The 55490-nt window shown below is 42.7% G+C and carries 47 protein-coding genes and 3 tRNA genes (1 of these 50 only partly in view); 18 read left to right on the forward strand and 32 right to left on the reverse strand.

The window, feature by feature from the left end; genetic code table 11:
* From mrdA to BW716_RS10305, 10 genes are all read right to left on the reverse strand, one after another.
* Window positions 1–1209 carry the 5' portion of a penicillin-binding protein 2 gene (gene mrdA, locus BW716_RS10260; RefSeq protein WP_083722451.1) on the reverse strand. The gene continues 747 nt to the left of window position 1, outside the view, so the window shows 1209 of its 1956 coding nt (coding positions 1–1209); the start codon lies at window positions 1207–1209; its stop codon lies off the left edge, out of view.
* A 156-nt stretch (window positions 1210–1365) separates the two neighbouring features.
* A complete protein-coding gene (locus BW716_RS10265; RefSeq protein ID WP_083722452.1) occupies window positions 1366–3519 on the reverse strand; it encodes a DPP IV N-terminal domain-containing protein in 2154 nt (717 codons plus the stop codon).
* On the reverse strand, window positions 3500–4591 hold the full coding sequence (locus tag BW716_RS10270) for a thioredoxin family protein (protein WP_083722453.1): 1092 nt from the start codon (window positions 4589–4591) through the stop codon (window positions 3500–3502). Before BW716_RS10270 ends, BW716_RS10265 begins: the two co-directional genes overlap by 20 nt.
* 2 nt (window positions 4592–4593) lie before the next feature.
* Window positions 4594–6771 (reverse strand): zinc-dependent metalloprotease, encoded by a 2178-nt coding sequence (locus BW716_RS10275; protein WP_083722454.1) that lies wholly within the window; start codon window positions 6769–6771, stop codon window positions 4594–4596.
* 13 nt (window positions 6772–6784) lie between these two features.
* Window positions 6785–9136, reverse strand: coding sequence for a zinc-dependent metalloprotease (locus BW716_RS10280; RefSeq protein WP_179091078.1), 2352 nt, complete (start codon window positions 9134–9136; stop codon window positions 6785–6787).
* A gap of 43 nt (window positions 9137–9179) precedes the next feature.
* Window positions 9180–10112 (reverse strand): hypothetical protein, encoded by a 933-nt coding sequence (locus BW716_RS10285; protein ID WP_083722456.1) that lies wholly within the window; start codon window positions 10110–10112, stop codon window positions 9180–9182.
* A 2-nt stretch (window positions 10113–10114) separates the two neighbouring features.
* The gene (locus BW716_RS10290; protein ID WP_083722457.1) at window positions 10115–11584 is read right to left on the reverse strand and encodes a RagB/SusD family nutrient uptake outer membrane protein; all 1470 of its coding nucleotides are present in this window, start codon (window positions 11582–11584) and stop codon (window positions 10115–10117) included.
* A gap of 18 nt (window positions 11585–11602) precedes the next feature.
* Complete coding sequence (locus BW716_RS10295; RefSeq protein WP_220388739.1) at window positions 11603–15169, reverse strand: SusC/RagA family TonB-linked outer membrane protein; 3567 nt, start codon at window positions 15167–15169, stop codon at window positions 11603–11605.
* A 279-nt stretch (window positions 15170–15448) separates the two neighbouring features.
* Window positions 15449–16588, reverse strand: coding sequence for a FecR family protein (locus tag BW716_RS10300; protein ID WP_083722459.1), 1140 nt, complete (start codon window positions 16586–16588; stop codon window positions 15449–15451).
* 320 nt (window positions 16589–16908) lie between these two features.
* Window positions 16909–17499, reverse strand: coding sequence for an RNA polymerase sigma factor (locus tag BW716_RS10305; RefSeq protein WP_083722460.1), 591 nt, complete (start codon window positions 17497–17499; stop codon window positions 16909–16911).
* A 669-nt stretch (window positions 17500–18168) separates the two neighbouring features.
* On the opposite strand from BW716_RS10305, the gene BW716_RS10315 reads away from it, so the two are divergent.
* The 4 genes from BW716_RS10315 to BW716_RS38965 all read left to right on the forward strand — a co-directional run bounded on the left by BW716_RS10315 (window position 18169) and on the right by BW716_RS38965 (window position 20031).
* Window positions 18169–18717, forward strand: a complete 549-nt coding sequence (locus BW716_RS10315; protein WP_083722462.1) for a hypothetical protein — start codon at window positions 18169–18171, stop codon at window positions 18715–18717.
* Window positions 18669–19013, forward strand: a complete 345-nt coding sequence (locus tag BW716_RS10320) for a hypothetical protein (protein ID WP_083722463.1) — start codon at window positions 18669–18671, stop codon at window positions 19011–19013. Before BW716_RS10315 ends, BW716_RS10320 begins: the two co-directional genes overlap by 49 nt.
* Before the next feature lie 17 nt (window positions 19014–19030).
* Window positions 19031–19510, forward strand: a complete 480-nt coding sequence (locus BW716_RS10325) for a hypothetical protein (RefSeq protein ID WP_083722464.1) — start codon at window positions 19031–19033, stop codon at window positions 19508–19510.
* Window positions 19511–19692: 182 nt separating this feature from the next.
* Window positions 19693–20031: a transposase gene (locus BW716_RS38965; protein WP_368677465.1), complete on the forward strand. Its 339-nt coding sequence runs from the start codon at window positions 19693–19695 to the stop codon at window positions 20029–20031.
* A 279-nt stretch (window positions 20032–20310) separates the two neighbouring features.
* Here the strand turns inward: BW716_RS38965 and hxlA are convergent, their stop codons facing one another.
* A complete protein-coding gene (gene hxlA / locus BW716_RS10330; RefSeq protein WP_083722465.1) occupies window positions 20311–20946 on the reverse strand; it encodes a 3-hexulose-6-phosphate synthase in 636 nt (211 codons plus the stop codon).
* Between the two features lie 188 nt (window positions 20947–21134).
* The gene (gene hxlB / locus BW716_RS10335; protein ID WP_083722466.1) at window positions 21135–21719 is read right to left on the reverse strand and encodes a 6-phospho-3-hexuloisomerase; all 585 of its coding nucleotides are present in this window, start codon (window positions 21717–21719) and stop codon (window positions 21135–21137) included.
* A 145-nt stretch (window positions 21720–21864) separates the two neighbouring features.
* Here hxlB and BW716_RS10340 point away from each other — a divergent pair, with 145 nt between their 5' ends.
* The gene (locus BW716_RS10340) at window positions 21865–22731 is read left to right on the forward strand and encodes a helix-turn-helix domain-containing protein (RefSeq protein WP_083722467.1); all 867 of its coding nucleotides are present in this window, start codon (window positions 21865–21867) and stop codon (window positions 22729–22731) included.
* Window positions 22732–23218: 487 nt separating this feature from the next.
* On the opposite strand, the gene BW716_RS10345 is transcribed toward BW716_RS10340, so the two are convergent.
* The 12 genes from BW716_RS10345 to BW716_RS10400 all read right to left on the reverse strand — a co-directional run bounded on the left by BW716_RS10345 (window position 23219) and on the right by BW716_RS10400 (window position 35138).
* Window positions 23219–23932, reverse strand: coding sequence for an MbnP family protein (locus tag BW716_RS10345; RefSeq protein WP_083722468.1), 714 nt, complete (start codon window positions 23930–23932; stop codon window positions 23219–23221).
* Window position 23933: 1 nt separating this feature from the next.
* Entirely contained in the window at window positions 23934–25043 is a 1110-nt protein-coding gene (locus BW716_RS10350; RefSeq protein ID WP_083722469.1) for a PepSY domain-containing protein, read from the reverse strand.
* Between the two features lie 3 nt (window positions 25044–25046).
* Window positions 25047–27386 carry a TonB-dependent receptor gene (locus tag BW716_RS10355; RefSeq protein ID WP_083722470.1) on the reverse strand — a complete coding sequence of 780 codons (2340 nt, stop codon included), beginning with the start codon at window positions 27384–27386 and terminating at the stop codon, window positions 25047–25049.
* 16 nt (window positions 27387–27402) lie between these two features.
* Window positions 27403–28329, reverse strand: coding sequence for a transporter (locus BW716_RS10360; protein WP_083722471.1), 927 nt, complete (start codon window positions 28327–28329; stop codon window positions 27403–27405).
* Between the two features lie 2 nt (window positions 28330–28331).
* Window positions 28332–29381: a cytochrome-c peroxidase gene (locus BW716_RS10365; RefSeq protein WP_083722472.1), complete on the reverse strand. Its 1050-nt coding sequence runs from the start codon at window positions 29379–29381 to the stop codon at window positions 28332–28334.
* The gene (locus BW716_RS10370; protein ID WP_083722473.1) at window positions 29362–30159 is read right to left on the reverse strand and encodes an MbnP family protein; all 798 of its coding nucleotides are present in this window, start codon (window positions 30157–30159) and stop codon (window positions 29362–29364) included. Before BW716_RS10370 ends, BW716_RS10365 begins: the two co-directional genes overlap by 20 nt.
* Window position 30160: 1 nt before the next feature.
* Complete coding sequence (locus BW716_RS10375) at window positions 30161–31162, reverse strand: cytochrome-c peroxidase (RefSeq protein WP_083722474.1); 1002 nt, start codon at window positions 31160–31162, stop codon at window positions 30161–30163.
* A complete protein-coding gene (locus BW716_RS10380) occupies window positions 31159–31935 on the reverse strand; it encodes an MbnP family protein (protein ID WP_083722475.1) in 777 nt (258 codons plus the stop codon). Before BW716_RS10380 ends, BW716_RS10375 begins: the two co-directional genes overlap by 4 nt.
* A gap of 257 nt (window positions 31936–32192) precedes the next feature.
* Window positions 32193–32567, reverse strand: coding sequence for a hypothetical protein (locus tag BW716_RS36115; RefSeq protein WP_143708815.1), 375 nt, complete (start codon window positions 32565–32567; stop codon window positions 32193–32195).
* Window positions 32568–32797: 230 nt separating this feature from the next.
* Window positions 32798–34249 (reverse strand): DUF3526 domain-containing protein, encoded by a 1452-nt coding sequence (locus BW716_RS10390; protein WP_083722477.1) that lies wholly within the window; start codon window positions 34247–34249, stop codon window positions 32798–32800.
* Window positions 34249–34776, reverse strand: a complete 528-nt coding sequence (locus BW716_RS10395) for a DUF3526 domain-containing protein (protein WP_179091079.1) — start codon at window positions 34774–34776, stop codon at window positions 34249–34251. Before BW716_RS10395 ends, BW716_RS10390 begins: the two co-directional genes overlap by 1 nt.
* A 288-nt stretch (window positions 34777–35064) precedes the next feature.
* Window positions 35065–35138, reverse strand: a tRNA-His gene (locus tag BW716_RS10400).
* Window positions 35139–35428: 290 nt separating this feature from the next.
* Here BW716_RS10400 and BW716_RS10405 point away from each other — a divergent pair.
* Together BW716_RS10405 and BW716_RS10410 are read left to right on the forward strand one after the other, a co-directional pair.
* A complete protein-coding gene (locus BW716_RS10405; RefSeq protein ID WP_143708816.1) occupies window positions 35429–36283 on the forward strand; it encodes a hypothetical protein in 855 nt (284 codons plus the stop codon).
* 5 nt (window positions 36284–36288) lie between these two features.
* Window positions 36289–36786, forward strand: a complete 498-nt coding sequence (locus BW716_RS10410) for a hypothetical protein (protein ID WP_083722480.1) — start codon at window positions 36289–36291, stop codon at window positions 36784–36786.
* A 416-nt stretch (window positions 36787–37202) separates the two neighbouring features.
* Here BW716_RS10410 and BW716_RS10415 read toward each other — a convergent pair.
* Window positions 37203–37276 (reverse strand) — tRNA-His (locus BW716_RS10415).
* A gap of 162 nt (window positions 37277–37438) precedes the next feature.
* Between BW716_RS10415 and BW716_RS10420 the strand changes: the two genes are divergently transcribed.
* Window positions 37439–39877 carry an outer membrane beta-barrel protein gene (locus BW716_RS10420; RefSeq protein WP_083722481.1) on the forward strand — a complete coding sequence of 813 codons (2439 nt, stop codon included), beginning with the start codon at window positions 37439–37441 and terminating at the stop codon, window positions 39875–39877.
* A 9-nt stretch (window positions 39878–39886) separates the two neighbouring features.
* Here BW716_RS10420 and BW716_RS10425 read toward each other — a convergent pair whose 3' ends face one another.
* Window positions 39887–40543: a protein-L-isoaspartate(D-aspartate) O-methyltransferase gene (locus BW716_RS10425; RefSeq protein WP_083722482.1), complete on the reverse strand. Its 657-nt coding sequence runs from the start codon at window positions 40541–40543 to the stop codon at window positions 39887–39889.
* Between the two features lie 195 nt (window positions 40544–40738).
* Between BW716_RS10425 and BW716_RS10430 the strand changes: the two genes are divergently transcribed.
* Window positions 40739–42463, forward strand: coding sequence for a phospho-sugar mutase (locus tag BW716_RS10430; protein WP_083722483.1), 1725 nt, complete (start codon window positions 40739–40741; stop codon window positions 42461–42463).
* Window positions 42464–42636: 173 nt separating this feature from the next.
* On the opposite strand, the gene BW716_RS10435 is transcribed toward BW716_RS10430, so the two are convergent.
* Complete coding sequence (locus BW716_RS10435; RefSeq protein WP_083722484.1) at window positions 42637–43134, reverse strand: phosphoribosyltransferase family protein; 498 nt, start codon at window positions 43132–43134, stop codon at window positions 42637–42639.
* Between the two features lie 417 nt (window positions 43135–43551).
* Between BW716_RS10435 and BW716_RS10440 the strand changes: the two genes are divergently transcribed.
* From BW716_RS10440 to BW716_RS10455, 4 genes are all read left to right on the forward strand, one after another.
* The gene (locus tag BW716_RS10440; protein ID WP_083722485.1) at window positions 43552–44835 is read left to right on the forward strand and encodes a (Fe-S)-binding protein; all 1284 of its coding nucleotides are present in this window, start codon (window positions 43552–43554) and stop codon (window positions 44833–44835) included.
* Window positions 44836–44847: 12 nt separating this feature from the next.
* Complete coding sequence (locus tag BW716_RS10445; protein ID WP_083722486.1) at window positions 44848–45630, forward strand: (Fe-S)-binding protein; 783 nt, start codon at window positions 44848–44850, stop codon at window positions 45628–45630.
* 77 nt (window positions 45631–45707) lie between these two features.
* Window positions 45708–46211, forward strand: a complete 504-nt coding sequence (locus BW716_RS10450; protein ID WP_083722487.1) for a hypothetical protein — start codon at window positions 45708–45710, stop codon at window positions 46209–46211.
* Between the two features lie 46 nt (window positions 46212–46257).
* Window positions 46258–46617 carry a hypothetical protein gene (locus tag BW716_RS10455; protein ID WP_083722488.1) on the forward strand — a complete coding sequence of 120 codons (360 nt, stop codon included), beginning with the start codon at window positions 46258–46260 and terminating at the stop codon, window positions 46615–46617.
* Between the two features lie 452 nt (window positions 46618–47069).
* Here the strand turns inward: BW716_RS10455 and BW716_RS10460 are convergent, their stop codons facing one another.
* Together BW716_RS10460 and BW716_RS10465 are read right to left on the reverse strand one after the other, a co-directional pair.
* On the reverse strand, window positions 47070–47369 hold the full coding sequence (locus BW716_RS10460) for a hypothetical protein (protein WP_083722489.1): 300 nt from the start codon (window positions 47367–47369) through the stop codon (window positions 47070–47072).
* Window positions 47351–47809, reverse strand: a complete 459-nt coding sequence (locus BW716_RS10465; RefSeq protein ID WP_083722490.1) for a hypothetical protein — start codon at window positions 47807–47809, stop codon at window positions 47351–47353. The genes BW716_RS10460 and BW716_RS10465 overlap by 19 nt, the downstream gene beginning before the upstream one ends.
* A gap of 472 nt (window positions 47810–48281) precedes the next feature.
* Between BW716_RS10465 and BW716_RS10470 the strand changes: the two genes are divergently transcribed.
* On the forward strand, window positions 48282–48707 hold the full coding sequence (locus BW716_RS10470; protein WP_083722491.1) for a hypothetical protein: 426 nt from the start codon (window positions 48282–48284) through the stop codon (window positions 48705–48707).
* Entirely contained in the window at window positions 48704–49930 is a 1227-nt protein-coding gene (locus tag BW716_RS10475; RefSeq protein ID WP_083722492.1) for a hypothetical protein, read from the forward strand. The genes BW716_RS10470 and BW716_RS10475 overlap by 4 nt, the downstream gene beginning before the upstream one ends.
* 152 nt (window positions 49931–50082) lie before the next feature.
* Here the strand turns inward: BW716_RS10475 and BW716_RS36720 are convergent, their stop codons facing one another.
* Window positions 50083–50250 (reverse strand): hypothetical protein, encoded by a 168-nt coding sequence (locus tag BW716_RS36720; RefSeq protein ID WP_179091080.1) that lies wholly within the window; start codon window positions 50248–50250, stop codon window positions 50083–50085.
* Window positions 50251–50610: 360 nt separating this feature from the next.
* Here BW716_RS36720 and BW716_RS10480 point away from each other — a divergent pair.
* The 3 genes from BW716_RS10480 to BW716_RS10490 all read left to right on the forward strand — a co-directional run bounded on the left by BW716_RS10480 (window position 50611) and on the right by BW716_RS10490 (window position 52857).
* A tRNA-Gly gene (locus BW716_RS10480) sits at window positions 50611–50683 on the forward strand.
* A gap of 141 nt (window positions 50684–50824) precedes the next feature.
* Window positions 50825–51907, forward strand: coding sequence for an AAA family ATPase (locus BW716_RS10485; protein ID WP_083722493.1), 1083 nt, complete (start codon window positions 50825–50827; stop codon window positions 51905–51907).
* 194 nt (window positions 51908–52101) lie between these two features.
* Complete coding sequence (locus tag BW716_RS10490; RefSeq protein WP_083722494.1) at window positions 52102–52857, forward strand: hypothetical protein; 756 nt, start codon at window positions 52102–52104, stop codon at window positions 52855–52857.
* Window positions 52858–53071: 214 nt separating this feature from the next.
* On the opposite strand, the gene BW716_RS10495 is transcribed toward BW716_RS10490, so the two are convergent.
* The gene (locus BW716_RS10495; protein WP_083722495.1) at window positions 53072–54280 is read right to left on the reverse strand and encodes an MFS transporter; all 1209 of its coding nucleotides are present in this window, start codon (window positions 54278–54280) and stop codon (window positions 53072–53074) included.
* Between the two features lie 76 nt (window positions 54281–54356).
* Window positions 54357–55286, reverse strand: a complete 930-nt coding sequence (locus BW716_RS10500) for an AraC family transcriptional regulator (protein WP_083722496.1) — start codon at window positions 55284–55286, stop codon at window positions 54357–54359.
* Window positions 55287–55490 lie beyond the last annotated feature (204 nt).

Raw genomic sequence — 55490 nt, forward strand, 5'->3', positions numbered from 1 at the left:
CATGTATTCATACCACTTCTGATGCCCTTTTTCTACTCCACCCCATTTCTTTGCATCCACTTCCATCCGGTACAGGTTCACAAAGTAAGAATTGCAGGAGTGAGAAATAGCCAGTCGTAAATTTGCTGCATGCCCGGCTTCACTATGCTCACAGGCAATTCTACGTCCGCAGGACAAATATGCACCATGACAGGGATAACCAAAATCAGGGGTAATGATCCCCTCATCCAGCGCGACCAACGCTGTCAATGGTTTCATGGAGCTACCCGGTGCGTACGTACCCTGAATAGCCCTGTTGAACAATGGCTTGGTCGTATCGCTAAATAGTTTATTAAAATTGCGCGCCCTGTAAGAACCCGTCAATAAATTAGGATCAAATGAAGGACCACTTACCATCGCCAATATACCACCTGTTTGCGGATCGATGGCGACAATACTACCTATCTTATTATGCATCAACCGCTCACCCAATACCTGCAAATCAATATCCAATGATAGACGGAGGTTCTTGCCCGCTATTGCCGCTGTGTCAAATTCACCTTTCTCATACGCCCCCTGTGTGCGATTCAGGTTATCCTTTACAAGGTATTGAATCCCTCTTTGCCCCATCAGAATGTGCTCATAGGTTTTCTCCAATCCTGTCATCCCCAGGTAGTCACCCATGTTATAATCTTTATAAGCAGGGTTCAACTGCATTTGTGGCGAGATCTCACCTATGTAGCCCAATATATTGGCGGCACCACTATAAGGATAAGAACGGATCTGCCTGGGCATCAGCTCAAAACCCGGTTGAAACTGGTACATACTTTCCTGCAACTGCCCATATACATCCGGCAATAACAACGGTGCAAAAACCGACTGTCTTACCCGGCCATTCCTGACAATTGCCGCCACGATGCGTTTCTTAAACTCTGGCATATCAATCCCTAAGATCTTACACAGGTAAGCCGTGTCAATTTTCTTTACATTCGATGGAGTGACCATCAGGTCGTACATCACATCGTTGCGCAACACACTTCTCCCCTTTCTGTCAAAGATGATTCCACGGCTGGGATAGACGACTTTTCTCACTACGGAGTTGGCATCTGCCAGCTTGGAATATTTCTTATCAATTATTTGCAGTATAAATAAACGGGAAACAATCAGCAGTACGAGACCGATAAAAATAAACTGGATGACACGCCTTCTCGGCTGGTTATAAATGGACATTTTAAAACAATGTGCGTTTTTTTCTGATAGATGGTTATTCTTTGTTGGCAAAGGTTTTCAAAGGTACGAGGGGATCGTGGATAGTAATGATCAGAATAGGAAGGATGGTTATTATATAATATAAAAGGCGAGTCTGATCAGACTCGCCTTTTTTTATCATAAGTGGAACTTAAAGTATTGTCTTAGCCGTTGTTGAAAATATGCTTTGTAAGTGTCTTCGTAAGTATGACTTTGCCCCGGCAATACGAGCATGTCAAAGTCTTTTCCCGCCTGTATCAACGCATTCACCATTCTATAGGTAGCCGCCGGATGCACATTCGTATCTACCTCTCCGGTCACTAATAATAAATGCCCTTTCAATTTCGAAGCGAGTGCCTGGTTCAGCGCTACATGATACGCAAAACCGGAATCGATTCCCTGAAAGGTTTCACCCCAGGTACGGTTATATATATTATTATCATGATTACCGGAGGAGGCCACTGCTACCTTATAAAAATCAGGGTAGGTACATATTGCCGCTACCGCCATCATTCCCCCGCCGGAATGACCAAAGATACCGACACGGGTGGTATCAATAAAATGATATCTGGCAGCCAGTTGGATGATCCCATGCCTGTCATCGTCCAACGCATAGTCACGGAGGTTGCCATAACCATATGTATGATATGCTTTATTGCGGTAAGGCGATCCACCCCTGTGCCCCATACAGACCACGATACTCCCCGTCTGTGCCAGGGCGGTATTATTATACCTGTCCAGCACTGTAAACGAGGACCATACTGTTTCTGTCTGCGGTCCCGGATATACCTGTGAAATGATGGGGTACTTTTTAGTACTGTCAAAGTCAAATGGCTTCCACATCAGTCCATAAATATCCGTTACCCCATCGGCAGCTTTGATGGTGAACATCTCCGGTCTTTTCCAGCCATATTTGTACAACCGGCTCAGGTCTGGTTTCCAGATTTCCATCTGCCAGTTGCTACTGGTACTTCTGATAGTAGTGCGGGGATCCATGTCTATCCGCGAATAGTTGTCAACAAAGAACTGATTGCCAGGCGCTATGAACACCTCATGGTTGGCATTTTCAGGCGTGAGCAGCCGCAACCCTTTGCCATCGAAATTTACGGCGTACACAAAGGAGTAGTTAGGATTGATACCCTGCTCCCTGCCATAGCCATAAAAGTATAGTCTTTTTGAAGCCGTATCTACTCTCAGTAACTTACCCGCTGTCCAGTCTCCCGCTGTAACTGCACCCTGCAAATGACCGGCACCATCATATAAATAATAATGCCCCCAGCCACTCCGGTCTGACCACCAGAGAATATCTTTACCATCATTGAGAATTGCAGCGGAGAATACATCATCATTAATAAAAGGACGACTCACCTCATGGATCAGTACCTGCACTGTACCTTTCCAATCTACTGCACATAAGTCCATCTCATCCCTTGTACGCTTCTTCCGCAGGAAATACACCTTAGCACCGCCATACAGCACTTCCAGCTCCTGGTCTTTCCAATCGCCCGTATTTACAGGCAGAAAGGTCCCTTCCGAAGCATCGCCCAGGTATAACTCATACTGCGTCACATCCTTATCGCCCGGCAGTTCATATTTATACGTCTCTACCCTTGGGCGGGGAGTAGACAAACTATGCACAACAGTCATTGTACCAACCTTATGCCGATCCTTTCTGACTATGTAAAATTTTGAAGTTCCTTTTATCCATACCGCCTCTGTATTTGATTCGCGCAAAGTACCAGTGTCAGCATCATTCATGTTAAAAGAGTGATATAACTCCCCATCAAAAGACAACTTTAACATAGAACTATCCGAATTTTTCCGGAGAAACAGGTTATGGTTCTTCGCCACCAGCTGCCATTTCTTATCTGGTGATAAACCATTACGCCAGCCGGAATGAGGATAATTATGGGGGATGGCGGGGACCAGTTTCCCATTCGCCAGGCTATAAGAATAACGGGCTTCTTTATAATAGATTCCCATATCATTGCTACCAGGCATCTCTACTTTGATAGCTGCCGTATCCACAGGTTGGTGCAATAACTCCTGTAGCAAGCCCCCCAGGTATTTTTTATCAGAAATACACTGACGGGTGCCGCGCTTCGCATCCACCAGGTAATAGTCCTTGTCCGCACTAAACCAGCATTTATCAGTACCCTTTACAAAAAAAGGAATAACGGTCAGAGATCCCATCTGTTTGGCCAGATTTGGGGCATCATAATAAGTATCCTGAGCATACAGACTACCAGCAAGTAAGACCAGCAGGCCTGTTTTAAAAATACGATTTAACATGATCGACGAGGAAATGGTTTTGAGAATGAGCGGCTACGGTATGAATGATTTCTTCCCAACGCGGATATTCCTTCTTTTTATAGGATGGAATGAAAGACAGGTAAGCAAATATAATATCCATATTCGGACTACTGAATTGGGCTATATGATCTGCAATCAGGTTGGTAACAAGCTGTGCATCTCCCTGACAGGCTGCTTCGGCAATGTCCATCATGATCATCAGGTCTTTTTTATCTGGCACCTGTGTGTGTTTGATTTGCTTACGATAGACAACAAAGTCTTCTTTTTGATACCCGATATCTTTCTGGTAATAACCTTGCAGGCAATAGCTGGTAAGTTTACGGAATACGCCGGAGATCTTGTGATTGATAGAATCAATGCCTTTTACTTTGGCAAAGTCCTGCCAGTGTTCTACCAGGTATGTAAAGTCCGGGCTATGCATATCAGAGAGCTCGCGGGAAAACTGGTTCTCTCCATAAAGAAACCAGTTTTCAGGCAGGAGCTTCTGCTGCGCGGTAAGAGATTGGGTGTATTCTATATTGAGTTCCTTTCCCCGCTTTATTTCCTTGTTCCTTAAAGTTAATACGATGTATTCCCGCATTAACGCCGGGCTGCGATCTCCCGACTCATACCTGCGGAAGATCTGTGCCATCCTGTTATCAGGGTCCATCCCTTCGGATACCTTTTTGAGAAATTCTTCTGCTGGCATGCCTCCAACGAATTTATACACCAGCTCTCCTTTCTCATTTAATAAGAGATATGACGGATATGCTCCTACCCGGTATTTTTTGCCGACTTCCGGTCCTTCTCCCTTTTCCATATCCAGCTTTAAAGAGATCAGCTGCGTGTTAAAAAAGTCGGCTACAGTATCTTTTGTGAATACATAGGTCGACATCTCTTTGCAAGGACCACACCAGGAGGTATAACAATCTACAAATACAAGTTTATGTTCTTTTGCTGATCTGGCCAGCAGATCAGGTAACGGTGCATGTTCAAAAGCGATCTCCCTGTGCTGGGCCATCAGCGGACTAAACGCGCATGCCAGCAGTAAGGAATATATGATATTCTTCATAGTCAGGCTTTTATTTTATGAAAAAATTCATGTTCTGCTTTCATTTTCATCAGGCGGAAGTTTTCCCTGGTGAGCATATCCGGATGCGTGTTTGCCATATCTTCCAGTTTCTTCATCGTCGTGATCATATAATAATGCAGCAGTACATTGGCATCATTTAAACCAGTACTGATATTAGCTTTGTAAGTAGCCTGGGCAAGCTCGTATACAAATTTTGCCTGCATCGTACGTTCTTCTGTAGTCAGCACTTTCTCTTTACTGAAGGAAAAGAACACTTCTTTATCAATGAAATTGAAAATCTCATTTGCATCTGCCACCTGGTCAAGTTTTCTTATGTCAATAAGTGATTTCAGAATAGCAATCTGCATGTGGGTAAATGACTCCTCTACGCTGATCACACGACCACCAGGTGTACCATTTATTTTCATCCACGCAGCAGGGCCGCTGAACACATATTGTTGTAAGAAAGCCAATGCCTGTTTTTGTACAGCAGCATCTGCCTTTATCTTTTCTTCTCCCAGCGAAAGTGGCTTGCGGCATACCCCACCAATCAGCGCTGACACATCCATACAGTATTTCTCATAGCTGATCAATGCCGCACCATACAGGGATCCATTGCTTTTAAAAAGGTCTTCCGTACCATCCAGTTGTTTGCTGATAGTATCCAGTTGCAGGAACACGCGCTGCAAATTTTTAATGGCAAGTGTAGACGCCATGATCTTATCAGAAGCAAGGTCATAATGCTGTGTAAGCGGGTTCAAAGAATCTTCCGGCAAGTACGTAGGTGCCGGCCCTTGTCCGTATCCCCATTCGATCGCAGCAATGTCTGCTTCACCAATGCCCGGCATCAGTGTACTCACAGGTACGTGATCTTCGGGTTGAGCTACATAGTTAAATTCTATGTCATCCATGATAGAAGCCGAGAAAGCATGCGTCTTCATCCATGCGGGATTCCGTAGTTGTGCAGTGGTATAAGCAGCACTGCCGCTCAGGTTCGCACGTAAGCCCAATGCTTCACCTACGGTTTGGGTCATGAGCCACCTTAAAATCTCACCCTGGATATCCGGGTTCCTGATATCTTTTATAATTCTTTTATCATTGGCGCCACATTGCAGCAAGTATCGTAACATCAGTTGATCCGTTACCGCTTCGGTTACATTAATACGGGCTGCGAGTATTTCACCTGTTTCAGGATGCTCAACGGTCGCAACGATGGGTGAATTATAAGTATTACCCCAGTTCACCAGTATATACCCAGGGCTTAACTGCTGATCCTGTACAATCTTTAATACATCTCCATGAAAAGCTACATTCCATGCCAGTACACCCTGCTCAATATACTTTCTGAAAAAAGCAGGAATATTCGGGTCTAGTGCTACACTAATTTTATTATTGATATTCCATTTATGAATAAAAGATGTTTTGCGGGCGGTATAAGCTGTTCTGCCATAGTCCATGAAACTAAATGTTTCAAATGGAGATGCTTTCTCTGCCAGTTTTCGTGGCATCTTTTCGTCAGGCAATTGCTGGAATACAAGTTCTATTTCGTAAGTATTGGCATTGTCCATATCCCTGCCTGATACAAAGTCTTTGTTAAAATCTGTCTGAGACCGTTCTACTGCAAACCGTACTGCCTTTTCTGTAGTTTTAATATCTTCCACCACCGAGCGCTCCGGATCAGGATGACTCAGGAAAGTCAAATCAGGAAATGCAAACCAATCTCCTCCTTCAAGAATCTGACGGGAAATCTCGATAATATAACCACCTTTCTTTCCTGTTGCGACTATTGAATAACCGTAACTGACAGGCAATAAACCCGACCGTTTTATTACTGGTTCCATATCCCCATTGATATCACCGCTGGCACCTTCATTAAAACTAATACGGGTTACATTCAACGAGTTGCTGATACCTTTACTGAACCGGATAATACCTGCTGATTTTGCTATTGCAGATGAATTTCCTTTCCTTACATATCCCATTACCAATACATCTTTTCCCAGTGCATTGTCTGGTATTTCCAGGTAATAGTGTTTATCTTTCCTGTAAATAGAATAATCTCCTTCTATTTTCTTCATGCCATCCTTATAAAACTCTTTATAGGATTGCGGTGATTTATTTTGTGCAGTAGTCAGTGCTACATTCAATAGCAGACAAACTGTTATCAGTGGTCTTCTCATATGCCAATATTATTTATTTACCTGCTGCCAGTGAGGAAGCATTTCCGTTTTCCCAAATGGTAATCATATCTGCCAGTGACTCCCAATGTGCTTTCAGGAGCACATCAGTACTTACCTGTAATTCTTTTCTGCTTTTTGTACCTATCTTATCAATTATAGCCAGCAGCTGTACACTTACATCATCTGAAAAACCTGAAGATGATGCTACTATTGACAATGATTTTATGAGTAATGTACGCTGCAGCTCCCTATTGAATTCACTGGTAGCCGGTTTACTGAATATCACTGTATATAATCTTTCGTACAGTTCCTTTGTAGTATAGCCCTTTGGATTGACCGCCAGGTTATCACTTATATGGCTGTATGACATGATCAAACGGGACAAAGTAATATTGAAAGGCTCCATACCATCCCTGTCAAATTCGAATGCCGCTTTCTTCATAATAGCTGTATCAAACAACCATTTGGGATACTCCAACAAGTATTCTTCCAGGAAAGCAACAGCAGCTTCCTGTCTTGCCCTGGGTACCGGCTCGTAAGAGGGGAGGTTTTCCTCAGGCTTTGCTTCCCTGTTATTATACCGTCCCTCTACCTCAACCAGCGCATGCAACAGGTAATTATGATATCGGCCTAACAGGCTCCTGTATTGCTGTCTGTAATGAGCAGGATCATTCTCAGACGTCTTCATCCATTCATTAAAATGCTGCATGGTAAGCTGGAGGTTTTTAATACCCAGTTTGCCGGCTTTTACCGGGTCACTCCCTACATCTTCCGATTGATAACGTGGATCCATCTGGTCATTCTCTCTACCAAAGCGAAGGCGAATATCTTTTCGCTTTTCCGTCACCCAGCGTTCCAATGAGTCGGAAGTCGCTTTTGGTGTTGTAAATTGGGGCAGGTAACGATACCCCCATTCAATTGCAAACAAATCATACACACCAATACCTGGTACCAACAGGGTGTCTGGCATATGATCTTCCGGCTGTGCAGTATAATTGAATCGCATATAATCCATTATGGATGCCCCAAAACCATTCTTTGCCACATAAGCTGGCTTACGAATACTATCTACTTCATAAAATGCGCTGCCACCAAAGTTGTGTTTTAACCCCAACGTATGCCCTACCTCATGAGTGATGACATTCTGTATCAGCCGGCCCATCACATCATGGCTCAGCGGATAATGACGAGCTGCTGTATCGGTCGCTGCACACATAGAAAAATACCAGCGCTGTATCAGGTCTAACACACTGTGAAAAACCGCGACTCTGCTACTGATGATCTGACCGGACCGGGGATCGCTTACATTGGGACCATAGGCATTCTCAATAGGAGAACCTTTGTAAGAGATATAAGAGAACCTGACATCTTCCATGGCATAGGTACTATCTTCTTCAGATGGTTCCGGCAATGCATAAATGGCATGTCTGAAACCAGCTTTTTCAAATGCCTGTTGCCAGGCATTCACCCCTTTTATAAAATAAGGAACCAGGTAAGCAGGCGTATGCTTATCGATATAAAACACAATCGGATGTTCTGGTTCTACCAACTCTCCTGCCAGGTAACGGGGCACGTCTGCCGCCTTAGGGTGCAAGTCCCAGCGGATAGTCAACTGTACCATCCTGGGATTAGTTGCATAGTTATCGTAGTCTCTGATTGTCTTTGTAAAATAACCTACCCTGCTATCCTCAAAGCGCTGCGGCATTGGGTGCAGCGGCAATAATACCCAGGAAGCACCGACCTCCCATGCAGAAGAATTTTTACTTTCCCCTCCAGGACCATAAGTGCGCAGAGACCGGAAATTCATGTTAGCAGGAAAGCAACGAATACTTAAGATGGAAGACTTGTCTGCTTCAAGATTACCTAAGCTCAACTCTTTCTTTGCTCCTTTCAATGCAAAGAGATCTCCATCCCCGGTAAGTGTCTCTGTAAAATCAATCAGTACAGCATGATCACTCTTTGCCTTTACAGGAAAAGACAATAATACAGGCATCAAAGTATTGTTAGCTACCTTGTAATAGATGGTGGTTGAATCCTGTGCATTCTGAAATATAGGTTGTACGATATTGAGTTTGTCCCCTGCTTTCACAAAGCGGATCACTCTTTCAAACACGGCATCTCCTGCATAACCGAATCGCTTTTCGGGCTTACGCTCTACCTGTGCAGCACCTTTTACAATCGTAATAGCAGAGAGGATATCACGTCCATTAATACTATCCGGCACTTCCATGAGGTAGCGCCCTTCCTGTATATAAATATTACACATTCCCTGGTGACGCACAGCCGTCGGTTTAATAAAGCTTTCCATAGATGGAATACTATCAGCAGACTGTGCTGACAATGACAGGGGGGCTGCATAGAACATGCAGGTAAGGATTAATCGCTTTAAAGTCGTCATCTTTCTTCAATCATTGCGGGATAGCGGCATTGCCGATGGCCTGCAGGTCTACATTATAGTTTGTGATGAAATAATTCCGTACGATGTTATACCGCTTTTTTATTTTCCCACTGGTATCCTTGAGGGGGTTGAGAATACCTTTATTGCTGTAGGATGATGCTGCTTCTGCCTGGTTTAGCATGGTTTCGGAACAACTCACCATCGCCAGCATAAATTTTTCCCAGTCATTCTGTGCAGATGCGCTGTAATAGGTAGAAATGGATCCTGCCGCATAAGCCGCTGCCTGGGTGGTAAACTTCGTTGTATAGCTGGTAAGCTTTGTAAAATCGTCTGTAGCAGCAACAGGTTTTGTTGCGAAGATTTCTGCCATAAAAGCCTGCGATACTTTCCAGATGAAATAACCGGAATCTTTCGCTGTCATATTTTCTACATTGGCATTACCAAAATTAACAGAGATATTGTCATAGTTGTACCATGCGGCAACCTCCTTATACTTCAGGTAGAAAGTAGTTGGGGTCGTAGAAAAATCATACCCCAGATAAGAAGAGTCTATTTTAGAACAGAGCAGGATCTTCACAGGTAAAAACTGCTTCAGGAACTTATCGGAATAATACCTGAACCAAAGGCGCTGTATTACTTCCAGTTGTTTGCCTACATACGTTTCCTCTGCTTCTATTGCCAGGAACCCCACATTCCAGTAGGCACCAGCAGAATCATACCTTGCATTTTTCCAGCCGGTTGGCGTCCAGTAGGCGTCCCTGTCTGTGAATTGATACAATAGGTAGGTGCCATACTTTTTATAATAATCCAGGATAGTCGTATCATAATCATGACTACCTTGTGGTAATGTATAAACCAGGCTCGCAGAAGGGGTGAGCGTTTCTTCCTGCTTCTTACAGGCAACCAATGCCAGCAAAAGGAATATATAGATTGCTAATTTCATTTTTAACGGGCGTTTTGAGTCAGTTTATTATTTCTCTCTAAAGCAGTAACAGGAATAGGTAATGCATACAACGGACTGTTTGCCGCCAGTGTATAGATGGTGCTATTCCCGTCTGCATCAATGAAATTGTGAGTCACAGACAATCCCAACCGCTTGATATCTGCCCATCTGAAGTTTTCTTCCAGGCATAGCTCTCTTCTTCTTTCTGCCAGTGCAAAACTGATAAGCGAGTCAGCATTCTGTATATCGATCGTGGTATATGGAGAAGAAAACCTGTTTTGTCGCAGGGTATTCAGGTATTGCAATGCACTGGTACGATCGGTTTCCTGGCCGCCGGACTTGAAGCGGCGGGCCAGTCCTTCCGCTGCATTGAGGTACATTTCTGCTACACGGATCCCTTTATCACCGCCTTTACTGTTTACACCAATCTTGGAACTACGGGTGTTATAACTAGCTCCTGAAACGGTAACTTTATAAAAGTAAAACTTATACCGCAGGTCATTATTTTCATACAGCTGGCCCAGTTCATCAGCTACTTCGTAAGGTGCATGCATGCCCGAATAGCTAATCGGAGAAGGGAAAAACGTGGTAACACCACTGGGATTAGACCCATATTGAAAAATCACTTCTGCGCTCTGTGACTGATCATATATATATAATGAACCGGAGGAAGAAGAGAGGCTCATATCAGTCAACTGGGAACGTTCCGCCAGCACTTTTTCAGCATAGTCGATCGCTTTGTCCCACTCCCCTTTATACAGGTATACCCTGGAGAGTAATGCATAGGCGGCTATGTAACCTACGCGATAAGCGTTGGGCGTTTTATAGTTTGCTTCCAGCAATGTCGCTGCCTGAGTAAGGTCTTTTTCTACCTGGTCAAAAGTCTCCTGCAGGGTACTGCGGCCAATGTGTTCGTCACTCACCTGCATCGACAAGATCAATGGCACACCAGGCGTAGATGCTGCACTGGCAACATATGGCGCACAATACAACTGCAGCAGCTTAAAGTAATAAAACGCTCTCAGCAGCAAGGATTGTCCTACCAGTGCATCCTTGTCCTTCTGTGTTCCCGACACATTGTCTATATAGTCAATAATGATATTACAGCCTTTAATTTTGCTGTAATATCTTGCCCAGGCATTCAGTGCCGTCGCTGCTGTACCCTCGGAACCATCCAGCTCTTCAGCATCATATTTGAATACACCTTGTCCATTCTGGTAATAGCTGGAATAAGTGGTGTTCTGTTCTCCTGTCGATTTACGGGGCATGCCGTAACTACGCACATCATCCGTGAGTATGTCAGAAAAATCTTCCAGGTTAGCTGTATAAGGATAGGCATCACTGATCATCAGAGCATACAGATCATCAGTAGTAGTAGGCTTGATCTCGTCCGGACTCGTCTCCTTCAGGAACTTCTTGCAGGAGCTGAATAGCAGGCAGATGGGCAAAAGATATATAATAAGTTGCTTCATGTTCGTACTGTTTGACAATTAAAAACTAACGGAGGCGGATAAGGTATAGGTGCGGGTACGGGGCTGCGCACCGGTAGCCACTTCGGCATCCCTTCCCTTATAGTCTCTGCTCACAATAGAGAATAGCTGCGATACACCACCCGACATGTTCAGCGTTTTGCACTTCAGTTTTTTTATTACCTGTTCAGGGAAACTATAGGCCATAGACAGATTGTTACATCTCAGTGTGCTGGCGTTTACTACACGTGCAGAACTGTAGTTGTACATATCATATACCAGGGCAGTCTTGCCATTAGGCAACTTTGTATAAGGAATTCTATTATCAGGCAGTCCGGGAAAATTGGAAGTTGTATTATCGGGCGTCCATCTTTGCAGCAGTTCTGCAGAGAGGTTTTCGTCTTCTCTTGGCAACAACGGATTTAATCGATACGCCGCTTTCAGGAATCGCTTGCCACCTACCTGCAGGTAGAGGTCTGTAAAAAGAGTAAAACGCTTATACCGGAAGCTCATACCCAGGCCACCTGTAATCAATGGATCCAGCTTACCCATATAGCGCATATAACTGGTAGGATCATTCAAAGAATCGGCACCTTTGGGTACGGCGAGATTGATGATTGGTAAACCATTCTCAGGGTTTATACCTTTAAAATCAAAGGCCCAGAAACCGGATACGGGATAACCTTCTTTGTACAAAGTGCCGCTGGCAGCCGTAGTGTAAGAATTCAACTGCGTCCCTGTCTTTTTAACCTGGTTGAAGTTCTTAGCTGTATTTGCACTTACCGTCCAGGTAAAGTCACGGGTACGGATGGGTACGAAGCTGGCGCTTACTTCCAGGCCGTGGTTGATCATAGAACCACCATTGATCGGCATGGTTTCAACCCCGTATTCTACGGGCACTGCCAATTGGGTAATGAGGTCTTTGCCTTTCTTCCAGTAATATTCAAATGAAGTTTGTATCCTGCCACGGAAAATGCTGAGGTCAAATCCCAGGTTAACAGAAGTGTTCTTCTCCCAGCGCAGATCCGCATACGGTAATTTGCTTAAAGTCAGCATCGACTCACCGGTAAACTGGTCTACTGAAGCACTGGCGGCACCTGTAGGTGTTTTGATAATCAGGTCAGGGCTGATACCAGCTACAATGTTACGCTGAAAACCGTAGCTGGACCGCACACTCATATCAGACATCCAGCCACTGTGGTCAAACCATTTTTCTCTGCCAGCATTCCAGCGCACACCACCTGCCCATACAGGGTTGAATTTTTCCCCTGTAAACTGACCAAAACGGTTAGATGCATCAGAACGTACACTGGCATTGACAACATAACGGTTGTCGTATACATAATTGACAGTTGCGTAGAGACCTACATTATTTACCAGGTTATCTGTGTATACATGCGTATTTTCAAGTAAGAGTGGATTAGCGGTCCCATTTGCAGTATAGGTTAATGGCAGGCTAACAAAAGATTTACCTCTGCCATAGAGGAAACCCAGTGTACGTGCAGACAATCCTGTAGTCTTGCTGCTGTTGGCCTCCTGTCCGATCATGGCCGTAAGCGCATGTTTCTGTGCAAAGAGATGGCTATAGGAAAGACTGTTACGCCAGTTCCAGGTAATGTTACGGCTATCGTCATCATTCAGTTCTCCGCCTACAGGCATTTTACTGTTGATATACGCAACATCAGTAGACTTTGCAGTACCATAGTCATAATTCCTGATGCCGGCAATATACTCAGTACGTTCTGTTGCATAAGATTCTCCATTGGTACTGCTGGTACTGTAGCCAAATAAAGTCTGAAATACCAGCCCCGGAATGATTTCATAGTTTACATCCATGCTGGTATTGGCAGAGAGCGTGCTGGTGCGGAGACCTGTATTGTTCCTTTCATTGATGATATTATACTGAAACCCACTGGATGCAGTATAAAAAGACAAATCACCATCGGTAGTATATGCTTCAATAGCCCTGTTGGTACCAGAGGCATATGCATAAGGGTTGACCTTATAGAAGCCGTTGATCACCTTGTTGCTGGCAGAGAGACGCAGTCCTACATTCAGCCTGGGAGAGAGGCGGGAATTAATATTTATATTACCAGTATAGGCTTTGCTATCATTACCGATGGCAGTACCATTGGTAGTATTGTACCCAAAGCTGGCATAGTAGCGGGTGTTCTGGTTACCTCCTGAAATGCTCAGGTTATGGTTCATGCTGACTGCATTGCGAAAGAGCAGTTTGAACCAGTCGGTATTGACCGTTTCCATTCTTGCTACTTTGGCATCAAATTCTTCGGCAGTAATCTGTTTATTCAGGTATTGAGAGAGCGCACCGGCATAGCCGACATTGTTACTGATACTGTTGGATACAAGTCCGCGTGCATAAATTTCTTTGGATACGGCCACTCTTTGTTTGGAGTTCATCATCTCCAGGCGGTCATAATTTACTTTGTCAGTCATGCTGGTATTGAGAGAGTAACTAACGGTAGCGGGTCCGGACTGCCCTCTCTTGGTATTGATCACGATTACGCCATTTGCCGCTTTTACGCCATAGATAGCGGTGGCAGAGGCATCTTTCAGTACTGTGATTTCATCGATGTCATTAGGGTTAAGCCAGCCGATGGAATTGCCTACGAAGTCCCGGATATAATCAAAGTTATCTCTCGTAATATCACCCAGTGAATTCAGGGTAGTGGCTTTGAATGGCAAGGGATCCTGCTGGATGATACCATCCACCACCCATACCGGCTCCTGCGAACCTAATAAGGTAGAGGTACCACGTACGCGGATTTGTTGTCTTACACCAGTAAGACCGGAAGTGTTGGTAACAACTACACCGGGGAGTTTACCCTGTAAAGCCTGTTCGATGCTGTTCACACCATTCAGGTAGAGATCCGCAGATTTTACCGAACTCACAGAACCTGCTACGCTCGATTTACGTAATACCTGGTAACCTGTTACAACGGTTTCATCTAATGAAGTGACTACGGGTTCGAGGCCGATCAGCATGTCGCCGGATACCATGCGGGTATAGTTGCCACCGGGTGTTTTCTCCATCTTACCCATTGTCAATGCATCTAACCTGGATACAGGGATTTCAATACGGCTATAACCAATGTAAGAGACAATGAGGGTTTCATTGCTCAGAACATTGATTGAGAAATGTCCCTGGGCATCGGTGAGTACGCTCACGGGTTTCCCTTTTACAGTCACCGTGGCACCGGCGAGTGGCTGGCCGTTTGGCGACATGACCACACCATTGACAGGGCCGTCTTTTTTCATCTCCATGGGGAAGATGTCTACCTTGCGGGAGATGACCACAGTTTTGCCCTGGATGTTGTAGTCAAATGGTTGGTTTCGCAAAACCTGCGGCAGGGCGTTGTTCACTGTTGCGCCAGACAACTGTATGTTTACAGGAGCGGCGTTTTTAATGTCAGCATCATCATAAAAGAACACATAGCCTGTTTGTTCTTTGATGGCTTCAAATACTTTTTCAAGCTTTACGGACTTCCCGGTGTAATTGATCAACTGAGCGTTTGTATGGGCACTCAGTTGCAGGAAGGCGCCGATTAAAATAACAGTTGTTAGTTTCATGACTAACATGATTTTGGTTGAGAACAGCGGTCTCTCCTTAAAAACGGAGCCGCAATACGCCTTAATTTGCATACTTTTGCAATGTTTAGGTGGTAGTTTTAAGCTGTAGAAATTCCTTAAGAAATCGCCTGAATATCAACCGGGGGCAGGGTCCAATCTGAATCCCCGGTTTTTTTATTCATTCAATTCTTTGTTCCTGTTTTCTGCAGGACTGATTTTAGTTGACGGTCGGTATTATCCCTTCTTAATGTTGCATGAAAAAAATTGATGGTTGGTTTTTTATTCTGTGATAATAATTTCCCTGTTGTTGATTTTATAATGAATTTTCATTGTTTCAAGGATGGCCAGTACCTGCTGCAGACTGAGATCACGGCCGATCTCACCTGAGAAGGAACGGGTAGATGGAGCACCTTCGAAGCGGACGGTTACATCGTACCAGCGGGCCAGTTGGCGCATGACGGCGGGGATGGAAGCGTTATCGAAATGGAAGAGGCCATTGCGCCATGCGGTGATGGCGGTGGGTGCTATTTCTTTTAACTGCATAGCACCATCTGTGTTGACGAGCGCCTGCTGACCGGGATGCAGAATGGCTTCCTGTTGGCGGTAGCCAGCCTTTACAGCACCTTGAATTAAAGTAGTGGCGATGTAAGGTTCATCTTTGTAGGCGTTGATATTAAATGCAGTTCCCAGCACCTGTACCCATGCCCTGTCGTCGATGTTCACTTTGAATGGTTGATTGACAGCATTGGCAACCTCAAAATAGACTTCTCCTGTAATGCTGACTTCTCTTGTTTTACCGTTGAATGCAACGGGGTATGTGATGGAGCTACCGGCATTCAGCCATACGCCGGTGCCATCCTGCAGGAGGACATGAAAGGTTCTGCCATTGGGAGTGTGAATGGTATTGTAGACCATGTTTCCACTGTTGTTCGAACCTTCATAGGCCAGTAGTCCTTTGTGTAATTTAATAGCTGTGCCCTCTTCTTTACCCAGGTTGGTGGACTGTAAGGTATCGAGGTTAATTTGCCGGCCATCACCACGGGTAAGGATAGCGCCGTTAATGGCAGGTGTTATAGTTTTAGCAATAATAACCGGCTGGTGGTTCTCTTTTAACAGATTGTATAATAATACACCCATTAACAATGCGATGGCAGCTGCATATGATAGTATGCGTTTAATGGGGAAGACCTTGCGGATGACAGGTCGGTCGGTGGCCAGAATTTTACTGGCAATGTGTTGGTATGGTTCCAGGTTAGTGGTGACATGCTGATTGGCGAGCAGGAATTCCTCTCCCACTTCTTCCGCCATGGGATGATTGGGATGAGTTTCGAGCCAGGTAAGCAATTCGTCGGTTTCTTCCAGGGTGATGGAATTGTCGGCATAGGCTTTTAGTAAATCAGCTAATCTTTGGTGGTCCATATTTAATTGACCCTTGGAAATGGAAAAGGGGGGTATAGGGGGGAAAATATTTTTTATGGTGATATAGGGGGAGGAGGTTTTTATGATACTATGGGGGGAAGGAGGTTTTATAATGATATAGGAGGAGGCGTTTTTATGATAATATGGGGGGAAGGAGGTTTTATAATGATATAGAGGGGAGGCGTTTTTATGATAATATGTAGGGAAGGAGGTTTTATAATGATATAGGAGGAGGCGTTTTTATGATAATATGGGGGGAGGTTTTTATAATGATGTAGAGGGGAGGTTTTTTTTATGATAATATAGGGGGGAGGAGGTTTCTATAATAATATAGAAGGGAGGAGTTTTCCGGCGGCGATAAGTTTTTTCCTTACTTTTTCAAGTGCGGTGGCGAGGGTTTTCTTCACGTAGTCGTTGCTCAGGTGCAGTGTTGCTGCGATTTCTCTGGTGGTTTTACCTTGTATGCGGCTCAGGTTATAAATAGTAGCCTGGCGGGGCGACATTTCGGCCACGGCGTCCTGAATGATGCGTTTAGTTTCGTTGAAGGCGACTTGTTGGATGGCATGATCATAGCTGTCATCGTCTGCGAGGGAGAATAAATCTTCCTGCAGGCGATCACGCAGTTTTCTTTTTCTGAGCAGACGGTAACATTCATTGATCACTATTTTCCTTACCCAACCTCCTGGGTTGGTGATGTCAGGGATGCTGTCCCTGTTGAGCCAGATTCGCAGGAATGCTTCCTGGAGGGCTTCTTCCACGTCTTTTTCAGATTGGAGGAGGCGCATCATAGCGCCGGCCAGTAAGGTCATGAAATGCTGGTAGATAATCGTAAATGCTGTTTCGTCGCCTTCTGCTACTTTTAGAAAAAGGTCATTCTCGTCCATTTCATTGTATAGAAACTGATTGGTCATCCTTTGTGGTACAAGTATACCTAATTTTTGAATGAAATAAAAGGCGGCTCATTGCTGAGCCGCCTGGTGGTGATACCCTTTGAAAGATCACCTGAGGGGAAGGTGGTTTTGGAAGTATGTTGGTGGATGGAAGATTTGTTGTTGAGGGGGTAAACTTAGACGCCCTGTGTGTGTTTTTTAAAAGGATTATTTAAAGGAAGGTAGTGCAGGTGGGAGGAACTGGGGTAGCAGGGAAAGGATAAAAATATAGGACTCCATATCAAAGGCTTCATTTAAATCTTCCTGGAGCCAGTCTAAACATAAGAATCCTTTTCCCTACCTCCAACCGAAAACAAATTCCTCCCCCTGCCGCCATCCATTCTCCCAATCAAAAAAGGCCGCAACTTGACAGGTACAGCCTTATTTGAGAAGAATTTACCCGTAACTTAATTAACAGCATCAATCGCCTCACGTAGTGCCTTCGCTGCAGCAGCAGGATCCTGAGCAGCATAAATCGCCGCACCAGCCACCGCAACCTGTGCACCTGCTTTAATCACATTTCCAAATTCTTTAACACAACACTCGCTTAGGTAGTGACCTCTATCATTAAAAATGAATTTTAAGTTATCGTGTAAAATCATTTAAGTTTGCGAACATTTATACCCCGAACAAAAACCAATTGTTTAACTCATGAAACCAACATTCTGTAAGCTAGCAACTGTTAGCCTATGTTCATTACTGTTATTTTCCTGTGCCAAGAAAGAAAGTGCCCTAACGGAATCTATCAAATCTCAGGAAGGCCTTCCTACAAATGGAATAAGCATTAACAAAGGTCAACACGACTACTTAAACTCAATATTCGCTGATGAGAAACTTACAAGTAGTTTTATTGCCCAACTTAAGGACAGTGTTCAAAATCTATCTAGTGCAAAAACTGCAAGTAACTATGATGCAGCTTATCCAGATCAGTTTAATCCCGCTTATACGGATGACGCCTATGCGACTTATGAAGGTGATCCAATGGGAAGTCTTGGAGGACCCACTACCCGTACAAGGTATGATATCAAAATTGTACTAAATTATCGCGCCCGACCTGTCCAGCTGTATGTAGTACTACCTTTTTACTACAATGAGCAACAAACATCCCATCCCAATGCGCGACTCAGGCAGGCCCAGTTACTCAACAAATTTTGGGAAGTAACATTGGTATCGTCGAAACTCCAACCCAACCTTATTTAAATATTAGGGAAGATGTTTATGCCTGGTTCGGTAATGCTGCCGGTGATTTAATTGAAAAAAGAACATTAATATTCACTTCGGATGGTACGACTATTGTAAAAGGAGGTATAAATGCTGCCGGTGTAGAAGTTGGTGCAGAAATATCTAATGGGGTTAAGGTTGAAAGCACTACTAACTCTATAAGTGATTTTCAGTGGGATGTAACTTACAGAGTAAGCTTTTTATATCTCAATCAACAATATAACCCGAATGTAACCTATAATTTACATTCAACAATTTACGGTAAAATTCCTTAATAAAACTTGTAATACATATGAAATATTTCGCTTGGATAATCATAATTTACTTGCCTTTTATAGCCTCTTGTCAAGATAAATCTAAGATAAATATTAAGGCTCAATATATTTCACTATTTCTGAAAGATTCAACTGGTAACGGCTATTGGAAGGACATTCAAAAAACACCTGCTGGTGATTTTTTATGCCAAGAACAAGGTAATGGAAATTTGATTATCCACTTTAATAGGTTTGATCCACAATCTGAATTTATAAATGCGACCAAAAACTACACTGACGTGATACCAAAGATCCAAAATGATATATGCGGATTCAGGTTTAAGGGAATTTATTACCTTGAATCACAACCTGTAGATATTGCCTATGCAATGTATTATGATACAAAACGTCCTAATAGCTTAGTAATTGTTAAATACGCTGGGCAAACTATTATCGGCGCCAATTTCCATTCAGACAAACAGGCCAATCCTTTAAAAGAGGCGAATATTCGATTTTAATTTCGTTATCTGGAGTAATAAAAAGCAGGCTCTAATTATGAAGAGCCTGCTTTTTTCTTTTATAGAAATATTAAAACTATGATCTCCTCCAACCTGCAGAACGCCCAATTTCTACAATCAGTGTACCCAAGGCTATAATTCCGGCACCAATTGACACCCACACCATCAACTTATTACTAAAAATTCCTGCAGATTTTGATCCATTTTCTAATTTTCTATCATGCTTTCTTTCTGCCGATACCGAACTCAATGCAGCTTCCATTCTACGCTACTACCGACTACGCTTTCAGATAGAGTTCCTGATAAGGGATGCTAAACAACATGCGGGACTGGACCAATTTCAGGCAAGAAGTGGAAATAAACTATCATTCCATTTCAATATGGCATTTACAACCGTAAGTATCGTAAAGGCTACTTTCTGGCTAAGGCTCCCAATAAATAAACGAGGCGCCTTCTCAATGAGAAATATCAAGTTGGCCTATTACAATAAGTTTTTAGCGGATCGAATTTTTACAACTTAGGTCTGGCACTAAGTTGTAAAAAAATAAAACAGCTATATCACAAATGCCTGGATACAGACCCTTTAGCTACCTGATTTATTGCCGAAGTATTGTTACCTTCGGAAACTTTAAAATACTAGAGTTCTCCCCTGCTGCTTCCACCTTAAAAACAAAAATTCATTTACCCGCGCCCAGCTTAAATAATTCCTTCCTGGACGCCGCCAGCCAATCCATTCTCCCAATCAAATAAGGCCGCACCTTGACAGGTACAGCCTTATTTGAGAAGGATTCACTCGTAACTTAATTAACAGCATCAATCGCCTCACGTAGTGCCTTCGCTGCAGCAGCAGGATCCTGAGCAGCATAAATCGCCGCACCGGCCACCGCAACCTGTGCACCTGCTTTAATCACCGCCTGTACATTCTGGAGGTTTACACCACCTGCGATAGATACCGGTGTGTTAGCTTTTGATGCCTCATCTATCAAAACCTGAATTGAATATCCTGGTGTCCATTGTTCATCCAGACCTGCGTGCAGTTCTACGAAAGTAGCACCCAGTTCAGCTGCTTCTCTAGCTCTTGTCACACGGTCAGGAGCGCCGATAGTATCTACTACCACACCTTTACCATGTGCCTTTGCAGCTTTCACCGCACCTGCGATAGTCGCATTACCTGCTACGCCTAATACAGTTACCAGGTCAGCACCTGCTTTGAAAGCGATATCTGCTTCCAGTTCACCAGCATCAGCAGTCTTCAGGTCAGCAAATACGATTTTATCAGGATGCGCTTTTTTCATTGCAGTGATTACACTGACACCCATATTTTTGATCAGGGGAGTACCCAGTTCAATGATATCTACATAAGGGGCTACTTTACCCGCCAGTGCCAATGCTTCTTCAGTAGTGAGCAGATCTATTGCTACTTGTAATTTTGCCATATTGATAGTTTAAATTTTTGTTTTATTTCAATGAGGAGGTTGTTCTGTCCGAAGGAGGTTATTCCATGTTAGCATGTTGTTTCCACATTATTTTCACGGAGATGTAACCCTGTCCAACAGACATTACTCCATGTTAGCATGTTGTTTTCACATTATTTTCACGGAGATGTAACCCTGTCCAACAGACATTATTCCATGTTAGCATGTTGTTTCCACATTATTTCAGCTGGGATATTACTGAACTTCCATAGTGTCTGGAAGACAGCATCCCCTACAAACAACACATTTTGTTCAAATAAGCTACCTGCATATTGTTCAGAGATCGCGCCGTGAAAATCCTGTTTCTGTGCCGCAGGGATGATCACCACCAGTTGTGCAACATTTGCCAGCGGCGATTTATTTGTAGTAGACAACACAGCTACGCTGGCACTTACGCTATGTGCTTTCTCCGCTGCTTTTACAATAGCGCTGGTAGTACCAGAGCCGGAAGCTGCCAGTAACAGGTCACCTTCCTGGATAGCTGGTGTAGTGGTCTCTCCTACTACATGTACATTCAATCCAAGATGCATGAAGCGCATCGCGATGGCGCGCATCATCAGTCCGGTTCTGCCTGCGCCTATTACAAAGACCCTTTTTGCCTGTTGGAGCATGAGTGCGAGAATGGCCAATTCATCAATTGATATTTGAGTGGCCAGTTTTGTATTTTCTTCCAGGATCATGGGCAGGTCGGCGCGTAATCGCTCTACCAGTGCGCTTTTATCAGATGTGAACATGTGTACAAAATTAGGCGTTATAGTACCGTCTGCTTTATACAATCACCGCAAACACTTGGATAATAAGGAAATGCGGGCGATCATTTTTCCCTAAAATCCCACCTAATGGGAAAATTATCCAATGCGAGGTTCGTACCTTTACAAAATGAGAGTCGAAGAGAATAATGTGCAACTGGACCGGGCGTTGTTATATATCCGTAATCTGGATAGTTGTCCGCCGAGTTATTTATATGATCCTGCGAGGAAAGATTTCTTTGAAGTGTTGTGGTTACAGGATGAATATCCTTTGCACCAGACTACGCCAGAGCTGGCGGCAGTACGTGGGCAATGGGTATACCTGATGCCGCCGTATAGGGTACATCAGTTGAATAAAGCGGGGAAGAAAGGGATCTTGTTCTCTTTTAAAAGAGAGCTATTAGAAGAAGAAGATAAAGAGTTTGCGCTGGATGTATTCAGGATCTTTAATATCAGTGGAGAGTTTACGATCATGCAGTTGACACCTGACAAGGTGGAACGGTTGAATAAGGTATATGAACTACTGGAAGCCGAATACAAAGACAACTCCGGCAATCTGGCGATGATCAAGTCATTATTGAAAGTGTTCCTCTTACATCTTATAAAGATGAAGAATGAGGAGTTCACCTCGCTGAATATAAATCAAAAGCGTGCATATGAGTTCTTATTATTGTTAGAAGATCATTACATAGAAGAACGGAATATGCAGTTCTATGCAGACAAACTTGGGTTGAGTGCAAAGCGGTTGAACCAGGTGCTGAAAGAGGTGCTGAATGCAACGAGTATTCAACTGCTGCATGACAGGCTCATTTTAGAAGCGAAGCGACAGATTATACATAGTGAGAATAGTATAAAGGAGATCGCGTGGGTATTAGGGTTTAAAGACAGGCCGTATTTTAGCCGGTTCTTTAAGGTACATACCGGGCAGACGCCGGAGGCGTTTCAGAAGCATGTGAAACGTCATGTAGAAACGTTGCAGAATACATTGGTTAGTTAATTATTTTAACCCTGTAGTAAGTAATAATAAATAGAAAAGGACTCCTTATTCAGAAGTCCTTTTCTACAAGGTGGGTCGTTGGCGGGACGATAATCGAACACTCCGACCCTTTATTTACTTGGATTGAACAAGTCAAACACGCAATACACCTTGATTTTCAACTCTTTAAAAAAACAACAACAATTTATACTAAAAAGCTATCTTCATTAGCAGAACATCATCTAAGTTGACCACTCAATTCGTATACCTAAGCATTCTTAATCTTCCCCAAACTCATCTATCGTGCAGATCTGGCCAAAGATATGCTGAGCGGTACCCATCAGTTATTGGGATATTAAGGTAAAAATACGATCCGGACCGATCCGGCGAATCCTACTTATACGATACAGGAAGTACACAATATGGCAAAGGTGTTGAGATGGACCTGCAAACCAAGGCGCTGAAAGGATTAATTATTCATCAAACAACGCTATTCTCAATATCTACTTTAGATCCCGTAAAAAGAAAATAAACTCACACCATAGTTATCCGCAATTTTCACCGATTTAGCACCACCCATCACCTTATATATTGCAGAAAAATCAATCGTCTCTTTACCCCTGAAAAGGTCCGCAAGATCAGCCTGTAAAGTGATCTTCCCATTATCCGATTTTCCGGCCGGTATCTTTACCTCCTGCACACGGATAGAATTTGCTGCAGCTTTAATTCCACCTATATCAAATGATATTTTCCCTGTAGGCGACTGCGGTGAAGTACCTTCCAGTTTCAGGAAAATATAACCACTATTCCAGGTCCAGAACATTTTATTAGCAGGATCAAGCGCCCCGGTTTGTGCACCCGATACATTGCGGGCACTATCTACTCCAAGAATAAATTTAATGCTGGCGATTTTTTCTTTGGGAAAATCTGCAATTGTGATGCTGGTACTGCTGTTATCTTCAGCATTGACCAGGTAATAGGCTGCCGGCAATGTGATCTCATGACCATTAGCTGTGACCATACTAAAATTGCTTACATAATATTTCAATTTTGACACAGTAAAGGTGTCGCCATGTTCGTTGCGATATTTTTTATTGTTCAATACCAGTGGCACACCATTAATCATATGCTTAAAGGAAATAGTCATTGTCCTTTTTGCATGCGTTGAATATCCACTAAACTGCACAGCCAATAAAACAATTAAAATGAATAAACGTTTCATACTATCTTTTTTTAGATTTAAATTTCCGGCCTAACCATATGAGTGTGCCAGTAACTGGCAGACTGGCGGCAAAGAGAGACGCAAGAAAAGCGATCACCTTTCCGGGAAGCCCACCTATAGCACCCACATGCATGTCAAAATTCATCCGTTTGATCTTATCTGCCGGAGTTGCATAGGCATATAAACCATTGCCAAAACCACTTCCCTTCCCGTTTACTTCTTTACCTGAATACTGATCAAAGTACCTGGTATCGCGCCTGTAACGGGTGGTATGATCAGGGTTAAAATACAACGTGATTACATCCTCCCGTTTCACAGGAAAGTAGATCACTACACTGTTGGATTCATTTAAAGGCACCTGTGCCATCTGACGCATCCAGATACTATCGACCATATTTTCAACCGGCATTGGCTTCCCGGATTTCCCTTTATGCGTCATGACCATTTTACGACCACCAGAACTTATGAAATATACTGATCTGGCAAACCATTGATAACCGAATACAAGACCGGTCAGACAAATGATCAATAAAAACAGGACGCTGTAAAAACCCAGCACATTGTGCAGGTCATAATTGACCCTTCTCCACCTGGCTGTCCATCGGATGGTTAAACCCGCAAGCAGCTGGTTCCTTTTTTTAGGCCACCATAATATAGTGCCAGTGATAAGCAGGAACAGGAACATTAAAACGGCAGCAGGGACAATCACTTTACCAATATTTTCAGGCAACCATAGGTAATAGTGTCCTTTCAGGATAAAGCGAAAAAAGTCCTTTTTCATATCCATAATACCCAATACCTTACCGGTATGGGGATCGAGGTATACCACTTCTGATTCCGAGCGCTTTTTCGCACCCTGCATATTGACTGCTACCGGATGTTGAACACCCTCCCAGGTAATGTAGGCCGTCTTTTGCCCATGGGCTGCACGCGCCTTTTCAGCCAGTACGGAAGGGGGTAATAAGGAGCCGGCAGAAGTAATATTTTGGAGATAAGGATTGGTAGCATACCTTATCTCATCTTCAAATACAAGTATGCAACCTGTAACACTGACAATGAAAACAACTATTCCCGAAACCAGGCCCAGCCATAAATGCAGCTTTCTGATCATGGTTTAAAATTTTAATGCCAGTGAACCTGATATGCGCAAAGGCATTTGCGGTGATAAACTCAGCCAGTAACGTTTGTCTGTCAGATTATCAGCTTTCAGCGCGATACGGTACCTGGATCTGTTGTAAAAAACAGATGCATTCAGGATTGTAGCTGCAGGTACGTTCAGGCTATTGGCGTCGTCATAAAAGGTCTGACCATAGTAGTTGGCACCCAATCCGGCGCCAAGGCCGGCTGCAGCGCCCTGCTGTAGTGTATAACTGACCCAGCAGTTTGCTACATTGAAAGGTACATTGGCAGGACGATGACCTTCTATATCCGCATCAGCTGCTGTATAACGGCTGTCATTGTAACCATAACCAGCTACGAAATTCAATCCTCTGGCAGGAGTCGCGATCATCTCTATTTCAGCCCCTTTGCTACGCTGGGTGCCATCCTGGATAGAGAAGTCTGGTTGTTCCAGGTTGGTACGCAACACATTTTTAACCTCAATATCATAATAACTAATGCTGGCAGTCAGCTTTTTTTCGAACAGTTCTGCCTTTATACCTCCCTCCCACTGATTGGCCTGTTCCGGCTTGAACGCTTTACCATTGGCATCTTCTCCCGTCTGGTTGGTAAAGCCATTCATATAATTGGCGAATAATGACAACTGATCTTTTACCACCTGGTACACAATACCCAGTTTAGGTGACCATGCACCCTGATGATAGGCGCCTGTAGTAGCCCCTGTAGTAGACTTATAGGAACCACGGTTGTCGTAATAATCATATCGCAAACTTAACATCACATCTAAACGGGAAGTTAATTCTATGACATCAGATGCATATGCTGCGTAAACATTGGTTTTATTAGCAGAGGGGGATACGGCCAGCCCTTTTGCCACTGCGAGTAACTGTTCCCTGTTCACATACGGCGTCGCTGCTTTTCGGAAATTGACAGTATCATAAATACCTTTGCTGGCGTTGTTATAAAGGAAATACTGGCGCTGCAGCACATCCAATCCCAATAATACGCGGTGCCGGATACTTCCTGTATAAAAATTACCTGTGAAGTTCTGCTGAATATCCATTGCTTTGGTGTCGTAATTGATCTTACCCGTTCTGCGCTGGATCATGCTATCGTTCATGACATATGGAGTAAAGGCCAGCCTGTCGTACTTATTATTGGCCCAGGATACGTTGGTTTGCGATGTCCAGTTATCATTGATACGATAATTGATCTGTCCATAGTAGCTTACCGCCCCTCCTTCCATATAAGCTTCGTTGGTAAAGAAAGATCTTTTATAAATGCTGTTCAGCTGCCGTACGTCCGTGACGCCGGAACCTGAAATAATATTATACAGGGGAACCTGTGTGGCATTGCGGTGGTAATATTCAGCTTCCAGTATAATCGTAGTGCGATCATTCACCTTGTACGAGATAACAGGATTGACCAGGTAATTATGGGCATACCCATAATCCTGGAAAGATTCTTCCCTGTGTGCTGCAGCATTTATCCTGAGCAGCAGGCTGGAATCTTTGTTGACTGGCGTATTCAGATCGGCAGTGAAACGATTCAGTCCAAATCCGCCGTTGGTATAACTTACTTCGCCGCCAAAGGCTTTAAAAGGGCGTTTTGTAACCCTGTTCACCAATCCTCCATAAGAGATCAGGCTACTGCCGTATAAAGTTCCTGAAGGACCTTTAATGACTTCTACCCGTTCCAGGTTAGCAGGGTCTATATCCATGTACAAAGGACTTGTAATACCATTGCGGATATATCCTGATTCGGCAAATCCCCTGAGCATATATACGTTTCTACCGTTATCAACCCTGGCACCGGGCGCAGCACCGGGTGCATTGCGCATGGCTCCTGCAAAATCAGTGGTGACCTGTTCCACCATCAGCTCTTTGGAGATCGTAGCATACACCTGTGGATTTTTTAAATTTTCCAGCGGCATTTTGGCCACATAAGGAGACTCCTTTTTGTAAAATTTGTTTTGCCTCGCGCTGTTGACTGTGATTTCCTGTAGTTGTGCGGCAGACTGGTCGAGTGTTACGACAGATAGTGCCGTCGTTTTTCCGGCTGTCACCTGTACCTGCCGGTGTACAGGTTTGATACCGATGTAAGAAAAAATAATTTCGTAATTACCCGCAGGTAATTTTAACTCAAAGTAGCCCTCCTCAGAGGTAATGGTCATAAATTTTGTGTCTTTTGCAATGATACTGACACCTTCTGCTGGCTGACCATCTGATGATAACACCTTCCCTTTGATAGTGCCTGTAACTACAATGCCCTGTGCATTTGCACAAAACAGCAACAACATCACAGTTAGCAATGCTTCTCTGAACAATTTCAACATGATTCCCAATTTTTATTTAAAACAAATATGTCACATGTACCATCGCACGGTTACCCGCTTTTACCTGCAGGTTAGCCAGGTGCTGAGAAATCACCGGCTGAAAGTTAGCGCCTGCCGATATACGGCCAAATGTTGCCTCTCCACCAATGGTCCCCATCAATGAATAACCTCCGGACTGATCGATGGTATATTTTTTATTTTCTGTGTCTTTGACGGCGGTCTCATAGAGTATACCGGCGTTTGGAGCGATAGATACTTTATTATTGATCCTGAATTTATAATAAGCCAGAATATTGCTGCTGAACTTATTACCATACCGGTAATCATACTTGTTACTGGTGTTCATTTTATAACTCAGGTTCATATTTACCCCAAAGTCCATAAGTCGTACATCATACATCAGATGTACTGAGAAGTCGGTGCTGGCTGTGCCTAACTGGAAGTTATTCGGTGTATTTTCATTCTCTTCATGTTCTGTCGATTCATATTTTCCGGTAGGCACTTTGATACCTGCGCCCACCCAAAGGGATTGTACCAGTAGCTGGTCATTACCGGTGGTGGTCCGGGTATCTAACAGTTGATAATAGCCGACTACGGCAATGTCACCAATACCTGAACGGTGCATAGTTACACCCTGATTTTCCCTGCTATTAAAATTAACCGGCACAAATCCCAATACCCGGAACCGTTTACCAATGTTCCAGCCACCCCACAGCTCTGCTGTCTGGTAGGTTTCATCTGTGGTGAGGTAAGAAGTGGTTCCTCCCACGCCAAGATGAGACCGTAGGGTTTTATATTGGTAACGTAAGCCCAGAAAACGTTTTTTAAAGTCGGGTAGAATGCCTATATAATAACTGCCCACACCACATCCGCAGATGTCACAGGCACGTACTATGTATGATGCCATTAACAATATTACCAGCAGCGTCAGTTTCTTTTTCATAATTACTGTGATTCTTCTGAGAATCGTTTATCTGTGATAAATGTTTTATCGTTGAGGGTATTCAGGAATGCCAGCAGGTAAGTTTTCTCATCTGCGGTGAGCGGTATCCCCAAAACACCATTTTGTTTTAGCAAAGGGTCGAGGGTGGTCATATCCTGCACTTCGCTGTTGTAATGCTCTAATACACCAGCCAGTGTGTAAAACCTGCCGTCATGCATATAAGGCGCCGTATAGCCAAGATTACGGAGGCTGGGCACCTTAAATTTGTACATATCAGCAGCATTTACAGTCACATCGTACCTGCCCTGGTCATTGTTCGGACCTACCCCGATACCATTGTTCCTGAAGCTATAATCAGTGAACAGTGGTGCAGGATGACAACTGCTGCATTTCTGTTCAAATAGCACATAGCCTTTCTGTTCGTCCGCAGTGTAAGTAGCTCCCCATCCATTTTGTACAGAGTCGTATCTGGAATGGTTGCTCACCAGCATCACCATGAACTGCGAAAAGGCTTTCATCAACCGGGAGGTGGTGATCTCTTCACTGCCATAAGCATTTTTAAACAGCGCCGGGTATTCTGAAGTAGCTCTGAGTTTATTCATGACATTTTCCACAGTTTCATCCATTTCTACCTCGTTGGTGATAGGTGCGATGGGTTGAAGATCCAGGTCAAATACCCCACCGTCCCACATGAATGAAGTATTCCATGCAAGGTTCATGATGGGAGGCGCATTTCTCTTGCCCAGGCGATCGTCAATACCATGACTTACATCATGACCGTGGTGGGTGAAGGCAGATGTTTGTAAATGACAGAAACCACAGGAGATAGTATTATTCCGGGACAGGCGCGCATCATAAAATAGTTTACGGCCGAGAATGAACCCATCTTCGGTGATTGTATTATTGGCAAGGTTGTATACAGGCTCCGGGAAATTAGCTGGCTGTTCAAAGCCTATAAAGGCCGAAATTTCGTCTTTTTTGTCACAGGCGTACAGGAAGACCACAAACGCCAGTAAGAGCCGGTATTTAAGGCTAATTTTCGGTATGGTCATGTGTAAACATTTTCTGGTAATTGTTAGCCACATTCACACTATAATCGCTGACCATAATAGTAGACCATTCTGCAAGGCTGATATTGGTGGTGCCGTTAAAGACCTTGAGTATATCTGCCATGAGGTGAATGTTAGGGACACGGACATCTACTACTTTGGCAGTACCGGCAGCTGTGAGGTCTACTGTGATCGTTTTAATGTTATTGAAAGTAACAGCATTATAACCACCAAAACCACCGATATGGTAACGGAATTTATGCTGACCACTGGCATCGATCGGAGCTGCATCAGAAGTTCCCTCCATTTTCAGGAAGATGTAACCGCTGTTCCATCCCCAATACATGCCCTCATCCATACCGCCGGAAGGATCGAGTACACCTGTGCGTTTAGAAATATCCATCGTGCTGCGCAGGCTGTCTACCCCAAGTACAAAGGTGAGGGAGGTATATTCTCCTTCGGGAACATGGACCTTTACGAACTGACTTGTGCCATCTTCTTCTGAGATGAGGAAATAACTGCTATCCTGTGGCACGGTATAGGTTTCACCGCTACTGTTCTTTACACTGATATTGCTTACAAAATATTTGAGAATATCCACAGAGAATTTTTCTCCGGCGGCGTTCGTATAAACACCTGTGCCCAGCTGAAGATTTCTATCTCCTGCAATGTTGTCAAACTGTATAGAGAGGGTGCCTTTTACACTGCTATCCGGCGTAACGGTTTCTTTGCTACAGGCAGTGAATGCGATAAGGGCCAGTAAGAATAATTTCTGCTTCATTTTATGGTTGTTTAAAAGCTGTATTGTGAATAAAGGCGGTATCTGTCAGTGTATGCAGGAATGCGATAATAGCAGCCTGGTCATCTGAGCTGAGTGGTTCTTTGTTCAATAAAATAGTATCGGTAGTTGGCGAATGCTTTATACCATTGCTATAATGTTGTAATACGGCAAACAGGTCTGCAAAGCGGCCATCGTGCATATAAGGAGCCGTAAGGGCGATGTTTCTGAGTGTTGGTGTCTTGAATTTTCCAAGGTCGGCAGAATCGTACGTGATCCGGAACCTGCCCTGGTAAATTCCTTCCAGTGCATCGCTGGAGAAATCGCTGTCAATACCATTATTATGAAAACTATTGTCAGTAAAGAGTACTCCGCTGTGACAGGAACGGCAGTGATTATTAAACAAGGTCAATCCTTTCTGCTCCTGTATATTCAGTTGCTGTTGATCATAGGCAGAGTTAGCCGAGATTAGTGTTCTTTCAAACTGTGACAGTGCTTTCAGAATATTAGCGGTTGTAATTTCACTATTGAAAGCTGATTTGAACCGGCGCACATACTCCGGTACTTCATTCAATTCGGAAATGAGTTCGTACAGGTTCTGGTGCATTTCATCTTCGCTGGTAAGGGGGCCAAGGGCCTGCGATTCCAGGTTGGTAGAGCCTCCTTCCCAAAACAGGCCGTTCGTGGCCCAGGCAAGGTTAATGAGTGCAGGTGCTGACCGGTGAAGCTGTTTGCCTGATACGCCGATATCGCTCAGCGCAACCCCGTCAGTAAATGCCAGGTTTTGCTGATGACAGCTGGCGCAGGATAGTTTGTTATTACCGGAAAGCCGGGTATCATAAAACAACAGGCGTCCCAGTTCAATCCCCTCTTTAGTCAGCGGATTGTCTGGTGTAGCTGGCAAAGCAGGGAAATACCCCGGAATGCTGATGACAGCTGCCGGGGTATTTTGTGTTTTTGAACAGGCGATTATGGCCAGTGTAAATATGCAGATCAATATTCTCATTTGGCAATAGTGGTGGCGGTGATAGCCTTAGTGCTGTAGTTGTCTGCAACCTGTGTCATCACGGCAGGTACTGAAGCGCCTATTGTCGGAGTGGTTGCCAGATCCAGGCCGTCAATGATCTTCGTAACATCCACAGAAAATTTGATATTCGTTGTGGAAGCGGCATTGATGGTAACACTGCCGGGCAACGTAATGGTGATCGTACGGTAGTTGGTATTCAAACCAGTTTCTACGGCTATAGCAGTGCTGTTACGGGTACCTTTCAGGGAACTGAAGATATAGCTGGTGTGCCACATCCAGGATACATTCGTCATACCGTTTAACTGGGAGAGTTCGCCTGCCTGCAAACTTAAATTATCATTATATACAGCGTCTATACCGATGGAAAAAGTAATGCTCTTATACGTTCCGGCAGGAATGTCGCTAATGGTCACATCTTCTCTTTTTGTGGCAGGATATTCAAAACTACCGTCCTGCACAGCGATCGCATTATTCTCTTCCAGCAGGTAATAAGAAGAAGGCACTTTATAGGTGTTCCCATCAGTATTGGTAAGCGTTACATTACTCACCCAATAGCGCAGCTGCGTGAAATTGTAAGTAGCGCCATTGATCGTGACATCCTTATTTAAAGTAAAATCGTCGCTACCCACCTTTGAGTCGAAGGTCAGTACAGTCTGACCATTCAGCGTATCAGAGGTGTCTTTGTCATCATCTTTGCTACAGGCCGAGAATAATATAGTTGCGAACGACAGCAGAATAGAAATTTTTTTCATGAATGATTGTGTTTGAAATTGGGCAATAGAATATTATCATGCATTCGGGTGAATGCAAATCAGGTTGAATTTTTATGATATAAAGATTTCCTGCTTATCCGCAGCGTTGACTGCGCATAAGAAAATCAGGATCATGCTTTTTCAGCCGCCGGAAAGAAATGATTCAATTCCGCATACTGAAAAGACATGAACATACCGGAACAGGTACCGGCAGGTACTGCATTTAAAACTGAAAAGTAAATTTTATGGAACAGACACTAGGCTCCCGGGGGATGAAATATAGATGTAGAGCCACTTATAGGGTATCCTATGATAAGAGGTGTATAATATGCTTTTGAAATAGTAATAACAGGTGAAGCTAATGTAATAGTGGCCAGGCCAGGTATAAAATGTTCGCTTTTATTTTCTGCGCGACGTTCAGGGTTTTCCTGGTTTCTCTTTTCTTCCTCATTCAGTTGTTTCCTCATCTGGCAATGACCATTACAGTGCATCTGAGGGTTATTCCTGTTGATACAAAGGTTTTTGGCTATATATTCCTGGTTAAGGTAAAATTCAAACATTACCAGATAACGGCCCGACAGCTGGCAAAGCCAGAGCAGCAGCAGGAAAGCCGTTATTAGTTGTTTGCGCATTAAGTTCCTGAATTTGTAGAATTGTATGCAAGTTATATATAAATTTCGAAAAGAAGGTGGCAAAAGTCATACGATTGCACACTCACTTAAAAATAATATTTACAGCAATGTACCCATTATTGATTTTGAATGAAGCATTACCTTAAATTTATTATATTTTGGTAACTGCATAACTCAGGATATGAAAAGTATGCTGCTCACGCCGGCAACATACTTTTCAAAAAAACAGCTTACTTTACCACTGCCAGCAAGTTCCTATATCCCGCAATCAACACCCCGACCGTAATCAATAAATAAATCAGCGCCGACCTGGATAAAGGACTCCATCCAAATCCTGCGTACTGCTTTGGCACGAACCTCGGAATAGCATCCACATCGTCATTATTAAATGTGCGATACGTAGAATCATACGCCATTTTAGGATAATAAAACCTTTGCGTCACCTTCCTGAAAGTATCCACATCTGTACTAAAGCTGTTAAACTGGTGCCAATGCGTGCCCGCCAGTGCCGTCAGCTGCTCCTGTAGCATCAAAGCCGGACTTGCCAGCTGAAAACTACTGATCGCCTCCTGCTGCCGCTCAATCTGCCCATACAATTTCCGCTCCGCCACTTCAGCCGCCGCATCTTTAATCTCCTGGCTCTTATACACAATCACTCCATATCCATACACCATCCCTGGCGTAACTATAGATGCCTGGCGTATCATTGTACGTGGATTATTGAATACATCCTTCGTCAGTTCCTGCCCATCCTTCTCAAAATAACTGTTCAACGCCTTCCTTTCCTCAATCACCATCGAAATTCTGCTTGGAATAGGATACATCTTATTTAACCCGATCTGCAAAACATTTGGTACAATGATTCCCGTAAACAACCAGATAAAGATCAACGTCATCGCATTCACGGCAGAACTCATCGAAAAGCTATTTACCAGCATCGACAATGAAAACCAGAAAGCAAAATACAGCGACACACACGCCACCATCCACCACCAGTTATCCGAAAAAACAAATGCACTCCCTATCAAAACCATTAATACGGGAGTCACCACCAGCCAGAAGAAAACAGTAAACAACAAAAATCTTATCCCCACTCTTGAAAAGATCAACCTCGCCAGTGATTGATTGCTTGTTTTCAATAATACCCATGTACCCTGTTCCTTCTCTGAAGAAAGCACATTATAGGAGAAAATAATAATGAGCAAAGGAAACAGGTACACCACCACAAAAGAAAAATCAAAGTTTCCAATGAACTGCAAAAAACTATTCTCAATCTCCCCGTCATACGTCAGGTATTGCTTCTTATTGATATACACCTTGTAGTAAAAAGGCTGAATATCACTTTGTCCGATACTCAATGCCTGCAAAGGGAATGGTTGCTTGATCGCAAACTGCGGGCCCTCATTCCTCGCGGTATTATAAGCAAAAGTAGGATCGTCCCAGATAAATCCCGGGTACACCATATGATTCGATTCAATCCGATGTATCCTTTGCCGCAGACTATCCGTCATCTCAGTATCATACTGCTTAATTTTCTGAATCGTCCCCAGCTGCTTTTTATACATACTGCTTCCAATCCACAAGGAAGCCAGCAAAATAAAAAAGATGATCGTAAATAAATATACCAGCACCTTATTTCTGAGTAGTAACTTTATTTCATGTTTAATAATAATTCGTAGCATCACACAGACATTTTACGGTAAGAGAAGATCATTAGCCCTATAGTCACCCCCCCCCAGCAAACCAGTACTGCCATCGCACTCCATGCTGCTGAAAAACGCATACCGGTAACAGGCGGCTCATATTTAAACTGTGGCACCGTTTTCCAGAAATCATTGGAAGCTTCCACATGATCCTGATAAAAATCATCAACAATAACTCCCACCTTCCTGCGGTGTATCTCTGCCTTCTCTGCAAAATCATTGTGCGTGTTCATATCTGTAGCAGTCATATGCATAGAGAAATCCCTGAATGCCAGAAACGGGGAGAATATCGCCAGCGAACGCACTAATCCATCCTGTCTTGACTGGTTTTGCTCCACCGCCGTATACGCTCTATCCATCACTTTTCCATCAGATTCTTCAAAGAACTCAATAGTGATCGGGATAAAAAATACCGGAAGGCGCTGAATACTATCGACATGATACGCCGCCAGGGTTCTCTTCAGCAATTGCTCCCGGCGTTGATCTTTCGTTCCTTCACCTTTCACGCCATATTGCATTTCATTGAAAGTCCTATGCTCAAACTCAATAGAAGTAATAGAAGGGAAGGTCTGCTTTGATACCTCCGCAGATAACCATATGACATCAGAATTAGAAAACCGGGTTACCGAGTTAGCTGGAAGTAAAGAAGCTTTAAAACAGGTAAACGAAGAAATCGAGTCGTTGGAGATGAAATATAAAAAATAAGATCAACGATTATACCTATAATAGGTTCAATAATCAAAGAAAAAAGGACTCCTGTGTACAGAAGCCCTTTTAAAGAAAATTCCCGTTAGGGTGGATGATGGGGTTCGAACCCACGACCCCCAGAACCACAATCTGGTGCTCTAACCAACTGAGCTACAACCACCGTTTTCACACACCGTTTCTAACCGTGCGGGGCGCGAAACTAAGAATTATTTTAATAAAAAAGTATTTTTATCAATAAAATTTAAAAGTATTTCGCCAAACGAACTACAAAGACATAGACCTTTTCTATAGATCTTACAATCCAAATAGCGTTTTATATTTCTAAACTTTAAAAACTTAAACCGCTTTAGATACTGAACACTATCATTAAAATAAAATTTGAATTTATCTTATAATATTCTTTATGTTTGTCAACATTTTTAACCCGAACAAAAACCAATTGTTTAACTCATGAAACCAACATTCTGTAAGCTAGCAACTGTTAGCCTATGTTCATTACTGTTATTTTCCTGTTCCAAGAAAGAAGATATTGAGGGTATTACCACTACATCAGCAACGACCTCCACAATGAATGGTCAGATTAGTATTACCAAAAATCAATATGATCACTTATCAAAAATTTTCTCCAATGATGAGGCTAGAAAGAGATATGGTCAATATTTAATTGACAGCGTTTCTGGACTTGCCAGTGCCAAATCTTTAGCTATTGCATCAACCGAAGACGAGGCTTTCAACCCCAATTTGGTTGAAGACAATTCTATTTATTTTGTAGGCCAAAATCCACCCCTTACCTATATTTCTATTTATGGAGATAAGGTTCAATATGAAGTAAGACCATGGTTTTATTTTCCTATCCGACAAAATAACATGTCCATCGTTATTCGATTACTATGGGATAAGGAAGGCGCAATGGCCAATCCGCATGCATCTTATAATGGGTCCCCGATTCCTATTATTACAGGCCCCGCATTAGGAACTTTAGAAACTCCGGTTGCACCGCTTTTTAATATATTTGATGCCCCCTACGCTTGCCATGGAAATGTTAAGGGTGACGTAATTGAAAAGAGAACGATTGCAAGAACAAACGAAGGAAAATATCTTTTTAAAGCTGGTGTTGACGCCTCAGGACTTGCATTAGGTACCGAATTATCTGCAGGGGTAACAATTGTATATTCTGCTAATAACATAAGTGACTTTTACTACGAGCTAACCTTCAGATGCGATTTCCAAAGAGACCAGGATCCTAACTCTCCAGTTGTTGAATGGTCAGGTACAGGAATTTGTAGAGGTACTCAGCAAAATTAAATATAATGTTTAAGGATTTTCTTTTAATTATTTGTGCATGTTACATCACTGCTTGTAATGGCCAGAAAACAAATTTAAACGTATCGGCAGATTATATTTCCCTTTATTTTGCAAAGGACAAAAATAATACAATCGCCCATTGGGAAAACGTAAGGAAAATGCCCATTGGAGCATTTACATGTAAGGAGCAGGAAAATGGTGATTTGATAATTAAATATAATCCCCAGGATTCAGTTACTAAATTTGTAAATGTATCTAATGACAAATCTTTAAAAGAGAGTCTGGATAAATTACCAAAGAATCTATCAAGTCTGCAAATTAAAGGGATTTATATAAATCCAACGGAACCATTCAATTTTTACCAAGCGGTGTATTCCAGTAAAGAAATCCCTAATGCAATATGCATAGTTACCTTTACTATTCCTGGAGCAAATATCATTGGAGCAAATTTTTACTCAGGAGAACCAGTAAATCCTTTAAAAGAGGAAAATATTCAGCTATGATTCTGTAGTCCGCTATACTAAAAAGCCGTCTCTTATTATTCAGAGACGGCTTTTTTCATGAATAAATAAACCTGCTAACCATAAACATTCTCCTCTAAGAAATTCTTAGAACTATCGCCAATAATGCTATTATTGGCGGGTTTATTGAACCCTTTGGTTGTTGTGATTTGAGCTTGTAAACTTAAAAAGGGGAAGAGGATAAATGCAATAATAATTTTTTTATACGGGATATTGAGGTTCTTTATTAAATAATAAGACTCATTAAACTGAGTAAAAATCTATGCGTCAACCCGATGTTAACTGCTGTGTGCGGAATTGTCATTTATATTGTGGAAATCAGATCTTAAGTTTTGGTTCATAACAGTATGAAACAAAAAAAGGACCTCTTATTCAGAAGTCCTTTTTCCAAAAAGGTGGGTGGATGATGGGGTTCGAACCCACGACCCCTAGAACCACAATCTAGTGCTCTAACCAACTGAGCTACAACCACCGTTTGAATTGGGATTGCAAAGATAAGCAAAACAATTCTCTACTTCCAAATATTTTTAGAACTTTTTTCTCCCTCACACACCTAATCCTCACCTTTCATCATTTTCCCCTCCCTATTCCCCCCCACTACCAATATATTTGTTACGGTCTCAACTTTCTTTCAATGCGGTATTCCCTGTTAATAATAACAGCGGTCCTGTCCACCTGTTATATATCTGTAGTAGCCCAAACCACCAACAAGCTGACCGGCAAAGCTATAGACGCCAGCACCGGCAAGCCCGTTGAATATGCTTCCGTAGTCATCCTACAGGAAAAAGATTCTTCCGTGCTCACAGGTATGTACACCCAACCAGATGGTACTTTCAGCTTCAACCCGCTGCAAACCGGCCACTACATCCTCCGTATCACCTTTATGGGTTACGACAACCTCTATAAAAACATTACAACCAATAAACCGTTGGGCACCCTAAAGCTCACCCCCACCGGCAAAGTCCTCGCGACCGTCGAAATCAAATCCGAAAAGCCCGCGTTCTCTATGCAGATCGACAGACAGGTATTCGACGCCGGCGCTTTTGTAACCGCCGAAGGAGGTACAGGCACTGATATTCTAAAAAACATTCCCAGCGTGGACGTGGACATAGACGATAATGTTACCCTCCGTGGCAAAAGCGTCACCATCTATGTAGACGGCAAGCCCTCCACCTTTGGAGATGCTAAAACAGCCCTGCAAATGATTCCCGCAGAGACGATCGACAGAGTTGAAGTGATCAACAACCCCTCTGCTAAATTCGAAGCCAACGGCGGTGGCGGTATCATCAACATCGTGCTGAAAAAAGATAAAGCCATCGGCTACAATGTCATGTTCAACGCCGGCGTAGCCACAAGAGGACAAGTTAACGGAACGGCAAACGCCAGCTTAAGACTGAAGAAATTCAACTTCTTTGGTAACTACAACGGCCGCTACGGATCTACCACCGGCTCCGGCTATAGCTACCGCCAGAACCTGATCGCCGATACTTCCGGCTCCTGGTTCTTTACACAGGATAGCCATAATAAGAATACCAGTCACCAAAACGGCGGCCGTATTGGACTCGACTATTACCTCGGTGAGTATAATACGTTCACCCTCTCCGAAGGCTTTAGCAGTAGCGGCGGTAACAGCGAAGACGACATTTTGCTCGATTACCTCAACCAGGTCAAAGACCCTGTCAAATCAGGTGAAAGACATAATACCAGCGGTAATAAAAACCCCAACAATAACACCGCCTTCAATTTCCGCCATACTACCAGCAGGCAGAATGAAGAGTGGACGGCCTACGTGAGCTATAGCAACAATAAAGGCAATAGCAACAGTAACTACTTCACAAAGTATAACACTGCCGCCAACCCCGATCTGCAGGCGAATACCGGCCGCTCTCAAAATAAATTCTGGAACATCCAGACAGACTATACCACCCCCTTCGGGAAAAAAGGCAAATTCGAAACAGGAGGTAAAGTCACGCTACGGAATAACAACAACGACTATAACGCACAGGTCTACAACTGGGACTCCATGGAATACCAGACCAGCAGCCTGCTCTCCAATACCTATTATTATAAGGAAGACATTTACGGCGCCTACGTCAATGTATCCAACGCCATCGGCAACCTCGGTTACATGGTCGGCACGAGAGTGGAGCAGGCTTATCTCAATGGCTACTCCTACACCAAGGATACTTCTGTGAATAATAAATTCTTCAACGTATTTCCCAGTGTATTCCTGAAATACAACCTGCCACATAACCAGGACCAAAGCCTGATCTTCAACTATTCTACCCGCATAGACAGGCCGAATTTTGACCAGCTCCTCCCCTACGTCAACAACTCCGACCCGCAGAACATCCGCGTGGGTAACCCGGCTTTACGCCCATCCCTGACCCATAAGTTCGAAATGAACTACTCAAGATATTACCCTGGTTCAAAAGATTTCCTGAACACCGGGGTATACTATTCCCAGGCCAATGACGACATTGACCGCATCAGTGTGTTGGATACCACTACCGGCATCACCACGACCAAACCCATGAACCTGGCTACAGACAAAGACTGGGGAGCTAACTTTACCTACAACCTCCACATCCTCAAAGGCTGGAATGTATCCAGCAACCTGAACCTGGAATACAGCAAACTGACCGGCACCGCCATCAGCAACGAATATTTCTCCTGGGGCATCAATGTGAACTCAAATTGCCGCCTGCCCGGCCGTTTTAATATACAAATGAACGCACACTACCGGTCACCCCGCGTACAGCCACAGGGTACCTTCAAAGCGATGAACGGCATTGACATGGGGGTGCGGAAAGAAATGCTGAAGAACAATGCACTGGCCATCTCTCTCAATATCTCCGATATATTAAATACACAACAATACAGCTCCCACTACGAAACTGATGCCTTTATACAGGACTACAGCCGTAAGAGGATGACCCGTTTTATCAGGTTGAATATCCGTTACCGTTTTGGAAAGATGGATCCAAACTTATTCAAAAGAAAGAAGAAACCGGAAGATCAGGAAGAAACGCCGGAAACTGAGGACAAAAAGCCACAAAACGACAGGTTATAAACCCCGTCATCAGGCTTTTTTCCCTGCCAGCATCGGAACAAACGAGAAATTGTCAAACATCTCCTGCTCATAATCTGACTCACTTACCTTGGTAATGCGCAACATACGTTGCACTTCCTGTCCGCCGACAGGAATCACCATTTTGCCACCGACCTTCATTTGCTGCAACAGGCGCTCCGGGATCTGGGGGGCCGCTGCGGTGACAAGTACCTTGTCAAAAGGTGCATAGGTAGGGAGACCTTCATACCCATCTCCATAAAAGAACCGGAGATTAGGATACTTTGCTTTAAAAGGAAAAAGCTTTACCTGGTCAAAGAGGCGTTTCTGACGTTCGATGGTGAAGATCATCGCCTTCAGTTCAGCCAGCACACAGGCCTGGTAAGCACTACCGGTACCTATTTCCAGCACCTTTTCAAATGGCTTTACTTCCAGCAACTGTGTCTGGTAGGCCACTGTATAAGGTTGGGAAATAGTCTGCCCCTCCCCGATGGGAAATGCCCTATCCTCATAAGCAATGCTTTCGAATGCCGTATCCAGGAAATAATGCCGGGGAATGTTGTTGATAGCTGCTAAAACGCTTTGGTCTGTTATGCCCTTTTGCAGGATAGTATCTACCAGCTGCTTGCGTAATCCTTTTTGTTTATAGGAGTCTTCGTACCGCCTCATGCACACAAAAATAGACAATACCACCCACTTTCAATAACCTATGGGAATTTCTATTTATCCCCATCACAGTTGAATATGGTGCAATAATTGCATATCCCTCCATCTGGCGCCAAATTGTAGCACCATATTTCAGGATTTTAGCTTTAATTTACAATCTTGTTTCTGACACAATTTTCAGACAAACCCAATTTTTTTATGGATAATGTAATCGAAAGTAAGGTATCACAATGGCTGAACGGCCAGTTTGATGCGGAGACGGTATCCGCTATCAAAAAATTGCAGCAGGAAAACCCCGATGAACTGGCTGATGCCTTTTACCGTAACCTAGAATTTGGTACGGGCGGTCTACGCGGTATCATGGGCGTAGGTACCAACCGTATGAACAAATACACAGTAGGTATGGCTACTCAGGGTTTTGCCAACTACCTGAGACAGGCTTTCACGGATGAAATCAAAATCGCGATTGCACACGACAGTCGCAACAACAGTCGTTTCTTTGCCGAAGTGGCTGCCAATGTTATGGCTGCAAATGGTATCAAAGTATACCTTTTCGAAAGTCTCCGCCCTACTCCGGAGCTCTCGTTCACCATCCGTCATCTCAAATGCAAAGGTGGTATCGTACTGACAGCATCGCATAATCCTAAAGAATATAACGGCTATAAAGCATATTGGGACGATGGCGCCCAGCTCATTCCGCCTCACGACAAGAACGTGATCCGCGAAGTAGAGAAAATCGCCAATGTGGAAGATGTGAAATGGTCTGGTGGTGAAGCAAATATCCATCCGATCAGCACTGAAATCGACGAAGCTTACATACAGATGCTGAAAGGCCTGAGCATTCAGCCTGAAGCAATTGCGGCACAGAAAGATCTTAAAATAGTATATACGCCTATCCATGGTACCGGTATCACCCTGGTGCCTGAGACGCTGAAACGCTTTGGTTTTACCAATGTACATGTGGTAGAAGAACAGGCGACCCCAAATGGTAACTTCCCAACCGTGGTATATCCAAACCCGGAAGAATCCGAAGCCATGAGCATTGGTCTGAAGAAGGCAAAGGAGCTGGATGCCGCTATCCTGCTGGGTACCGATCCGGATTCTGACCGCGTAGGTATTGCTGTGAAGGACCTGAAAGGGGAATGGATCCTCCTGAATGGTAACCAGACCGCCGTACTGCTTTTCAATTATATTATAGAAGGCCGTCGTGCAAAAGGACTGGCAGGTGCAACGGATTACGTATGTAAAACCGTGGTAACCTCCGACCTGATCGACGTATTTGCTGCCAAAAACAATGTAAACTGTTACAATGTACTCACTGGTTTTAAATGGATCGCTGAACTGATCCGTACCAAGGAAGGAAAAGAACAGTTCATTTGTGGGGGTGAAGAGTCTTATGGCTACATGATCGGTGACAATGTGCGTGACAAAGACGCGATTGCTTCCGTAGCCCTGATTTGTGAAATGGCTGCCGTAGCTGCAGGCCAGGGTCGTACCCTTTACCAACAGCTGATTGACATCTATATAAAATATGGTTATTACAAGGAAAACCTGATCTCTATCACCAAGAAAGGCATGAAAGGTGCGGACGAAATTGCTGATATGATGAAAGGGTACCGCGAAAATCCACCTGCTACGATTGCTGGTGTGCCAGTAGTAACTACTTACGATTACCAGCTGCAACAGGTGAAAAACCTGAAGACCGGTGAGATGAAAGCTATCACCCTGCCTAAGTCGAATGTACTGCAGTTTGTGCTTGAAGACGGTAGTAAGATTTCTGCCCGTCCTTCTGGTACAGAGCCGAAGATCAAGTTCTATTTTAGCGTGAACCAGAAACTGGAAAGTGCGGAAGGGTTTGAGGCGGCTACGCAGGCACTGGATGCGAAGATCCAGGAGATCATTCAGGATATGAAACTGAAATAAATGTCATAAATAAAACCTCTGGGAATCGAATAAATAGAATCCTGGCTTCATGAGGCATCTGAATAAAAGAGCGTGTATCTTCTTTTGATACACGCTCCTTTTATTTTATGAAAATAAGGTTTATCCCCGTTGGTGAATTCCCTCTTTCATGAATGTTTTTATAGTCAATATTGTTATTGTAAGTAAGCAGACTGAATCTCCTCTCCTGCCACATCGACCATTACCATCTCCTGGAGTGTTGTAGATAAAGAATAACCCACAAAATCCACTGACAGCGGGAAAGATTTATGTTTACGGTCTACCAGTACAGCCGTCTGGATCTTCTTTGGCAGGAATTCCAGCAAAGGTTTCAGGGCGTACAGCATTGTTCTGCCTGAATTGGCCACATCGTCTATCAGTACGACTACTTTTCCATTGAAATCCAATGATTCAGAGAGTTGCACCTTGTCAGGATGTTGTTTATCCAGTTTTAGTTCAATGAGTTTTATTTGAATGGGAGAGATCTCTTTCAGGATAGCCGCGATTTTTTCGGCGAGAATTGTCCCCCGGTCCCAGATACCAGCCAGTATGATGTGCTGTTCTTCACTGTTATGCTCATATATTTCGTAAGCGATACGTTTGATTTTTTTATCGATCACATCCTGGGTGAGGATTACATTCTTTGATTCCATGTCAAAATTAATTGAAGGGATAAAAGTAGGGATTTTTTAGGTATGGTGGAGTGATAGTGGGGGTATAGTGCTATTAGTTCACCTAAGGGGCACTAAAAGGGCATTAGAAGGGCACTTCAATATCCGGGGGATAATGAGGTGAGCTTGTGGTGATGGATTAGTGAGGTATTAGTGGCGGCGGAGAGGTGAAGGGGGGTGGGGGAATTGTTGGGGGGGGAGGCGAAGGAGTGTCGGAGAAGCATCCAAGAAGCGTCGAAGAAGCATCGAAGGAGCATCGAAGAAGCATCGGAGAAGTGCCCATTGGGTAACGGGTTAGTAACAAGTTAGTGACGACATTCTGCACTTATAGTATTATAGTTGCGTTAATATTCTATGCCTTTTTCCCTTATATTGCAATAGTCAAATCTGATTTGAAGTATGCATATAATTCAGGAAATCCTGTTTGTATTTGCCTTTGCTGTTGCAGTGTACCTCTTTTACCGCAAAGCCAGGCAGATCAGGCTTAATATTTTGCTTGGAAGAGATGTGTCGTTGAATGATCGCCCCGATCTACGTTGGAAAAATGTACTACTCCTTGCCTTTGGGCAGAAAAAAATGTTCCGCAACCCGTTGGTGGCTGTGCTACACTTCTTTGTGTATGCTGGTTTTCTGATCATTAATGTGGAGATACTTGAAATTATCCTGGATGGGATATTTGGCACTCACCGGTTGTTTATGCCACTGTTGGGGTCATTATATCCTGTATTGATAGGGTGTTTTGAGGTATTGGCGGTATTGGTACTCAGTGGTTGTGCGATCTTCCTGGTCAGGCGTAACATTGTGCATGTGCGCCGGCTGGCGATGCATGAGCTGGATGGCTGGCCAAAGTCAGACGCGAATTATATCCTGGTAACGGAAATTGTGTTGATGGTGTTGTTTCTCACCATGAATACGGCGGATCAGGCATTGCATCCGGAGGTGGGACCGTTTTTGGTATCCGGGGCTTTCAGGGGGTCTTTTGAGGGGTTGTCTCCTATTTCGCTGGAGGCGATTGAGCGTACCTGCTGGTGGCTGCATATTCTAGGTATCCTGGCGTTTTTGAATTACCTGCCTTATTCCAAGCACCTGCATATAATACTGGCGTTTCCAAACGCTTACTTTAGTGACCTGCGTCCAAAAGGGAAGATGGAGAATATGCCGGCGGTACAGAAAGAGGTGACCCTTATGCTCCAGCCCGAGCTGGCTGTGGCCGAACCTGCTGCGGCAGAGATGCCGAAGTTCGGGGCGAAAGATGTACCTGACCTGACCTGGAAGAATATCCTGGATGCGTATAGTTGTACGGAATGCGGACGGTGTACAGCTGCTTGTCCGGCGAACCTGACGGGGAAGAAATTGTCTCCCCGCAAGATCATGATGGATACCCGTGACCGTGCTGAAGAAATAGGTAAATTGGGGAATACGGAAGGGAAAACCTTGTTGCGTGATTATATCAGCGAAGAAGAGCTGAGGGCTTGTACCAGTTGTAATGCCTGTGTACAGGAATGTCCGGTCAGCATCAATCCTTTGCACATTATTCTACAACTGCGCCGCCACCTGGTGATGGAAGAATCCAGTGCGCCACAGGAGTGGAATATGATGTTTAGTAATATAGAAAATAACATGGCCCCCTGGAAGTTTAGTCCTGATGACAGGGATAAATGGGCGGTTGAAATGAATGCATAAACTGATAATTCCATGCAAATAAAAACGATGGCAGAATATTTCGCCAGTGGCGAATCGCCGGAGATTCTTTTCTGGGTAGGGTGTGCGGGGAGTTTTGATCAGCGTGCACAAAAGATTACGAAGGCATTTGCAACGATCCTGACGAAGATTGGGGTGCGGTTTGCGATATTGGGGAAAGAGGAAAGTTGTACGGGAGATCCGGCGAGGAGAGCGGGGAATGAATTTATATTCCAGATGATGGCACAGAATAATATTATGGTGCTGAATAATTATGGGGTACAAAAGATAGTAACGACCTGTCCTCATTGTTTTAATACATTGAAGAATGAGTACCCGGAGTTGGGAGGAAATTATGAGGTGTTGCATCATGCTTCGTATTTGCAGCAGCTGATAGATGCGGGGAAGATCCGGTTGAAGGAAGGTGGGGCTTTTAAGGGTAGGAAGATCACTTATCATGATTCCTGTTATTTAGGGAGGGCGAATGAGATCTATGAGGCGCCAAGGAAGGTATTGGAGGCGTTGGATGCGGAGTTGGTGGAGATGAAAAGGTGTAGAAGTAATGGGTTGTGTTGTGGGGCAGGTGGGGCGCAGATGTTTAAGGAAGAGGAAAAGGGGAATACGAGGATAAATTTTGAGAGAGGGAAAGAGGCGGTGGAGACGGGAGCGGCTGTGATTGCTGCGAATTGTCCTTTTTGTATGACGATGCTGACGGATGGGGTGAAGGAACAGGGGAAGGAGGAATCTGTAAAGGTATTGGATATTGCTGAGCTGATAGCTCAGCAGTTGGAGGAGTAGGCGAGCTAATCTTCTGCCCCTTAGGAAAGACTGATTTTCGTCAGTTTATGGAATCAGGAATTTCGTAAATTTGCGATATGGATATTCGACAAATACTACCAACTGACTTTAACCCTGCCTCGCGGGTTTGGATATATCAAAGCAACCGCCCTTTTTCTGAAAAAGAACAAGCGGAGATTGCTGAACAACTGGATCAGTTCACCGCTCACTGGCAGGCACATGGTGCTCCTGTGAAAGGTTGGGCGAAGCTGCTATTCGAACAGGCCATCCTGGTCATAGCGGATGAAACAGACACACACGTAAGTGGTTGCAGCACTGATAGCTCTGTAAGAGTGATCAAGAGCATAGAACGCCAGTACGAAGTGAACCTCTTCGACCGCCTGTTACTGGGTTTTGTGCTGAAAGACAAGCTCCAATTACTGCCGATGATGCAGGTTCCTTATGCACTGGAAAAAGGGTATATAGATGAAAATACTATTTACCTGAATAATACCGTGCTGACTTTAAAGGAATTAGAAGAAAACTGGCTTCAGCCATTAAAGAATAGCTGGCTGGCAAAGAAATTTGCTATTGCACAGTAAGTGAATACAAAACGGGCAGTTTCACCAGCTGCCCATTTTATTTATTATGAATGTTCTTGAAATAGATGTAGATATCATCTGTCCTGCTTGTTCCCGTAAAGCTTTGTTAAGTGCCAGCTGTGAGATCACAGGTTATATGTTCAGACCCAAAAAGATTATTGGCAAAGCTTCCTGTATACATTGCGGATATAGTCATCCTAAACTGACGGTTGTGAATGCGGACTTTTATTATCAGTTTCCGGTTGGAGACAGGATGTTTTATGCGAGGAATAAAGAGAATCTGAGGGAGTTGTTGAGCTTTTTTAAAGAGGGGAAGAAGTGGGATGATGAGTTGTGTTTTGATTTTCCTGCAACATTTTATGTGCATAGGGATGAGATTGTGAAAAAGATAGAAAGCCTTTTGTAAAATATTATTCCCCTGAAATCTTTGTCAGTAAATACTTCAGCGGATTATTGTTTTTATTCACTTCTATAAAACATGCCCCTATCTGGCCTCTCACATTCAATTCTGGTCAGAAATGGGTCAGAGAAAATCCTCCAAAGGAGAAATAAAAATTCAGAATAATGGGGGTAAGATCAGGCTAAGATGGAGCTATAGGGCCCAAAGACATCCATTGGGTTTGTCTTATGATTATACTTGAGAACTGCCAATTAGTGAATTTGAAATCCTAAAGGTATTCCTCTTAAGTTTCAGGGCATCAATAGGTATAGGAGAGCCCAATAAATCTAAATTTGATGAACCAGTTTTAGTTAAGAAGATTAAAAATAGAATGGTATTAATTGATGAGTACCATAGATTATTAAAGAATATAGCAGAATCAAAAGAAACAATCAATATATTGAGGAAGCAATTCCAAATTAGGCAGCAGGTGTATCTGACCAACAATGGAGCACGTCATGACTATTTAAGATTTGAATAGAAAAAACGTTTCTTCTAATTTCCTCACTAGTTGTTTCCCATAAAATTTCAAATAAAAAATCCAGAGCATCAGAGCAAGCCGCTCCATCAACCCAATCTGCCTTGACTTGTACTATAAACGAAGTAGATGAATCACCAGGAAATGCTTCTTCAATACAAATATTAGCTAAGGGCTTTCCTTTTTCAGAACATTTATCTAAAAATGGTTGAAGTAGTTCTTTTAATTTTTTTCTATCCATGATATGAGTCCATTTTCACGTGAGAGTAAAGTTATTAATTTTTCTACGTCTTTTTGAATAATATGTCCACAAGGCTTGTAGCGAGCATTTTCATCCCAAGAGTTAAACAACAAGGAGTTAGCCTTGGCTAATTCAATGTTTGTCGCCTTATCAGCATCAAATTTCACTTTTAAACCACTAAAGATCAATAAAATCAACAAATTGTGGGTTTTCAAAGCTTTCCTTATATCTGAAATCCCTTTAATCGAATTGGCTTCTAAATTTTTTTCGTCAAATAAATTAGGAATCCCTAATCTATCACAAATCTTAGCCTTAAGAGTCAATTCTACGCTATAGCCTGCCAGATAAAACGCCCCATCACACATACCATTTTTTAGTAAGATATCTGCTTCTCTTAATCGTTGTTGAGCCAAATCTCTGATTTCTTTTGGATCTGTCATTTTCTATTATTTATCTAGAAAAGAGATAATGTTAAAAATTATAAATGCTGTTAATGGGTATATAAGCTAATTAAATAAAAGGAGTTAAAAGTTAATTGGCTGTTAATAAGAGTATTTTTAGTACTAAAAAATTACTTAATGTATCTTCAAAATCATTACTCCATTCTATTAGCTTTTCTTTTTTATCGATCGCTTTCGACGGAATGGAACTGCTACATTTGCCATTATAAAAGTGTCAAAAGTGTTGAACGCCTTATTCAAAGAATTAATAAGTTATGCAATCTACATATTGAAAGTCCTGACGTCTTAACATTTTAACAAGAATTAGAAATACGTTGGATGGATTTCTGCATTACTAAATAATAACTACTTTTAGCCTCAGATATTATACCTTATCTTGCTGCTAAAAGCAGGAGGTATTAAAATCGCAATAAAGTTCCATTACCAAACAATTATTCCATACCACTGAATTATGAGTTATAAATTCCCAAGTGTAAAGCTAAATAACCAAGGGCTCTTTGGACCAACTAAAAGAAAGCACTACTATAAACCTGTTACCTATCACAATAAATCTGCTGGTAGTACCCTGCATAAAACCAAATGGGTATTAAAACAAAACGAACAGTATGAGGCTTTTCGGATTTCTGACGAAGCTATTTGGCATTGCGGTAAGAATCGCGGTTTGTTTTCAATTCTCAATAAAGGAGAAATTATCCAAGGAAGTAATGACGAACGACTTTCTTTCTTTCCTACCCCGAATAATTCGATCGATGCATGGCATGGATACCCTGTTGACACAAGCCAATATGAACCAAGTACAGAGCTAGTTGACAGATGGTTTAAAGAAGATATTATTAATGAAAGAATTAGAATTAAAATACTTAAGGCTCAACTATGAAAACAATAAAATTTTCAATTAAGGTCAATGCGATCGACAGCTATATATACAGTGGTCATATTTTCCTTGTGCTAATTGATGGAAGACTTGTTTTTGCGCCGCTTAGTAAAATAATGTGGAGATTAGTTAGTAAATATTCTGAATTCGAACATTTATTGAGGCTTTCCTTCCAACGAAATGACTATCTTTCGAATAAGCAAAGCGACTTATTTTGGGGCGTTGGACAACTTAGAAATGTATTCGCTAAGCTCTGGGAAAAAGCAACTGAGGAAATAGACTTTCTAATAGAATTCAACGAGGAAGATTTTAAAGTCATTTCGGAAATGCCTTCAATGCCCGTGCTTGATATGAAATTATATGCGATGAGGATGTATGTAGGGTGCAAAGAGGGGCTTTATGAAATATTGTTAAATTTAGAAGAAGACAAATACAATTTAAATCCAACGAAGCCTGAAAAAAGATTTGATGTAAAAGTCACAAACCTTAATGCTAAATCAGGTGAAGTAATAATATCAGCAAATAATGATGGTCTTTTCCATGGTAGTTTTTTAAATGACAAAAACAAACTTCGCGTAGAAGAAAAAGCAGTCGCTAACAAATCTGTCAGAACTGGTTGGTCTAGCTATGATGTAATTAACTATGACGCCCCCGGCTCATTTGAATATTTTGTAAATGAAACTAAGCCGATCAAAGAGAGACCAGCATACTCCAAATTCGACGAATTCACCGAAAGAAAAAGAATAACTGAATTTGGAAAATCAAAGTTCGGTATATCTCAACTTCTTGAGAGATCAAATATTAGAAAAGATGATATCAGTTATTGCTTCAATAGTTCAGGAACAGGCTTCTTCTTTTTAAAGGATGGAAGATTCGTCAATATTAATCTAAATAAAGACGATAAAACAGATCTATATTTCACATCAAGAACTAATGCCTTACCCACACTTGAATCCTCTCCAAGCAAGTCGAATAGGCCAATCTCAACATGTATAGTACCAAGAGGATGTGTTGTTGAATTTTTTGATAAAGTTGTACTCTATCAAAATTCAAAAGCAAAAGTAATTGAAACGTCTCCAGCGATAAATATACGAACTTATCCAAGTTCAATTCGATATAAAAATTTAATTAGCGTGACAAAAGAAGACTATATTACTTTGCATTCAATTTATCCATTCGTTGAAGATGCGAATGATGTAAGTCTTAATATACTAGACTTTGAATAGTACACAGTCATTTTACCCACCTTACCTGGTAATATGGGTAAGCTGATGTATTAATGAATAGAGGCTGCTTTTCGGCAACCTTTACTTATACTGACCCAAAAATAAAAGCCACCAGAAATGAATCAGTTGGCTTAATAATATTTACAAAAAAACTATCTCTTAGGTAAGAAGTCCTTTATTTTTGATAATTGCTCATTGGCAATTTGCAATTCTTTTGATGAGATGTTTTCTTCATCTATCTTATTGAGTCTTTCATCAACAGTCATAGTGATTTCAGTCTTAAATATATCGCTCCAATATTTAATAACTTTCTTTTCCATAAAATAAAATTATGCTTTTCCCCTGATGTCCAAACCTCTCCATATAAATTCATAAAATATCTTATGTAATGTGCAAAATACAATTCTTTAACATCCGAGATATCTACAGCCTTGTATTGTTGCGGAATAGCAGGGTTAATTCTATTAAACCTGCTAATAGCTTGTTGTTTTAAATCAGGATTAATTACAAAATAGTATTCATCATGCATATTAGTAGGATTTCCGAGAGCTGGAAAGAGAATAGTCCCACTTATTTGGATACTTTTATTAGATTAAACCACCTTTTGGGTCAGATTTTAAATTTGGTGAATAATAAAATATCCTATATTTGCGCTGTATGCCTCCATAGTAGAATATATTGCGGGAATAGCTCAGTTGGTAGAGCATTAGTTTCCCAAACTAAAGGCCGCGGGTTCGAGTCCCGTTTCCCGCTCAATTGAAATCCTTCCTTATGTCGGCAGGCACTATGTGCTAATTTTCCCCAACCCAATCGCATCAAAACCATTCACTCAAAAAAGACTGACTCTTTGCTACAGCTTTTCTGTTTTAGCTATTTTAGATCTACTTTAAACTCATGAAAATTAAGCAACTTTATATTCAAAACTATAAATCTCTTGTAGATTTTAAATTAGAAAATCTACCTGCTTTTGCCGTATTCGTTGGACCAAATGCCAGTGGTAAGAGTAATATTTTTGAAGCGCTTGAGTTTACAAACTATGTCTGCCGATTTCCATTTGAAGCTACTTCGTTTTGGGGAGGGATAAAAAACATTTATTCTTATCAGGCACCGCCAGGCAGAAGTTTGAGTTTTTATTACAAGTTTGACAATGATATAAACCTAAATTTCAGACTGGAAATCACTCCGCAAATGAAGCTTGATGGCTTTGAGGATGTATATAGTATTAGTCAAGATCCGTTATTGGATTTAGGGAAAGAAGAGAATCCGTTTCTTTTTCTGGATATAAGAGACAAAATCAAACGAGATAATTTCCTGGAAGAAGTAAGACAAAAACACCTCCCATACAATAATGAACTTGAAATATTCATTGACAACTTTTCAAGAATTTTTGTTGGTAAAAACTTCCTAAACAGGAGCTTTCAGTTACAATCAAGACTGGACACGAATGCATCAAATCTGTCGCAAATTCTGGCACAAATCCTTGAGGATAGCGAGAAAAAGAAAGAATTTGTTGAATGGCTACGAATACTAATTCCTGATTTTAGAGACATTGAAATCAGAAAATCTAATATTGACGGTAGTTCTGAATTCTTCTTGTATGAAAAGACTTCAAACAGACCATTTCCCAGACATTTAATATCTAACGGTACTTTCAATATATTGGCGTTAATGGCAGCTATATATCAGACTGACAATCCCCAGTTTTTATGTATTGAGGAACCGGAGAATGGGCTTCATCCGCAAGCCATTGAATTATTGGTGGATTTTTTAAGAGAAAAAAGCGAAGAAAAGGGACATCATATTTTACTAAATACACACTCCCAAACACTGGTAAGATGTCTGGAACCAAGTGAAATTATACTTGTGAATAAAGTAAATGGAGCGACTATTGCCAAACAGCTCACTGAAGAAGATGCTGTGAACATCAAAACTGATGAAGCATGGCTTTCTAACGCTTTTGGAGGAGGCGTGTTATGATCAGTGTAGGCTTTATTGTTGAAGGATTAATTGAATACTTCCCGCTCAAATCTCCTGATACTAATATCCCATTGAAGGAAGCGTCTTCTGAGATTTATTAAGAGAGAAAATGGGAAGACTGGATAACAAGGGATATTTTGTACTACTGGGGGAATTACTAAACTCGGAGGAATTATTAAAATTACTGTTTATCAATGCGTCAATTTTTAGCCGGAATATTCTTTTTCGTGACTGCCTGTGGTACCAAACCATCAGTCACTACTTCAACCAATACAAATGATTCTGCTACAGCACAGATCACATTCTCCGGCGATTCAGGTTATCTGACTATGGGAGAAATATTCCCCTCTGTTCTGCAAAATAAAATAATTGATACAACAAACAGCGAAGGCCGCTGGGCAAATATTACCGCCCGGCATACCATGGGAAAATACTACAGATATAAAGATGGTTATATCGCCTGCATTGTGAATGTCAACCCTCCTTTTGAATCACTTGTTCTATTCCAGACAAATGCTAATGGCAAGGTTGAAAACATCCAACCCTATTATCATGGAAATTATTGCAATTGCTGGAATGGTGAATTTGGTTTTGGTAAAATAAAGGATTGCTTTTATGTACGGATTTGTGGTACGGGTTCAGCGTTTACGTCAAGCACATTATATATTTTCAGGGAATTGACTGAGCAATCAGAAGGACAGGGTATTTATGAATTTATATGGAGAGGTTCAATGACGGAACCATATAGATATAAAAGAATGGAGCTATCATCATTAGATCTGGATAATAATAAGATCCATGCTTCATATGTCGAAATGAAAGGTAATGGAAGACACAAAGTATGGGAGAAAAAGACCGGACACTTTGCAATAAATTACACCCTTACAAACAAAGCATGGATCCCGGATGATAGTATCACCCTCGATTCACATGTAATGAACTACAATTAATTCAGGGACGCCGCTTTCATCCTCAACTCCCACAATTCCTCACCCGTCATATAAGCATAATTCAACAACGCCAGCACATACGCCACCTTCGCATTCAGCACATTCTCACTCCTGGTATCTTCCTGCCGGTTCCTGCCTGGTATGCTGCACGTATTCTATTAAATAAGTAGAGAGGACACAAAAGGCCCTCTCTCCCTATGATAAATTGCTAATCTTAAGCAATCGCCGGTGTCTTCGCTGCCCGCATTCTCACCACAGCTATCACTGCACATGTCAGGATCGCTGACATCACTACGTATCGCAGCGACATATCTCCCGACGTTGTCATTTTGCCCGTGGTTGACAATACATAGCTGGAAAACGATGTCACCACATACACCATCCCTCCCATCAAACCACTCGCCAATCCTACATTCTGCGGAAACACCAGCATACTATGCGTGAAGAGATTTGTAAACAAAAAACCTGAGCAAATGTGGATCACAAATGCAAACATCACAAACCACCACAAATCATGCATCACAAACCCTGTTACAAACAGCATCACCGTCAATATCAACTGCGTAAACCCTGCTACTATCAGCTTTCTGCTGAAATCAATATTCATCAGCCGCTTGCTCACGATCCCACCTATCATCCAGGAAAAACCTAATATCAAAGTACAATATCCAATCACTACTGAATTGAAATGGAAGCTATTTTCTATCACAAAAGGTCCTGCAATATTGAACACCATCACCACTGAATAACTCAATCCTAAGATCACGATACCCAGTAAGAACGTACTATTGCTCAACATATGCGCATAGTTATCGCGGATCTTTTTCAACTCCAGGGGTTTCCTGTGCACCAGCGTCTCTCCACTGAAACTCAATTCCAATACAAACATGATAAACGCGTAGATCGCCAGGAAATAGAAGTTAGACTGCCAGTTCAGATACTGCTGTAAGAATCCACCTAAAAACGGCGCTACGATAGGCCCTAATGACCACGTTATGGTGAGATAACTCAAATAATGCTTGCGCTCCTCCCCTTCGTACAAGTCTACAAAAAACGCGCGCTTGCCTACTATCACAAATGCCGTAGCCGTACCCTGCACTACGCGTAGAAAACAAATTAACGCCACACTGTGTGTAATACCTATTAATAATGAAGACAACACCAGCACTCCCAGTGATATTACTGCGGGTCTGTACCTGCCGAGGCTATCCAGCAGGCTGCCCACAAACATCTGGGAAATACCATAACTCATGAAAAAACAAGTCAGGGTAAGCTGGATCTTATCTGCTGATACCCCCAGATCCTTTGCCATAGCAGGAAATGAAGGCAAATAAATGTCTGTAATAAATCCCGATAATGGGATGCAAATGAACGCTAAAATCGTCGCAAATCGCTTTCTGCTTGCCGAGGCACTTTGTAACATATCCTTAATTTGACAACAAAATTATAGCAGCTGAGAGGATCTGCTGTTAAGAGAATCAAAGCAATAATTGCAAAAATCAAATATGGGCGATCCGGGTGGTCTGTCGATATTGTAATGGAGTAGTGCCTGTAGATTTCTTGAAGAAGTTATTAAAATGCGCCGGTTCTTCAAACCCAAGACAGTAGCCTACTTCTGAGATATCCCATTGCGTATTCAGCAATAATGTCTTGGCTTCTTCCATTATCCGGTTCTTTATAATGGATGTGGTCGTATTGCCCGTAATGCTCTTGATTACATAATTCAAATGATTCACATGGACATTCAAAGCCCCGGCAAAGTCGGCCGCGGAGCGCATTGTCAATGGATTTTCAGGAGAATCCAGTGGAAACTGCTGGTGCAGTAATTCATCGAAGTTCCTGAGCAGGCGGGAAGAAGCAGAGAGTTCGCCGGATGACAGGCTGCCTGCAGGCTTATCTACCAGCAAGGCATGCATCATCAGGCACAGTAGGTTGCGGATCGCTTCGTACTTAAAGGCGTATTCGCCATGCGCCATTTCCAGCATCTGCTCAAAGTAAATCTTCATCAATGCCAGTTGCTTATCATCCAGGAAGATGACTGGCTCCGCCCATGCTTTGAATAATGGAGAGCGCTTGAAGATGTCAAACTGGTAATGTTCGTTGAAGAATTCCTGGTTAAAAAGGCAGTAAAAGCCATCCTGATCTTCCGAAATACTGGTCCAGGAATAAGGTACGGAAGGACAGGGAATCAATAATGCCGGGCGGTCTACCAGGATAGAATTGCCCCCGTAATTGATTTCGCCGACACCGAGGATGAGGGTGATCTTGTAGAAGTCCCTTCTGTTATAAGGGGTCTTGAAATTACAGTGCTTGCGTACGTTGACATTAAAATGTGATTTCCCTTTTCCTACATCTGTAGTACTGAAGGGAAATTGTATAAATGACCGTTCCCGGTAAAAATCTCCTAATGTCTCCAATTGCTCGCTCATGATACAAAGGTAAAAAAAAGAGACTGTATTGAAATGCCCCCAAAAAGTTAGACATTTTTGGGGGCACATCAGATCGCTACAGTTTCTTCCTGTATCGTTAATATCCTGTACGGCAAATCATTATAGCTACTTCCAGTATCGTTAACTTCCTGATTGCGCCAGCGACACGGCAAATCATTACAATCACTTCCGATATCGTTAACT

Origin of the sequence: [Flexibacter] sp. ATCC 35208, assembly GCF_001975825.1 — a bacterium.
GTDB lineage: Bacteria > Bacteroidota > Bacteroidia > Chitinophagales > Chitinophagaceae > Chitinophaga.

Coding starts and splice junctions, on each gene's coding strand:
- BW716_RS10495 (WP_083722495.1), bottom strand. CDS start 54,280: ATGTTACAAAGTGCCTCGGCAAGCAGAAAGCGATTTGCGACGATTTTA.
- BW716_RS36115 (WP_143708815.1), bottom strand. CDS start 32,567: ATGCGCAAACAACTAATAACGGCTTTCCTGCTGCTGCTCTGGCTTTGC.
- BW716_RS10485 (WP_083722493.1), top strand. CDS start 50,825: ATGAAAATTAAGCAACTTTATATTCAAAACTATAAATCTCTTGTAGAT.
- BW716_RS10420 (WP_083722481.1), top strand. CDS start 37,439: ATGCGGTATTCCCTGTTAATAATAACAGCGGTCCTGTCCACCTGTTAT.
- BW716_RS10275 (WP_083722454.1), bottom strand. CDS start 6,771: ATGAGAAGACCACTGATAACAGTTTGTCTGCTATTGAATGTAGCACTG.
- BW716_RS10435 (WP_083722484.1), bottom strand. CDS start 43,134: ATGGAATCAAAGAATGTAATCCTCACCCAGGATGTGATCGATAAAAAA.
- BW716_RS10325 (WP_083722464.1), top strand. CDS start 19,031: ATGAAATATTTCGCTTGGATAATCATAATTTACTTGCCTTTTATAGCC.
- BW716_RS10295 (WP_220388739.1), bottom strand. CDS start 15,169: ATGAAACTAACAACTGTTATTTTAATCGGCGCCTTCCTGCAACTGAGT.
- BW716_RS36720 (WP_179091080.1), bottom strand. CDS start 50,250: ATGGAAAAGAAAGTTATTAAATATTGGAGCGATATATTTAAGACTGAA.
- BW716_RS10475 (WP_083722492.1), top strand. CDS start 48,704: ATGAAAACAATAAAATTTTCAATTAAGGTCAATGCGATCGACAGCTAT.
- BW716_RS10365 (WP_083722472.1), bottom strand. CDS start 29,381: ATGACCATACCGAAAATTAGCCTTAAATACCGGCTCTTACTGGCGTTT.
- BW716_RS10290 (WP_083722457.1), bottom strand. CDS start 11,584: ATGAAGCAACTTATTATATATCTTTTGCCCATCTGCCTGCTATTCAGC.
- BW716_RS10280 (WP_179091078.1), bottom strand. CDS start 9,136: ATGTTCTATGCAGCCCCCCTGTCATTGTCAGCACAGTCTGCTGATAGT.
- BW716_RS10285 (WP_083722456.1), bottom strand. CDS start 10,112: ATGAAATTAGCAATCTATATATTCCTTTTGCTGGCATTGGTTGCCTGT.
- BW716_RS10425 (WP_083722482.1), bottom strand. CDS start 40,543: ATGAGGCGGTACGAAGACTCCTATAAACAAAAAGGATTACGCAAGCAG.
- hxlB (WP_083722466.1), bottom strand. CDS start 21,719: ATGTTCACATCTGATAAAAGCGCACTGGTAGAGCGATTACGCGCCGAC.
- BW716_RS10390 (WP_083722477.1), bottom strand. CDS start 34,249: ATGCTACGAATTATTATTAAACATGAAATAAAGTTACTACTCAGAAAT.
- BW716_RS10440 (WP_083722485.1), top strand. CDS start 43,552: ATGCATATAATTCAGGAAATCCTGTTTGTATTTGCCTTTGCTGTTGCA.
- BW716_RS10270 (WP_083722453.1), bottom strand. CDS start 4,591: ATGAAGAATATCATATATTCCTTACTGCTGGCATGCGCGTTTAGTCCG.
- BW716_RS10470 (WP_083722491.1), top strand. CDS start 48,282: ATGAGTTATAAATTCCCAAGTGTAAAGCTAAATAACCAAGGGCTCTTT.
- BW716_RS10445 (WP_083722486.1), top strand. CDS start 44,848: ATGCAAATAAAAACGATGGCAGAATATTTCGCCAGTGGCGAATCGCCG.
- BW716_RS10305 (WP_083722460.1), bottom strand. CDS start 17,499: ATGACCAATCAGTTTCTATACAATGAAATGGACGAGAATGACCTTTTT.
- BW716_RS10490 (WP_083722494.1), top strand. CDS start 52,102: ATGCGTCAATTTTTAGCCGGAATATTCTTTTTCGTGACTGCCTGTGGT.
- BW716_RS10380 (WP_083722475.1), bottom strand. CDS start 31,935: ATGAAAAAAATTTCTATTCTGCTGTCGTTCGCAACTATATTATTCTCG.
- BW716_RS10360 (WP_083722471.1), bottom strand. CDS start 28,329: ATGAAAAAGAAACTGACGCTGCTGGTAATATTGTTAATGGCATCATAC.
- BW716_RS10405 (WP_143708816.1), top strand. CDS start 35,429: ATGAAACCAACATTCTGTAAGCTAGCAACTGTTAGCCTATGTTCATTA.
- BW716_RS10300 (WP_083722459.1), bottom strand. CDS start 16,588: ATGGACCACCAAAGATTAGCTGATTTACTAAAAGCCTATGCCGACAAT.
- BW716_RS10315 (WP_083722462.1), top strand. CDS start 18,169: ATGAAACCAACATTCTGTAAGCTAGCAACTGTTAGCCTATGTTCATTA.
- BW716_RS10460 (WP_083722489.1), bottom strand. CDS start 47,369: ATGGATAGAAAAAAATTAAAAGAACTACTTCAACCATTTTTAGATAAA.
- BW716_RS10375 (WP_083722474.1), bottom strand. CDS start 31,162: ATGAGAATATTGATCTGCATATTTACACTGGCCATAATCGCCTGTTCA.
- BW716_RS10350 (WP_083722469.1), bottom strand. CDS start 25,043: ATGATCAGAAAGCTGCATTTATGGCTGGGCCTGGTTTCGGGAATAGTT.
- hxlA (WP_083722465.1), bottom strand. CDS start 20,946: ATGGCAAAATTACAAGTAGCAATAGATCTGCTCACTACTGAAGAAGCA.
- BW716_RS10465 (WP_083722490.1), bottom strand. CDS start 47,809: ATGACAGATCCAAAAGAAATCAGAGATTTGGCTCAACAACGATTAAGA.
- BW716_RS10340 (WP_083722467.1), top strand. CDS start 21,865: ATGAGAGTCGAAGAGAATAATGTGCAACTGGACCGGGCGTTGTTATAT.
- BW716_RS10265 (WP_083722452.1), bottom strand. CDS start 3,519: ATGTTAAATCGTATTTTTAAAACAGGCCTGCTGGTCTTACTTGCTGGT.
- BW716_RS10410 (WP_083722480.1), top strand. CDS start 36,289: ATGTTTAAGGATTTTCTTTTAATTATTTGTGCATGTTACATCACTGCT.
- BW716_RS10455 (WP_083722488.1), top strand. CDS start 46,258: ATGAATGTTCTTGAAATAGATGTAGATATCATCTGTCCTGCTTGTTCC.
- BW716_RS10370 (WP_083722473.1), bottom strand. CDS start 30,159: ATGAAGCAGAAATTATTCTTACTGGCCCTTATCGCATTCACTGCCTGT.
- BW716_RS10450 (WP_083722487.1), top strand. CDS start 45,708: ATGGATATTCGACAAATACTACCAACTGACTTTAACCCTGCCTCGCGG.
- BW716_RS10355 (WP_083722470.1), bottom strand. CDS start 27,386: ATGTTGAAATTGTTCAGAGAAGCATTGCTAACTGTGATGTTGTTGCTG.
- BW716_RS10345 (WP_083722468.1), bottom strand. CDS start 23,932: ATGAAACGTTTATTCATTTTAATTGTTTTATTGGCTGTGCAGTTTAGT.
- BW716_RS10500 (WP_083722496.1), bottom strand. CDS start 55,286: ATGAGCGAGCAATTGGAGACATTAGGAGATTTTTACCGGGAACGGTCA.
- BW716_RS10430 (WP_083722483.1), top strand. CDS start 40,739: ATGGATAATGTAATCGAAAGTAAGGTATCACAATGGCTGAACGGCCAG.